This window comes from Pseudoalteromonas tunicata, assembly GCF_002310815.1.
Taxonomy (GTDB): Bacteria; Pseudomonadota; Gammaproteobacteria; order Enterobacterales; family Alteromonadaceae; genus Pseudoalteromonas; species Pseudoalteromonas tunicata.
The window spans coordinates 3,500,283-3,557,590 of sequence record NZ_CP011032.1 but is presented as its reverse complement, the minus strand read 5'-3'; the positions used below and the strand labels follow the sequence as shown (position 1 = coordinate 3,557,590).

The 57,308-nt window shown below is 39.5% G+C and carries 60 protein-coding genes (2 of these 60 cut by a window edge); 45 read left to right on the top strand and 15 right to left on the bottom strand.

Features of this window, described 5'->3' with window-relative positions; all coding sequences use genetic code 11:
- Together PTUN_RS16110 and PTUN_RS16105 are read left to right on the top strand one after the other, a co-directional pair.
- Positions 1 to 147: the final stretch of a cytochrome c oxidase assembly protein gene (locus PTUN_RS16110; protein WP_009840629.1), read on the top strand. 426 nt of this gene lie to the left of the window's left edge; the window shows 147 of its 573 coding nt (coding positions 427-573); the start codon falls outside the window, past its left edge; the stop codon is at positions 145 to 147.
- Positions 131 to 1,012, top strand: coding sequence for a cytochrome c oxidase subunit 3 (locus tag PTUN_RS16105; protein WP_009840628.1), 882 nt, complete (start codon positions 131 to 133; stop codon positions 1,010 to 1,012). The genes PTUN_RS16110 and PTUN_RS16105 overlap by 17 nt, the downstream gene beginning before the upstream one ends.
- Here the strand turns inward: PTUN_RS16105 and PTUN_RS16100 are convergent.
- Complete coding sequence (locus PTUN_RS16100; protein ID WP_083781316.1) at positions 912 to 1,217, bottom strand: DUF2909 domain-containing protein; 306 nt, start codon at positions 1,215 to 1,217, stop codon at positions 912 to 914. The two genes, PTUN_RS16105 and PTUN_RS16100, sit on opposite strands and share 101 nt — an antisense overlap.
- Before the next feature lie 19 nt (positions 1,218 to 1,236).
- On the opposite strand from PTUN_RS16100, the gene PTUN_RS16095 reads away from it, so the two are divergent.
- The 13 genes from PTUN_RS16095 (at position 1,237) to PTUN_RS16035 (ending at position 14,151) form a co-directional block, all read left to right on the top strand.
- Positions 1,237 to 1,977: an SURF1 family protein gene (locus PTUN_RS16095; RefSeq protein ID WP_009840626.1), complete on the top strand. Its 741-nt coding sequence runs from the start codon at positions 1,237 to 1,239 to the stop codon at positions 1,975 to 1,977.
- Positions 1,967 to 2,467, top strand: a complete 501-nt coding sequence (locus PTUN_RS16090) for a hypothetical protein (RefSeq protein ID WP_009840625.1) — start codon at positions 1,967 to 1,969, stop codon at positions 2,465 to 2,467. Before PTUN_RS16095 ends, PTUN_RS16090 begins: the two co-directional genes overlap by 11 nt.
- Positions 2,468 to 2,483: 16 nt before the next feature.
- A complete protein-coding gene (locus tag PTUN_RS16085; RefSeq protein WP_040644361.1) occupies positions 2,484 to 3,479 on the top strand; it encodes a COX15/CtaA family protein in 996 nt (331 codons plus the stop codon).
- A gap of 73 nt (positions 3,480 to 3,552) precedes the next feature.
- Complete coding sequence (gene cyoE, locus PTUN_RS16080) at positions 3,553 to 4,413, top strand: heme o synthase (protein ID WP_009840623.1); 861 nt, start codon at positions 3,553 to 3,555, stop codon at positions 4,411 to 4,413.
- A complete protein-coding gene (locus tag PTUN_RS16075; RefSeq protein WP_009840622.1) occupies positions 4,413 to 5,018 on the top strand; it encodes an SCO family protein in 606 nt (201 codons plus the stop codon). Before cyoE ends, PTUN_RS16075 begins: the two co-directional genes overlap by 1 nt.
- 185 nt (positions 5,019 to 5,203) lie before the next feature.
- Positions 5,204 to 5,473, top strand: coding sequence for an STAS domain-containing protein (locus tag PTUN_RS16070; protein WP_009840621.1), 270 nt, complete (start codon positions 5,204 to 5,206; stop codon positions 5,471 to 5,473).
- 12 nt (positions 5,474 to 5,485) lie between these two features.
- Complete coding sequence (locus PTUN_RS16065) at positions 5,486 to 5,848, top strand: response regulator (protein WP_009840620.1); 363 nt, start codon at positions 5,486 to 5,488, stop codon at positions 5,846 to 5,848.
- A gap of 12 nt (positions 5,849 to 5,860) precedes the next feature.
- Positions 5,861 to 7,960, top strand: coding sequence for a chemotaxis protein CheA (locus tag PTUN_RS16060; protein ID WP_009840619.1), 2,100 nt, complete (start codon positions 5,861 to 5,863; stop codon positions 7,958 to 7,960).
- 1 nt (position 7,961) lies between these two features.
- The gene (locus PTUN_RS16055) at positions 7,962 to 8,474 is read left to right on the top strand and encodes a chemotaxis protein CheW (protein ID WP_009840618.1); all 513 of its coding nucleotides are present in this window, start codon (positions 7,962 to 7,964) and stop codon (positions 8,472 to 8,474) included.
- A 32-nt stretch (positions 8,475 to 8,506) separates the two neighbouring features.
- Complete coding sequence (locus tag PTUN_RS16050) at positions 8,507 to 11,602, top strand: methyl-accepting chemotaxis protein (RefSeq protein WP_009840617.1); 3,096 nt, start codon at positions 8,507 to 8,509, stop codon at positions 11,600 to 11,602.
- Positions 11,603 to 11,682: 80 nt separating this feature from the next.
- On the top strand, positions 11,683 to 12,480 hold the full coding sequence (locus PTUN_RS16045) for a CheR family methyltransferase (RefSeq protein ID WP_040644359.1): 798 nt from the start codon (positions 11,683 to 11,685) through the stop codon (positions 12,478 to 12,480).
- 1 nt (position 12,481) lies between these two features.
- Positions 12,482 to 13,099, top strand: coding sequence for a chemoreceptor glutamine deamidase CheD (gene cheD, locus PTUN_RS16040; protein WP_009840615.1), 618 nt, complete (start codon positions 12,482 to 12,484; stop codon positions 13,097 to 13,099).
- A gap of 8 nt (positions 13,100 to 13,107) precedes the next feature.
- Positions 13,108 to 14,151 carry a protein-glutamate methylesterase/protein-glutamine glutaminase gene (locus tag PTUN_RS16035; protein WP_009840614.1) on the top strand — a complete coding sequence of 348 codons (1,044 nt, stop codon included), beginning with the start codon at positions 13,108 to 13,110 and terminating at the stop codon, positions 14,149 to 14,151.
- 4 nt (positions 14,152 to 14,155) lie between these two features.
- Here PTUN_RS16035 and PTUN_RS16030 read toward each other — a convergent pair whose 3' ends face one another.
- A complete protein-coding gene (locus tag PTUN_RS16030) occupies positions 14,156 to 15,199 on the bottom strand; it encodes a polysaccharide deacetylase family protein (RefSeq protein ID WP_232285053.1) in 1,044 nt (347 codons plus the stop codon).
- Here PTUN_RS16030 and PTUN_RS16025 point away from each other — a divergent pair.
- On the top strand, positions 15,164 to 16,489 hold the full coding sequence (locus PTUN_RS16025) for an MATE family efflux transporter (protein ID WP_009840612.1): 1,326 nt from the start codon (positions 15,164 to 15,166) through the stop codon (positions 16,487 to 16,489). The genes PTUN_RS16030 and PTUN_RS16025 overlap by 36 nt on opposite strands.
- On the opposite strand, the gene PTUN_RS16020 is transcribed toward PTUN_RS16025, so the two are convergent.
- Complete coding sequence (locus PTUN_RS16020) at positions 16,443 to 16,721, bottom strand: hypothetical protein (RefSeq protein ID WP_009840611.1); 279 nt, start codon at positions 16,719 to 16,721, stop codon at positions 16,443 to 16,445. The two genes, PTUN_RS16025 and PTUN_RS16020, sit on opposite strands and share 47 nt — an antisense overlap.
- Positions 16,722 to 16,730: 9 nt before the next feature.
- A complete protein-coding gene (gene nfuA, locus PTUN_RS16015; RefSeq protein WP_009840610.1) occupies positions 16,731 to 17,306 on the bottom strand; it encodes a Fe-S biogenesis protein NfuA in 576 nt (191 codons plus the stop codon).
- A gap of 139 nt (positions 17,307 to 17,445) precedes the next feature.
- Between nfuA and PTUN_RS16010 the strand changes: the two genes are divergently transcribed.
- On the top strand, positions 17,446 to 19,998 hold the full coding sequence (locus tag PTUN_RS16010; RefSeq protein WP_009840609.1) for a M14 metallopeptidase family protein: 2,553 nt from the start codon (positions 17,446 to 17,448) through the stop codon (positions 19,996 to 19,998).
- 1 nt (position 19,999) lies between these two features.
- On the opposite strand, the gene PTUN_RS16005 is transcribed toward PTUN_RS16010, so the two are convergent.
- A complete protein-coding gene (locus PTUN_RS16005; RefSeq protein ID WP_009840608.1) occupies positions 20,000 to 20,692 on the bottom strand; it encodes a ComF family protein in 693 nt (230 codons plus the stop codon).
- Between the two features lie 95 nt (positions 20,693 to 20,787).
- Between PTUN_RS16005 and bioH the strand changes: the two genes are divergently transcribed.
- From bioH to PTUN_RS15990, 3 genes are all read left to right on the top strand, one after another.
- Positions 20,788 to 21,528 carry a pimeloyl-ACP methyl ester esterase BioH gene (bioH, locus tag PTUN_RS16000; RefSeq protein ID WP_040644339.1) on the top strand — a complete coding sequence of 247 codons (741 nt, stop codon included), beginning with the start codon at positions 20,788 to 20,790 and terminating at the stop codon, positions 21,526 to 21,528.
- A gap of 108 nt (positions 21,529 to 21,636) precedes the next feature.
- Positions 21,637 to 21,924, top strand: a complete 288-nt coding sequence (locus PTUN_RS15995; RefSeq protein WP_040644356.1) for a hypothetical protein — start codon at positions 21,637 to 21,639, stop codon at positions 21,922 to 21,924.
- A gap of 1 nt (position 21,925) precedes the next feature.
- The gene (locus PTUN_RS15990) at positions 21,926 to 22,843 is read left to right on the top strand and encodes a putative metalloprotease CJM1_0395 family protein (protein ID WP_009840605.1); all 918 of its coding nucleotides are present in this window, start codon (positions 21,926 to 21,928) and stop codon (positions 22,841 to 22,843) included.
- Between the two features lie 84 nt (positions 22,844 to 22,927).
- Here the strand turns inward: PTUN_RS15990 and PTUN_RS15985 are convergent, their stop codons facing one another.
- Together PTUN_RS15985 and greB are read right to left on the bottom strand one after the other, a co-directional pair.
- Positions 22,928 to 25,246, bottom strand: coding sequence for a Tex family protein (locus tag PTUN_RS15985; protein ID WP_009840604.1), 2,319 nt, complete (start codon positions 25,244 to 25,246; stop codon positions 22,928 to 22,930).
- 227 nt (positions 25,247 to 25,473) lie between these two features.
- Positions 25,474 to 25,956: a transcription elongation factor GreB gene (gene greB / locus PTUN_RS15980; protein ID WP_009840603.1), complete on the bottom strand. Its 483-nt coding sequence runs from the start codon at positions 25,954 to 25,956 to the stop codon at positions 25,474 to 25,476.
- A gap of 231 nt (positions 25,957 to 26,187) precedes the next feature.
- Here greB and ompR point away from each other — a divergent pair, with 231 nt between their 5' ends.
- Both ompR and envZ read left to right on the top strand, forming a co-directional pair.
- Positions 26,188 to 26,913 carry an osmolarity response regulator transcription factor OmpR gene (gene ompR / locus PTUN_RS15975; RefSeq protein WP_009840602.1) on the top strand — a complete coding sequence of 242 codons (726 nt, stop codon included), beginning with the start codon at positions 26,188 to 26,190 and terminating at the stop codon, positions 26,911 to 26,913.
- 75 nt (positions 26,914 to 26,988) lie between these two features.
- Complete coding sequence (gene envZ / locus PTUN_RS15970; RefSeq protein WP_009840601.1) at positions 26,989 to 28,290, top strand: two-component system sensor histidine kinase EnvZ; 1,302 nt, start codon at positions 26,989 to 26,991, stop codon at positions 28,288 to 28,290.
- 86 nt (positions 28,291 to 28,376) lie between these two features.
- Here the strand turns inward: envZ and PTUN_RS15965 are convergent, their stop codons facing one another.
- From PTUN_RS15965 to hslR, 3 genes are all read right to left on the bottom strand, one after another.
- Positions 28,377 to 29,918, bottom strand: a complete 1,542-nt coding sequence (locus PTUN_RS15965) for a phosphoenolpyruvate carboxykinase (protein WP_009840600.1) — start codon at positions 29,916 to 29,918, stop codon at positions 28,377 to 28,379.
- A gap of 259 nt (positions 29,919 to 30,177) precedes the next feature.
- Positions 30,178 to 31,026: an Hsp33 family molecular chaperone HslO gene (gene hslO, locus PTUN_RS15960; RefSeq protein ID WP_009840599.1), complete on the bottom strand. Its 849-nt coding sequence runs from the start codon at positions 31,024 to 31,026 to the stop codon at positions 30,178 to 30,180.
- A gap of 13 nt (positions 31,027 to 31,039) precedes the next feature.
- Entirely contained in the window at positions 31,040 to 31,453 is a 414-nt protein-coding gene (hslR, locus tag PTUN_RS15955) for a ribosome-associated heat shock protein Hsp15 (RefSeq protein ID WP_009840598.1), read from the bottom strand.
- A 233-nt stretch (positions 31,454 to 31,686) separates the two neighbouring features.
- Here hslR and gspC point away from each other — a divergent pair, with 233 nt between their 5' ends.
- From gspC to PTUN_RS15890, 13 genes are read left to right on the top strand one after another with little or no spacing between them, the layout of a single operon-like run.
- Positions 31,687 to 32,622, top strand: a complete 936-nt coding sequence (gene gspC, locus PTUN_RS15950; protein WP_009840597.1) for a type II secretion system protein GspC — start codon at positions 31,687 to 31,689, stop codon at positions 32,620 to 32,622.
- Between the two features lie 28 nt (positions 32,623 to 32,650).
- Entirely contained in the window at positions 32,651 to 34,720 is a 2,070-nt protein-coding gene (gene gspD, locus PTUN_RS15945; protein ID WP_009840596.1) for a type II secretion system secretin GspD, read from the top strand.
- Positions 34,713 to 36,200, top strand: a complete 1,488-nt coding sequence (gene gspE, locus PTUN_RS15940; RefSeq protein ID WP_009840595.1) for a type II secretion system ATPase GspE — start codon at positions 34,713 to 34,715, stop codon at positions 36,198 to 36,200. The genes gspD and gspE overlap by 8 nt, the downstream gene beginning before the upstream one ends.
- The gene (gene gspF / locus PTUN_RS15935; protein WP_009840594.1) at positions 36,200 to 37,417 is read left to right on the top strand and encodes a type II secretion system inner membrane protein GspF; all 1,218 of its coding nucleotides are present in this window, start codon (positions 36,200 to 36,202) and stop codon (positions 37,415 to 37,417) included. Before gspE ends, gspF begins: the two co-directional genes overlap by 1 nt.
- A gap of 36 nt (positions 37,418 to 37,453) precedes the next feature.
- Positions 37,454 to 37,879: a type II secretion system major pseudopilin GspG gene (gspG, locus tag PTUN_RS15930; RefSeq protein WP_009840593.1), complete on the top strand. Its 426-nt coding sequence runs from the start codon at positions 37,454 to 37,456 to the stop codon at positions 37,877 to 37,879.
- A gap of 24 nt (positions 37,880 to 37,903) precedes the next feature.
- Complete coding sequence (locus PTUN_RS15925; protein ID WP_009840592.1) at positions 37,904 to 38,482, top strand: prepilin-type N-terminal cleavage/methylation domain-containing protein; 579 nt, start codon at positions 37,904 to 37,906, stop codon at positions 38,480 to 38,482.
- The gene (gene gspI / locus PTUN_RS15920) at positions 38,479 to 38,889 is read left to right on the top strand and encodes a type II secretion system minor pseudopilin GspI (protein WP_009840591.1); all 411 of its coding nucleotides are present in this window, start codon (positions 38,479 to 38,481) and stop codon (positions 38,887 to 38,889) included. The genes PTUN_RS15925 and gspI overlap by 4 nt, the downstream gene beginning before the upstream one ends.
- Entirely contained in the window at positions 38,886 to 39,491 is a 606-nt protein-coding gene (gene gspJ, locus PTUN_RS15915) for a type II secretion system minor pseudopilin GspJ (protein WP_009840590.1), read from the top strand. The genes gspI and gspJ overlap by 4 nt, the downstream gene beginning before the upstream one ends.
- Complete coding sequence (gspK, locus tag PTUN_RS15910; protein ID WP_009840589.1) at positions 39,491 to 40,489, top strand: type II secretion system minor pseudopilin GspK; 999 nt, start codon at positions 39,491 to 39,493, stop codon at positions 40,487 to 40,489. The genes gspJ and gspK overlap by 1 nt, the downstream gene beginning before the upstream one ends.
- Positions 40,486 to 41,691 carry a type II secretion system protein GspL gene (gspL, locus tag PTUN_RS15905; RefSeq protein ID WP_009840588.1) on the top strand — a complete coding sequence of 402 codons (1,206 nt, stop codon included), beginning with the start codon at positions 40,486 to 40,488 and terminating at the stop codon, positions 41,689 to 41,691. The genes gspK and gspL overlap by 4 nt, the downstream gene beginning before the upstream one ends.
- On the top strand, positions 41,688 to 42,155 hold the full coding sequence (gene gspM / locus PTUN_RS15900) for a type II secretion system protein GspM (RefSeq protein WP_009840587.1): 468 nt from the start codon (positions 41,688 to 41,690) through the stop codon (positions 42,153 to 42,155). The genes gspL and gspM overlap by 4 nt, the downstream gene beginning before the upstream one ends.
- Before the next feature lies 1 nt (position 42,156).
- Positions 42,157 to 42,915 carry a type II secretion system protein N gene (locus PTUN_RS15895; protein ID WP_009840586.1) on the top strand — a complete coding sequence of 253 codons (759 nt, stop codon included), beginning with the start codon at positions 42,157 to 42,159 and terminating at the stop codon, positions 42,913 to 42,915.
- Between the two features lie 14 nt (positions 42,916 to 42,929).
- The gene (locus tag PTUN_RS15890; protein ID WP_009840585.1) at positions 42,930 to 43,559 is read left to right on the top strand and encodes a UPF0149 family protein; all 630 of its coding nucleotides are present in this window, start codon (positions 42,930 to 42,932) and stop codon (positions 43,557 to 43,559) included.
- 65 nt (positions 43,560 to 43,624) lie between these two features.
- Here the strand turns inward: PTUN_RS15890 and PTUN_RS15885 are convergent, their stop codons facing one another.
- Positions 43,625 to 43,828, bottom strand: a complete 204-nt coding sequence (locus tag PTUN_RS15885) for a hypothetical protein (protein ID WP_009840584.1) — start codon at positions 43,826 to 43,828, stop codon at positions 43,625 to 43,627.
- Positions 43,829 to 44,182, bottom strand: coding sequence for a hypothetical protein (locus tag PTUN_RS15880; protein ID WP_009840583.1), 354 nt, complete (start codon positions 44,180 to 44,182; stop codon positions 43,829 to 43,831).
- A 203-nt stretch (positions 44,183 to 44,385) separates the two neighbouring features.
- Between PTUN_RS15880 and ccoG the strand changes: the two genes are divergently transcribed.
- Genes ccoG through PTUN_RS15860 form a run of 4 tightly spaced genes read left to right on the top strand, consistent with a single transcriptional unit; the run spans position 44,386 to position 48,140 of the window.
- A complete protein-coding gene (ccoG, locus tag PTUN_RS15875; RefSeq protein WP_009840582.1) occupies positions 44,386 to 45,810 on the top strand; it encodes a cytochrome c oxidase accessory protein CcoG in 1,425 nt (474 codons plus the stop codon).
- 60 nt (positions 45,811 to 45,870) lie between these two features.
- Positions 45,871 to 46,845, top strand: a complete 975-nt coding sequence (locus PTUN_RS15870; protein WP_009840581.1) for a serine/threonine protein kinase — start codon at positions 45,871 to 45,873, stop codon at positions 46,843 to 46,845.
- A gap of 12 nt (positions 46,846 to 46,857) precedes the next feature.
- Positions 46,858 to 47,481 carry a thiol:disulfide interchange protein DsbA/DsbL gene (locus PTUN_RS15865; protein WP_040644337.1) on the top strand — a complete coding sequence of 208 codons (624 nt, stop codon included), beginning with the start codon at positions 46,858 to 46,860 and terminating at the stop codon, positions 47,479 to 47,481.
- 26 nt (positions 47,482 to 47,507) lie between these two features.
- A complete protein-coding gene (locus tag PTUN_RS15860; protein WP_009840579.1) occupies positions 47,508 to 48,140 on the top strand; it encodes a thiol:disulfide interchange protein DsbA/DsbL in 633 nt (210 codons plus the stop codon).
- A 45-nt stretch (positions 48,141 to 48,185) separates the two neighbouring features.
- Here PTUN_RS15860 and PTUN_RS15855 read toward each other — a convergent pair whose 3' ends face one another.
- From PTUN_RS15855 to PTUN_RS15845, 3 genes are read right to left on the bottom strand one after another with little or no spacing between them, the layout of a single operon-like run.
- A complete protein-coding gene (locus PTUN_RS15855; RefSeq protein WP_009840578.1) occupies positions 48,186 to 48,998 on the bottom strand; it encodes a DUF4198 domain-containing protein in 813 nt (270 codons plus the stop codon).
- 8 nt (positions 48,999 to 49,006) lie between these two features.
- Positions 49,007 to 49,504, bottom strand: coding sequence for a DUF2271 domain-containing protein (locus tag PTUN_RS15850; protein ID WP_009840577.1), 498 nt, complete (start codon positions 49,502 to 49,504; stop codon positions 49,007 to 49,009).
- 14 nt (positions 49,505 to 49,518) lie between these two features.
- The gene (locus PTUN_RS15845; protein WP_009840576.1) at positions 49,519 to 50,124 is read right to left on the bottom strand and encodes a PepSY-associated TM helix domain-containing protein; all 606 of its coding nucleotides are present in this window, start codon (positions 50,122 to 50,124) and stop codon (positions 49,519 to 49,521) included.
- A 343-nt stretch (positions 50,125 to 50,467) separates the two neighbouring features.
- Between PTUN_RS15845 and PTUN_RS15840 the strand changes: the two genes are divergently transcribed.
- The 6 genes from PTUN_RS15840 to PTUN_RS15815 form a co-directional block, all read left to right on the top strand.
- Complete coding sequence (locus PTUN_RS15840) at positions 50,468 to 51,592, top strand: EAL domain-containing protein (RefSeq protein ID WP_009840575.1); 1,125 nt, start codon at positions 50,468 to 50,470, stop codon at positions 51,590 to 51,592.
- Between the two features lie 419 nt (positions 51,593 to 52,011).
- Entirely contained in the window at positions 52,012 to 53,559 is a 1,548-nt protein-coding gene (gene leuA, locus PTUN_RS15835) for a 2-isopropylmalate synthase (protein WP_009840574.1), read from the top strand.
- Entirely contained in the window at positions 53,556 to 54,632 is a 1,077-nt protein-coding gene (gene leuB, locus PTUN_RS15830) for a 3-isopropylmalate dehydrogenase (protein WP_009840573.1), read from the top strand. The genes leuA and leuB overlap by 4 nt, the downstream gene beginning before the upstream one ends.
- Positions 54,633 to 54,686: 54 nt before the next feature.
- A complete protein-coding gene (gene leuC / locus PTUN_RS15825; protein ID WP_009840572.1) occupies positions 54,687 to 56,087 on the top strand; it encodes a 3-isopropylmalate dehydratase large subunit in 1,401 nt (466 codons plus the stop codon).
- Positions 56,087 to 56,683 carry a 3-isopropylmalate dehydratase small subunit gene (leuD, locus tag PTUN_RS15820; RefSeq protein WP_009840571.1) on the top strand — a complete coding sequence of 199 codons (597 nt, stop codon included), beginning with the start codon at positions 56,087 to 56,089 and terminating at the stop codon, positions 56,681 to 56,683. Before leuC ends, leuD begins: the two co-directional genes overlap by 1 nt.
- Positions 56,684 to 56,850: 167 nt before the next feature.
- Positions 56,851 to 57,308, top strand: partial view of a response regulator gene (locus PTUN_RS15815; RefSeq protein ID WP_009840570.1) — the 5' portion only. The gene runs 493 nt beyond the window's last position; the window shows 458 of its 951 coding nt (coding positions 1-458); it begins with the start codon at positions 56,851 to 56,853; the stop codon falls past the right edge of the window.

Here is a 57,308-nt window from a genome sequence, read left to right as displayed (position 1 = left end):
CTTGCACTTATCTTTTATGTAGACACAGCACTTCCTTACAAGTTTGAAGAATTAACATTATCTTACACCGTTTTTGATATTAGCGAACAAGTTCAGCAAGCAGTATCAACCCCTCCAAAGGAGACTGTTAATGAAACAAGAATATGAACATTATTACGTACCAGCGCAAAGTCCTTGGCCGATTGTTGGAGCTATTGGATTATTTTTTATTGCTGTAGGCGCTGCAAGTACTGTTATTAACTCTACCAAAGCAGAACCTTCGGGCTTCACGCATTACTTATTGTATGTCGGTATTTTCACCATTATTTTTATGCTATTTGGTTGGTTTAAAAATGTAATTGCTGAATCTGATGCTGGTTTATATTCTAAACAGATGGATCAATCTTTTCGCCAAGGAATGAGTTGGTTTATCTTTTCCGAAGTGATGTTTTTCTGTGCTTTTTTTGGAGCATTATTTTACGCTCGGATGCTATCAGTACCTTGGCTTGGTGGAGCTAGCAATAATGCGATGACCAATGAAGTGTTATGGCCTTCCTTTGAAGCTGTCTGGCCGCTGCTGACAACGCCATCAGGAGAAACAACTCAAGCCATGGGTTGGTTTGGTTTACCGTTAGTAAATACGATAGTGCTTTTAACCTCTTCAGTTACTGTGCATTTTGCACAACAAGCATTAGAGACAAATAAAAGAACTCAACTGAAAATATTCCTCGCCATTACGGTTCTGCTTGGCATCGCTTTTGTAGGTTTGCAAGTAGAGGAATATATTCACGCCTATACTGAATTGGGCTTAACCCTTGATGCCGGTATTTATGGTAATACATTTTTTCTATTAACGGGCTTTCACGGTATGCATGTATCGATTGGGAGCTTATTACTTTTGATTATGTTAGTTCGTATATTTAAAGGCCACTTTACTCCAAAGAATCATTTTGCTTTTCAGGCAGCTGCTTGGTATTGGCACTTTGTTGATGTGGTTTGGTTGTGTCTGTTTGTATTTGTTTATGTGCTGTAAATGGCGTTTGGTGTGGCGTTATCCAGCCTAAACTTAAGGCGATAACAACAAAAACAAGAACAGCAACAGAGATGAATACTCGTCGGCCTAGAAACGTTGACATGCTCGGTGCTTCTGGGTCGCCTTTCATCATAATAACCAGTGCTTTAAATAGATTGAAAATAATAAACATTAATAATAAAACAATAATAGCTTTAATGACCATGAGCTTTCCTAAGGTGTTTATGGATATCAAATTAAAAAAGCAAACAGTTTACTTTTCACCATTTGCGTTATTGGTTGCTGTTGTAATAGTTGGCACTTGTTTAGCGTTAGCGTATTGGCAATTACAACGCGGTACTACAAAACAATATAAGCTCAATTATCTCAATGAGAAAGCTTTGCAAGGTGTCATGAGTCTAAAAAGTGTTCTCGAGTTACCAAGTAAAGTGGATAAAAATGGTGTGCTTGTTAGCTTTGCTGGTCAGGTTGATAAGCAGCGTTATTGGCTACTCGATAACCGTACCTTAAATGGTCAGGTTGGGTATGATTTATTAGTTTTAGTGAAAGTAACTGACATAGATAAGTACCTATTAGTTAATCTAGGTTGGACCCCAGCATCACATCTTCGCTCTGAGTTACCTGCCATTGTTTTACCTGAGCAGATACTGCTATCTAATGCTGTCATCAAAGCTGGTGACTTGGCTGGTTTCTATTTATCGAGTAAAGCTGAGAAAACGGATCATTGGCCAAAGCGAATTCAGTTTATTGATTTACAACAATTAGAATTATCTGTATCAGCAGAGTTGTTACCCTTTATGGTTTATGCCCAAGATGCAATAGCTGGCGCAACACCACATTATCAGCCGGTTGTTATGTCACCACAAAAGCATTATGCCTACGCTGTGCAGTGGTGCTTAATTGGTTTTGCGGCCCTTGTTATATTTTTTTATGCAGCAAAAAAAGAGGTTGCTAATGAAAAGTAAGAAAATACCGATTCTCTTTATAGCATGTTTTATATCACCATTTTTAATTGCTGCCATTGTATTGCGGCTGGGCTGGTTGCCTGATCATACAGTAAATAAAGGCCAATTAGTAAACAAGGAAACCCACATTCAGAACTGGCAAAATCCGAATGGCTATCTATGGACAATGGTGGTTGTGAGTCAAAGTGGCTGTGATGATTTTTGCAAAAACCAATTAGAATCGGTTAAAAATGTCCAATTAGCGCTTGGAAAAAAAAGTGAACATGTTGGGGTTATGCTACTGAGTCGTAATATTAAGACTGATCTTGCCATTCCCATTCAAGTAGTCAATCAAGATGATTTAATTTCTGATGAGATATATTTAGTTGATCATATGGGGTTGGTTGTATTGAGTTACCCATTCTCTGCTCAGGAGAATTTAAATAAACCGGTTTTTAAAGGAATGCTAAGCGATATTAAAAAGCTGCTTAACTATGCAAGAAGCAGCTAAATATAAGGGTGTTAACATGATTAAAAAATATAAAAATTTAGTGTTAATCTGTTGTTTTTTTTCTATATGTGTAGTTGGGCTGGGAGCTTACACTCGTTTGAGTGATGCTGGGTTGGGTTGTCCTGATTGGCCTGGTTGTTATGGTTTTTTGACTGTGCCCCATCATGAAATTCATTCGGAAGTATTAAGCGAGAACTTTCCAGGTATGGTGCTTGAAACAGCAAAAGCATGGAAAGAAATGATTCATCGGTATTTTGCGGGAGCATTAGGTGTTTTAATTTTAGTGATTGCAATTGGTGCATTGCTGTTAAATAAAAGAAATATAGTACCGACACGTTTACCTTGGTTTTTAGTCGTTTTAGTTATTTTTCAAGCCGCTCTTGGTATGTTAACTGTAACAATGCAATTACAGCCTTTGATAGTGATGGGGCATCTACTGGGTGGTTTTGCTATTTTTAGCTTAACAGGTTTATTGTATTTACGACTTTGTAGCAAACCAATTCCTGGTGGGGATGAAGGCGCAAGGCCTCAATATTTTGCTACGATACTGGCATTAATAGTACTACTTGTCCAGATTGCATTAGGAGGTTGGTTAGCTGCTAACTATGCAGCTTCACATTGTGCTGACTTTCCATTGTGTGGGCCAGAATCGATGCAGCATTTCTCATTGTGGGAAGTATTTCAGCTTCCGATGTCCCAAAGCAATTATGAATATGGAGTCCTTTCTTATGAGGCCAGAATGTCGATTCATTTGTTACATCGTTTTTGGGCTGCAATTACAACCATAATTATTTTATGGGCGCTTTACCGTATTTGGATCCATAGTTATTCAAGCAAAATCAAACAATGTGTTTTAACTGTTTTATGTGCATTGATTGCGCAGCTGACATTAGGTGTTGTTTTGGTATTACTTCAGTTTCCTATATCAGTCGCTTTGGCCCATAACTTAATGGCTGCGGCTCTGCTATTAAGTGTTATCCGCTTAAGTTATTACATTAAAGTACACAGTTAATAAGGATACAAAAATAATGAATTTAGCTATCCCAAAGCAAAAATTATTGAAGACTCGATTGCCATTCTTTTTCATGGTGAATGATTATTTAGAGTTATGCAAAATTAAGGTTGTTGCTTTATTAGTACTAACAGCATGGGTTGGTTTAGCATTGGCACCAGACTTGTTAGTGCCACGAAGTATTGCGGTGCAGTTTTTTACCTTGCTTGGAATAGGTTTATTATCGAGTAGCGCTGCTGTCATTAATCATTTAGTAGATAGAGAAATTGATGGGAAAATGGCACGCACCCGTCACCGACCTGTTGTTAAAGGGCGGGTAAGCAGAAAAAGTGCGGCTATTTTTGCTTTAGCAATTGGTGTTATTGGTTTTTTCTTATTATTGGAAGTGGCTAACTTACTGACCGCAATGTTGACTTTGTTTGCATTGGTTGGTTATGCGGTCGTTTATACGTTGTTTTTAAAACGTGCGACACCACAAAATATTGTCATTGGAGGATTAGCAGGCGCAATGCCTCCATTACTTGGCTGGGTCTCTGAAACAGGGCAATTAGCCGCAGAACCTTGGTTATTAGTGATGATAATTTTTACTTGGACTCCTCCACATTTTTGGGCTTTAGCGATTCATCGCCGCGATGATTATGCCAGGGCAAAAATTCCTATGTTACCTGTAACTCATGGAATAGAGTTCTGTAAAACATGTATTTTGTCATATTCCATTTTACTCGGTATTGTTTGCCTCATACCTTATTTAATCGGCATGTCGAGTTGGTTTTATTTGGCTGTAGCGTGTGTACTTAATGGTTTATTTATCTTTAAAGCTTTTATGTTGAAATTTAGGCCTGCAGTTAACAGTGCTATGGATCTTTTTAAGTATTCAATATGGCAATTAATGTTACTATTTATTGGGTTATTTATAGATAAGTGGTTATTTTAATGCGTTTTATATTTTTAGTTATTATGAGTGCTGTTTTAATATCTTTAACGGGCTGTCAAAAAGAGCCTCCCATTACCCAAGCATTAGTTTATGAAAATGCCAAACAATTAAAACCATTTGAATTAACTAACCAGAACGGTCAAATCATTTCTAATGAGGCATTAATTGGGAGCTGGAACTTTTTATTTTTAGGTTATACGAGCTGTCCGGATATTTGCCCGATGACGTTGGCGAAGTTGCAACAAGTTAAGCGTTCTTTATCATCGGAGTTTCCAGTTAAGGTGTGGTTTGTATCCGTTGATCCTAATCGTGACAATAGTGAAAAGCTCAAGCTTTATACTCAATATTTTGATCCTGAATTTATTGCCGCGACAGCTGATCATCCTAAGCTTTTTCCGTTCGTTAGGGATATAGGCTTAATGTATGCCATGGCTGATAGTAAATTAACTCAATACAGCGTTGATCACAGTGCATCTATAGCTCTGATTGATGCAAAGGGGCAGCTTCGCGCTATTTTTAAACCTGAATTTGCCCCAAATACAATTCCAACAATTAATACGGACCAATTAATTGACGACTTCAAGAAAATAGCCCGCTTTTATTAAACTTCGTTTATAGCCCTTATATTTCCTTCATTCAAGGCCATTTATTTGTGATAAATGGCCTTGTTTCTTTCTTGCTATTGAACCCTAAATTTATGATTCGCAGTTAAAAAATTTATCATTTTTGTGGCAAATCAATTATGAGCGTCTAAGCTTTTAACTAGATGATATACAAGGATTGAGTTTTCATGCATCAATTGCCAGAAGAGCTAGTAATCAACAATATTAATACATTTTATCAATCAATAATTGAAATGTTAAATGATGGCAGAGACATCATTTTTGATATATCAAAAGTCTCTCAAGCAGATACTGCTTCAATTCAGTTGCTGTGTGTTTTACAAAAGCATTTGCTCTCAACAGATCATCAGATTCAATGGCATGGTAATAGCAAAGCATTACTATCCTCAGCTAAGACTCTGGGTGTTTCAGAGTTCCTATCACTTGAACAAATATAAAATGGGGTCGATATGAAAAAAATCTTGGCAGTCGATGATTCTGCGTCAATGCGTCAGATGGTTGGCTTCACATTAAAAAAAGCTGGTTTTGATGTTACAGAAGCCAAAGACGGTAGTGAAGCTTTAGCGATTGCAAAGCAAGCAACATTTGATGCAGTTATTTCCGATGTAAATATGCCTATTATGGATGGGATTACTTTAATCCGTGAACTACGGGCATTACCGGAATATAAATTTACCCCAATGTTAATGTTGACTACTGAATCCGGTTTAGACAAAAAAACAGAAGGGAAGGCTGCAGGTGCAACTGGTTGGATTGTAAAGCCTTTTAATCCGGAGCAATTGTTAGCGGTAATTAAAAAAGTAATTCGTTAGCAAGGAGCGATTATGAGTATCGATCTCAGCCAGTTTTTTGAAGTTTTCTTTGAGGAAAGCTTTGAAGGGTTAGATACAATGGAGTCTGAGTTGCTTAATTTGCAACCTGGTGATCTTGACTCAGAAACAATAAATACAATTTTTCGAGCCGCCCATTCAATTAAGGGAGGTAGCGGTACATTTGGTTTTTCATCTGTTGCTGACTTTACTCATGTATTAGAGACATTACTCGATCAAATTAGAGATGGAAGAAGAACACTTGAACCAGAACATGTAAATTTATTACTGCAATCAGTTGATTGCTTGAGATTGTTGCTCTCAGGGTTACAGGCTGAGCAAGATCCAGACCTTACTCAATCAGTCGCACTTCGTAAAGAGTTTGAGCGTATTCTAGATAATAGCAGTGGTGCGGTTGTAGCAAAGCCTGCAGCAGTTCAAGTCATTGCGGATTCTCCGGTATCAATTGATACGTTACAAATTTCATTTAAGCCATTCCATCATTTATTTAAAACGGGTAATGAGCCTTTATTCATGATTAGTGAATTGAGTGAACTTGGTTCTCTCGATGTGACGGCTAATATTGAAGACTTGCCTAATATACATGATATGCAACCGGATGATTGTTATTTATCTTGGACATTTTTTCTTGAAACCACAGAGTCAGAGCAAAGAGTAAAAGAAGTTTTTGAATGGGTTGAAGATGATGCGGAACTAGCAATTACTGTATGTGGTGGTTTGTTTGAATTAGATGATGAGCCCGCTATTTTACCTGTTTTAGAGGTCAAATCTGAGGGGGGAAGTTTCGATAAAACAACTAAAGAACCACCTTCTTCTTTACCTAAAGTTGAGTCAGAAGCGAGTTCATCTAAAAATAGTGCACCGGCAAAAGCTGCCGAATCTACTTCGATTCGAGTCAGTATTGATAAAGTTGACTCTCTAATAAATATGGTTGGAGAGTTAGTAATTACTCAGGCTATGTTAACTCAGCTTGGCGAAGGTGAAATTACAGATAATAAAATTATGGCGCTACAAGAAGGTTTAGCCCAACTTGCGCATAATACTCGCGACCTACAAGAAAGTGTTATGCGAATTCGTATGCTACCCATTAGTTTTGTTTTTAGTCGCTTTCCAAGATTAGTGCGTGATACATCACAAAAGTTAGGTAAACAGGTTGAGCTCAAATTACTTGGTGAGCAAACAGAACTTGATAAAACGGTGATGGAAAAAATCTCCGATCCTATGGTTCATTTGGTAAGAAACTCTCTTGATCATGGACTTGAAACGCCAGATGTCAGAATAAAGGCTGGAAAAAACCCAGTCGGAAAAGTAACCCTTAATTCATTCCATCAAGGCGGAAACATTGTTATTGAAATAATGGATGATGGTAATGGGCTCAATACGCAAAAAATACGCAGTAAAGCCCTGCAAAGTGGGCTGATAAATGAAACAGATGAACTTACTGACGATCAAATTAATGAACTCATTTTTATGCCAGGTTTTTCAACAGCCGATGAAGTGAGTGATATTTCAGGGCGAGGCGTCGGCATGGATGTCGTGCGACGAAATATTTTGTCGTTAAATGGTTCAATAGAAGTGACATCAGAGCAAGGTGTCGGCTCAACCTTCACAATCAGACTCCCTCTGACTTTAGCTATTTTAGATGGTCAATTAGTAACGATTGGCCAGCACACATACATTATCCCTTTGATTTCTATCGTTGAATCTTTGCAAGTAGACACAAGTAAAGTGAACAGTGTCGGCGGTGGTTTAGATGTGTTGCGATTGCGTGATGAATACGTGCCTATTTTACGCTTGTATCAGATTTTTAATCATACTGGTGCAATCGAAGAGTTAGATAAAGGCCTATTAGTGGTGGTCGAGAGTGATAACCAAAAAGTAGGCCTACTCGTTGATGATTTACTCGCCCAGCAACAAGTTGTGATTAAAAGTCTAGAAGCTAATTATCAAAAAGTAGAGGGTGTTTCCGGAGCTACCATTTTAGGAGATGGTCGGGTCTCTCTTATTGTGGATATTACCGGACTCATTAAATTAGCTGGACTTAAAAAAGCTGGTAGGCAAGAACTTGCAATAGACGCTTTGGGGGTTAATTAAGATGGATCATGATTTATCAGAGTCAGAAAACCCAGCGCAAGAAGCGAGTAATATTAGACAATTTCTTACTTTTATTATGGCTGAAGAGGAATATGGTGTTGATATTCTTACCGTTCAAGAAATTCGTGGGTGGGAAGAAATTACCGCAATCCCTAACTCTCCAAAGTATGTAAAAGGCGCTATTAATTTACGTGGCACCATAGTCCCAATCATAGACTTAAGACTCCGATTTGGTTTGAGAATGGCCGATTACGGTCCTTTAACGGTTGTTATTGTCGTAAAAGTGGAATTAAAGCATGGCACCAAAATTATGGGGCTTGTAGTTGATGCAGTCTCAGATGTTTACAGTATTGCTGAAGACCAGGCTAAAGACGTCCCTGATATCAATCGAAGTGATAATGCGGAGTTTGTGCATGGCTTGGTCAATGTTGGGGAAAAAATGGTTGTTCTATTAAAGCTAGAGCGTGTACTTAATCTAACAAAAGATTCGGAAAGAGAAGCGTTAGCTAATTAAGCATTAGATAACGAATCCATAAAGGGGGCATGATGGAGACTGTCAATACAAAAGCAAAAGCCTTAAATAAGTTGTTTGTCGCAACGGTTGTTATTTTGGTGTCGTTTGTAATCTGCTTGCAGTTAGCGGGTGTAAAAATAGATCAATCCTCAATGTTAGCGATTGGTATTTTTACCATAGCTACAGCGGGAGCAATGTTTTTTTTATATCAAGTTGTCGAACTTATGGGGCAAAAGCTTGAAGTCGTTGAGCAAGCTATTTCTTTACTCAAACAGAACGATAAAGAAGCCATTGAGGATTTAAATCATAGCCTTTTCCCTAGCTTTTTTAGACTGATTAGTTCTAATGCTGGTGGCAAGTCTGATAAGAAAAAAAGCTATGAAGGTACCGAGGCTACAACTGAAAGTCTGCTAAAAGCACTCGATGTATGTCAAGCTAATGTTATGTTGGCTGACGAAGATTGTAATATCACTTATGTTAATGCTTCAGTCGTTAAAATGCTGCAAAACAATGAGTCGAAGCTTCGATCTGTGGTACCAAGTTTAAATGTGGCGACTTTGGTTGGTACCTGTGTTGATCAATTTCATAAATCTCCCAACCATCAAAGAACGTTACTTCAATCATTACAGCAACCTTATAAAACAAGACTTGAATTAGCTGGGCTTACTTTTAGTCTCATAGCAACACCACTATTTTCTGATTCTGGTAATCGTTTGGGTACTGTGGTTGAGTGGGAAGATTTAACTGCAGAAGTGAATGCTCAAAATAGAGAGCAAGAGCTACTAGCAAAAAGCGCTAGGATTTCGAGTGCGCTCGATGTGTGTCAGGCAAATGTGATGATGGCTGATAATGATTTAAATATTGTCTACATCAATAAAGCAGTCGAAAAAATGCTACGAGGCAATCAAACACAACTTCGTACCGCGATTCCTTCATTTGATATCGATAAAGTGATCGGTACCTGTATTGATGATTTCCATCAGAATCCAGCCCATCAGCGCGGTTTATTAAAATCATTAACTTCGGTTTACCGCACTGATATTAACGTAGCTGGTTTTACTTTTGGTTTAATAGCCACGCCAGTGTTCTCTGACGCAGGTGAAAGATTGGGCACGGTTGTTGAGTGGGATGATAAAACTGAGCGTCTGAAAGCTGAAAAGCTAGCTGAGCAAGAAGCGGCCAACAATGCGCGTATCGCTAGTGCTTTAAAAGTATGTAAAGCCAATGTGATGATGGCTGATGCTGACCTAAACATTGTTTATACCAATGATGCGGTAGTTGAGATGCTACAGGGTAATGAGCAGCGCCTTCGTACTGTATTACCTAGTTTTAATGTTGATAAGCTGATAGGTACATGTGTAGATGATTTCCATAAAAATCCATCACATCAACGTTCAATGCTGGCACGTTTAACTTCAACCTATACCACAAATTTAGAATTAGCAGGATTTACTTTTAGCTTAACTGCAACGCCAGTATTTGCTGAAAATGGAGATAGATTGGGTACGGTTGTTGAATGGGAGGATAAAACTGAGCGTTTAAATCAAGAGCGAGAAGCCAAAGCGATTGCTGAAGAGAATTTAAGAGTAAGACAAGCACTTGATACTGTTGCAACCAATACCATGATTGCAGATGCAACTAATACTATTGTTTATATGAATAACGCTGTGCAAAACATGATGAAAAATGCAGAACAAGATATTCGTAAAGATTTACCTAGTTTTGATGCGCGTAATTTACTTCATGCCAACATGGATATCTTTCATAAAAATCCGGCTCATCAAAAAGGCATGATAGAGCGTTTAACAAGCACATATAAAACAGAAATCTTAGTTGGCGGTAGAACCTTTTCACTGATAGCAAATCCGATAGTGATTGGCGATAACCAGCGTATAGGTACCGTAGTTGAATGGGTTGACCGTACTGCTGAGGTCGCCATTGAAGTCGAAGTAGCTGATTTAATCGATTCTGCAGGTAGAGGGGATCTAAATGCCAGAATTAGTGAAGCTGGTAAGAATGGTTTCTTCCTTAATTTAACAAAAGGGCTTAATTCCTTAATTGAAAGTGTTGATGATGCAGTCTCTGAAACAGCTTCTATGCTCGATGCGATGGCGCATGGTGACTTAACCCAGCGAATAGAAAAAGACTATCACGGTGCCTTTGATAAGCTAAAACGAGATGCAAATACAACAGCAGATAAATTAACTGAAGTTATTGATAAAATTAATACCTCGTCAAATCTTGTCGCCAGTGGTGCAGAAGAAATTTCTCAAGGAAATGCAGACTTAAGTCAACGTACAGAGGAGCAGGCATCTTCACTTGAGGAAACGGCTTCTAGTATGGAGGAAATGACAAGTACTGTAAGACAAAATGCTGATAACGCTAAGGTTGCGAATGAACTCGCTGCTGATACTCGTGATAAGGCTCTGCAAGGTGGAGCTGTGGTTGAGCGTGCGGTATCGAGCATGGCAGAAATTAATGACTCCAGTAAAAAAATCTCTGACATTATTGGTGTTATTGATGAAATTGCTTTCCAAACCAACTTATTAGCACTCAATGCTGCAGTTGAGGCCGCGAGGGCAGGTGAACAAGGGCGTGGTTTTGCAGTTGTTGCTGGTGAGGTAAGAAATCTAGCGCAGCGCTCAGCGGCCGCAGCCAAAGAAATCAAAGAACTCATTCGAGATAGTGTGAGTAAGGTTGAAGATGGCACTGTACTGGTCAATGAATCTGGTAGCACTTTACAAGAGATTGTGGCTGCTGTTCAAAAAGTAACTGAAATGATAGCCGATATTTCGAGCGCATCGGAGGAGCAAAGTTCTGGTATTGAAGAGGTAAACAAGGCAATTACACAAATGGATGAGATGACGCAGCAAAATGCGGCTTTGGTAGAGCAAGCCTCAGCTGCAAGTGAATCTATGTCTGAGCAAGCTAATAGTATGCGCCAATTATTAAGCTTCTTTAATATTAACGCCGATTCTAGCGCTTTAATTGCACCAGCAATACGGACTCATGCAGTCAGCTCTAATATCAAAAAGGGGCCTGCTACAACGAGTCGCTCAGCGAGATTAAGTAGCCCTCCTTCGGGTGATAACTTTGTTGATTCTTCAGAAGAATGGGAAGAGTTTTAACTTAATATTTGACGATTTGTATTGTTACAAATCGTCATATTTTAACTGCACAAGGAGCTACAGTGTCTAAAGAATTTTTGATGACTGATAGCGAGTTTAAACTCATTGTTGATATGGTCTATAAGGCATGTGGCATTGTTCTTGGAGATCATAAACGTGAAATGGTTTATTCGCGGTTAGTTCGCAGAGTCAGAAAACTCAATTTTGAATCATTTGCTGATTATTTACTTTATCTTGATGAATATAAAGAAGAAGAGTTCAGTCATTTTATCAATTCGATCACTACTAACTTAACGTCATTTTTTAGAGAAAATCATCATTTTGAGTTTCTAAAAGATACCGTTATTCCTTTTTTAATTAATGCGAATAAACATTCTCGTAGAGTGAGAATTTGGTCTGCTGGATGCTCTACAGGTGAAGAACCATATTCGATTGCGATGACAATCGCAGGGGCTTTTCCTGCAGGTTGGGATGTGAAAGTTTTAGCAACGGACCTTGATTCTAATGTGTTAGAAAAAGGAATGTGCGGTGAATATTCGGCCTCTTCAGTAAATGGTTTAGATCAAGAACATTTAAAGCGTTGGTTTTTACGCGACAAAGATGGGCAGTTATACAAAGTAAAGCCTGACTTGCAAAAGTACATTCATTTTAAAAGATTGAATTTATTACAAGATTGGCCAATGTCAGGTTCATTTGATGTTATTTTTTGTCGAAATGTTGTTATCTATTTTGATAAACCAACAAAAGAAGGGTTATTTAATCGATACGCCAATATTTTATCTGAACAGGGATTTTTGTTTTTGGGCCATTCCGAAAGTATGGGAAAAGACCAAAAAAACTTTAAAAGTTTAGGTAAAACTATGTATAGGAAGTTATAGCGTGCAACATCAATTTAAACCGGTTTTCTCGGGCTTTGAGCATGTAAAACGCTACTGGGATCGGCAGCGTGAAATAGTTGTAGCAAAAATATTGCCTGGAGAGTTTTATGTCACTAAACAAAACGAGTCTATTTCAACTGTCTTAGGCTCGTGTATTTCAGCTTGTATTTACGATGCGAAAATGGGGATAGGTGGCATGAATCATTTTATGCTGCCTATTAAGGCTGGTCATGCGGATGATTTTACCGATCCACTCAGTTGTCGCTATGGTAACTGGGCAATGGAATTTTTAATTAATGAAGTATTAAAGAATGGCGGCTCAAAACAAAATTTACGGGTTAAGTTATTTGGTGGTGGAAAGATAATTAGTGCGATGACCGATGTAGGTGAAGGGAATATTCGATTTGCATCTCAGTACTTAAAACAAGAAGGCTTAACGGTTGAATCTCATGATGTTGGCGGCCCATGGCCTAGAAAAGTACTCTTTAATCCAACAACCGGTAAGGCTCATGTTAAAAAGTTAAGGAGTATGCATAACGATACAATTAAAGAACGCGAATACCGTTATTTAACTGAAATTGAGCAGCAAGACGCTCATACGGATATTGAGCTTTTCTAGGAGGGTTTATGATTAAAGTATTAATAGTTGATGATTCTCCACTCATTCGCGCATTATTAACTGAAGTTTTGCAGCAAGCTCACGATATTAAAGTAGTTGGTGTTGCCGAAGATCCATTACAAGCCAGAGAGTTAATTAAAGCGCTTAACCCAGATGTAATTACTTTAGATGTTGAAATGCCAAAAATGGATGGTATTAGCTTTTTAAAAAATCTGATGCGTTTAAGGCCAATGCCTGTGGTAATGGTTTCTACCTTAACTCAAGAAGGTGCGCCCACCACTCTTGAAGCACTCGAGTTAGGTGCCGTTGACTTTGTTGCTAAGCCAACAAAAAACGTCACCAGAGAGCTTCAGGCTTACGCTGAAATTTTACATGATAAAGTGCGAGCTGCATCTCAAGCAAGGGTCAGAGCCTATAATCCGCCTCACACTTCTAGCCATGCCAATAAGGTTAATACACCTGATGCTATTGAATTTAATCAAAATGCCTTAATTGCAATTGGTGCCTCCACAGGAGGGACCGAGGCGATAAAAGAAGTGCTTATTCGTTTACCTGCGCATTTTCCTCCTGTTGTTATTACGCAACATATTCCTCCAGTTTTTAGCGCATCATTTGCTGAACGTATGGATAGAATTTCAAAAATGAATGTAAAAGAGGCTGAAGATGGTGATGTATTGCAAGTAGGGTGTGTTTATATTGCACCTGGTGATTATCACTTAAGAATTGAGAAACTCGGAGCCAGATTTGTATGTAGATTAGATCAAGGTCCAGCAATTAACCGACACCGTCCTGCTGTTGATGCGTTATTTGATTCAATTGTAGAAATAGCAGCAAAACGCACTATCGCAATTGTACTGACAGGTATGGGGGCTGATGGCGCTAAAGGTTTATTAAACTTAAAACAGGCGGGTGCAAAAACATTTGCCCAAGATGAAAAAACCTCGGTGGTCTGGGGTATGCCACGTGCCGCAATGGAACTTGGTGCTGCAGATAAAGCCGTTCCATTAGAGCAAGTGGCAGATGTTCTTATGCGTTCAGTGATCAAGCGTTAGCGTATTATTCTTCTATTACCCAAGGTTGTGAAAACCAATAATATTGGCCACTGTGTTTAATTGAAGGTGCCGTGCAATTAAAGCGAGTACGGCCCAATTTCAGTTTATTTACAGCGGTAATAGTAACCTGATTGGTATTATGCCAAGTTAAAATGGCTTGGTTATCGGCAGAAATAAAACATTGGAATACCGCTTTTCTAAAATCAATATTTTTAAAGTTCAGGATAATACTAGGAGGGTTTAAAGTGGTCACTGAATTTACTGAAGGTTCAATTGTAAAGTCAAAAGCGAGCGTTGTTAGTTTGGTTTTTAAAGTTTCAAGGTTGCTATAAATCCCCGAGGCAGGAAAGCGAGGTAAGCGAGTTAAATCGTTACTTAAACCTATCGCGCCAGAGTGCTGACCAATCCCCACAAACCCCAGTTCTTGCACAAGTTCTTGTAAGTCAGAATTAAATTCACCATATGGGTAAGCTAAATAACGATAGTTATGGCCAATCTCTTGTGTGATCCGTTGCTCTGAGGTGACAATATCTTCTCTAATTCGCGCTAACCATTGTTTTTTGTCTTCATTATTTAACCGCTGGTGTAGATAGGCGTGACTGGCACTATGATTTGCAATGGTTGCCCCTTTGGTACTGAGCTCTTTTAATTGTGCCCATGTCATCACATAACTTGCTCCTTGATCAATTAACTTTGGGTTCACAAAAATAGTATAAGGCAGTTGGTATTTTTCAAGTAATGGCGCAGCGCTTGTGTAATTGTTGGTATAACCATCATCAAAGGTAATGGCAATGGTTTTAGGTGGTAGCAGTTGCTTTGATTGAAGCGCGTTGATGAGCGCCGGTAGGGAAATTATTTTGAACTCATTAGTAACTAAGTATTGTAAATGAGCTTCAAAATCCTCAGCACTAATACTGGTTACTTTTGGTAAGGTGTCACTTACGTGGTGGTATTGTAAAATCACAGCCGCTTGCACAGAAGATACAAAACAAAAAAAGGTAAAAAATATTGCATGGAAAATATGTTTAAAGCGAGTTGGCAGCATCATAAAAGCCTATTAATTCTTGCATTGCCGATGATCTTATCAAACATTAGTACCCCACTGTTAGGATTAGTCGATACTGCGGTGATCGGTCACTTATCTGAGAGTGTTTTTCTGGCGGGTGTTGCCATTGGCTCAATGTTAATTAGTTTAATTTATTGGCTTGCTGGCTTTTTAAGAATGGCGACAACGGGTCTGGTTGCGGCCGCCTTTGGCGCCGATGATAAAATGAGGCAAATGACATTATTAAAGCAAGGGCTCGTTTTTGCTTTAATGCTTGGTTTAGCTTTGCTTGCTTTGAGCCCCTTTATAAGTTGGCTAATTAATCAATATTTTTCTGGAAGTGAGCAGGCGCTTGGGTATGCGCAAACCTATGTATCAATAAGGTTATATAGTGCTCCAGCTGCGCTAATGAATTTAGTCTTATTGGGTTATATGCTTGGGATGGGCAATTCCCGAGGGCCATTTTATTTAGTATTAGTGACCAATGTATTCAATATTTTACTCGACTTATTATTGGTTGTTTATTTAGATTGGCAAGTTGAAGGGGTTGCATGGGCCTCTTGTATTGCTGAGTATCTTGCTTTTATTTTTGGATGTTATTGGGTAAAAAAGATAGCCGAGCAGCATGGCTACTCACTGTATCAAGTATTAAAGCAAAAAGTAGCAGGCTTTAAACCTTTGATGCGGGCTAACAGTGATATTTTTATTCGGTCGCTTTTTTTACAGTTTTGTTTTGCCTTTATGACCTATTACGGAGGGATTTTAGGTGACACAGTGCTTGCCGCAAATGCTGTTCTATTAAATTTTTTACTATTAGTTAGCTTTGCAATTGATGGCGTGGCTTATGCTACAGAAGCTAAAGTGGGCCAAGCTAAAGGTGCTAATAATACTGCGCTGCAGCATCTGTGGGTTAGTCTAAGTTTGTTTTGGGGTTGTATTTTTTCGCTCATTTATTGTTTTGGATTCTTTGTTTTTGGCGAGCACGTTATAAATTTATTGACTGATATTGAGCTGGTACGAATTACAGCTAATGACTACCTGTTTTGGCTTTATTTTTTACCTGTTTTAGCGGTAGCGAGTTTTGTGTTTGATGGTGTGTTTATTGGTTTGATGAATACAAAAGCGATGCGTAACAGCATGATATTTTCAGCGGTAGCTGGTTTTTTTACTGTCTTTATTATTTTAAAACCTATGGGTAATCATGCACTTTGGGCTGCAATGAGTAGTTTTATGTTACTTCGAGGAGTTAGTCTCGGCCTGATTTATTGGCGTCAATATTATCGGGGTCGTTGATTGAGATCACTTGAGCAAAGCGATTGGCAAATAAACCTAGGTAGCCATAAATTGCAAAAAAAAGCGCAAACGGCAATATTATTAAGCCAGGTATTTGCAGCAAATGATGATAAAGATAGCCAGAGATGATAAATGCAGCAGAAATTGCAAACAGGGCTAAACCAGTTAAAAAGCGATTTAAACTAAGCTTGGGCGTACTGCCCAAGCGATAGATAAGCTGTTTAAGATTCAAGTTGACCGCTTAGTAGTAAGAGTGCTCACCATGGTCATGATCGGTAATATCACGTACACCAGTGATTTCATCAAACTTAGCAATCATTTCTTTCTCAATGCCTTCTTTTAGAGTGACATCAATCATCGAGCAACCATTACAGCCGCCACCAAATTGCAGAACAGCAATGCCATCTTTAGTAATTTCTACTAAGCTAACTTGTCCACCATGATTAGCAAGTTGTGGATTCACTTCAGTATCAATCATGTGCTGAACTCGTTCAGCTAAAGATGCGCCATCAGACAGTTTTTTTGCTTTGGCATTAGGTGCTTTAAGGGTGAGTTGCGAACCCATTTTATCAGTAACAAAATCTATTTCTGCTTCTGTTAAAAATGGTGCGCTTTCGGCATCAACCACAGCGTTAAAACCATTAAATTCAAGATGAATATCTGTTTCTTCTACGGCATCTGGTGGGCAATACGATACGCCACATTCAGCTTTTGAAGTGCCTGGATTTACAACGAAAACACGGATGTTAGTACCTTCAGCCTGATCGGCGAGGAGTTTTGCAAAATGACTTTGTGCTGTTTCAGAAATAGTAATCATAAGAGACTGTATAGTTGACTAAAATACTCGGGTATCATACTCCGCTCGTCTTATTCTCGCTAGTACTCACCGAAAAAAGTTGGTAATAAAAATCAGCAGTGTTAATTTTTAGTTATCTACTTATTATTTTTGAGTTTTTATGCGTTTCTTATTTTGGCTGGTGGTCAGCGTGTGTTTGACCAATGTGAGTGAGGCAAAACCGTTAGATTTCTATTTTGATCCTGATGTTAAATTTGACTCAACAATCCCAACACCAGAGAGTGTTCTAGGTTACCAAGTCGGCCAGTGGCATGTGCGTCCAGATCAAATCACACGTTATATGACGTTATTAGCGGAAAAAAGTGACCGTATTAACATCCAAACCATAGGTTACAGTCACGAACAAAGGCCGTTACTGATGTTAACAATCAGTGCGCCTAATAAACTTGGTTCAATAAATGCCATTCAGCAACAGCATGCAGCGCGCCTTGAAGGTAAGAGTGCAGAGCTAAGTGCGCCTGTTGTCGTTTGGATGGGCTACAGTGTACATGGTAACGAGTCATCAGGAAGCAACGCGGCTTTGTTAGTTGCTTATTATTTAGCTGCTGCACAAGGTGAAAAGATAGAAAAATTGCTCAATAATGCAGTTATTTTACTCGATCCGTCATTAAATCCTGATGGTCTTGCTCGTTTTGCGCAATGGGCAAATATGCATAAGGGAACGGTACTAAACCCTGATCCAAATCACAAAGAGCACGATGAAAATTGGCCAAGTGGCCGTAGTAACCATTATTGGACAGATTTAAATCGCGACTGGCTATTGTTACAGCATCCAGAGTCACGCGCGCGAATTGCACAATTTCATCAGTGGAAACCCAATATAGTGACTGATTTCCATGAAATGGGATCGCACGGTACATTCTTTTTTCAGCCAGGTATCCCAAGTCGTAAGCATCCTTTAACTCCAGAAGAAAACGTAACGTTAACTCTAGATATTGCTCAATTTCATGCTAATGCGTTTGATGCAAAAAAATCACTCTATTTTACTGAAGAAAGCTTTGATGACTTTTATTATGGTAAGGGTTCAACCTACCCAGATATTAATGGCAGTATCGGGATTTTATTTGAGCAAGCAAGTAGCCGCGGGCATCAACAAACAACCATAAATGGTTTATTAGAATTTCCTCAAACGATTAAAAATCAAGTTATAACGTCGTTATCGACTTTTGATGCTGCTATAGCAAACAAGGACAAGCTACTTGCTTATCAGGAAAAATTTTATCGCAGTGCGTTAACAGAAGCCGAAAATGATAAGTTTAATGGCTACATTGTGCATGAAGCTCAAGATAAAACCAGAATGGCACAGTTTTTAGCGATTTTAAAACAACACCAAATCTCGGCTTATCCATTAACCAAAGAATTTAAAAACGAAGGTGCAATATTTGGAGCCGAGAATAGTTATTACATTCCTTACGCTCAGGCTCAGTATCGTTTAATTAAAGCAATTTTTAGTGAGCAAAAATCGTTTGCTGATAATACGTTTTATGACGTGTCAGGTTGGACGTTAGCGCATGCATTTAACCTAGAGTTTAGTCAGGTTAATACAAAGCGAGGCTTAAAGTTTGATTCAACCCCTTGGCATGAGCAATCTATTCAACCAATGTCGTTAACAGCTAATAAATACGCATATGCATTTGAATGGCATGATTATTTAGCGCCAAAATTACTAAATCAATTATTAAATAAGGGTATTGAGGCTCGGGTTGCTCTGGCTGATTTTGCAGCTGTAACGAGTGACGGAAATCGTCTTTTTACTAAAGGGTCAATTGTAATTCCAGCGGGCATTCAGCAAAATGCGAATTGGTTTACTCAGCTTGAACAAATAAGTGCTGGTTATTCAATTGCGATTTATAGCATAGAATCAGGCCTAACACCGCAAGGGATTGATTTAGGTTCAAGGCAGCTTGCTAAACTTAGCCCTGTGCGGGTATTGTTGTTAGGTGGTTCTGGCACAAACTCAACCGAAGTGGGAGAGGTTTGGTATTACCTCGACAGGCATGTTGGTATCGCCCCGACAATCGTTGATTTAGATAAATTAGCAGGTTTGGATTTATCGGCTTATAGCCATGTAATTTTGGCTGATGGGCAATATAAACAAATATCTGATGCGGTAAAAGTAGCACTTAGACGTTGGGTTAAGGAGGGCGGCGTCATTTGGGGTCATAAAGGGGGGGCTAAATTTTTAGCTGATAACCAACTCTTAAATGCGCGTTATATTTCAAGCAAGGAAATGGCTGATAACTTCAGCACAGAAGGATTGCTTTATCAGGATAAAGAAACCCTTGCTGGGCAACAGCGTATTGCAGGTGCAATCTTTAATACTCAAATTGATTTATCACACCCGCTTAGTTTTTCACTCACTAGACCGTCGCTGGCAATGTTCAAAAATAGTACATTTTTGCTTGAGCCGATCAAGGCGCCATTTGTCAATATTGCACAATACCAATCAAACCCATTGCTAGCGGGCTTTACTGATGAACGAAATGTGACTCAAATTGCTGGTGGGCTTGCATTTGTCGCTCATAATTATGGTCAAGGCAGGGTCATTGCTATGACTGATAATCCTGTATTTCGGGGCTATTGGTATGGCACGAGTCGTTTATTGAGTAATGCGTTATTTTTCTCTCATACTTTTAGTGCTAAAGCAGATTAAGTTATGAGTTTAGGGGGGTAATACAAGTCACCCATAGGCTGACATGTATTGCTCCTGCTTGTTTCAAGCATAAAGCAGCCGCATTTGCTGTTGCGCCCGTAGTGACTACATCATCAATCAACGCGATACGTAAGTTGCGCAGATCATTTGTGCAATTAAACGCAGTTGCTAAGTTAAGTTTTCGTTTAGCTGCAGTTAACTTGCTTTGTGGTTGTGTTGCTTTTTGCCTAACTAAAATATCTTCCCTCACTTTATCTTTTGGTAAGCAGTGATACCAAGTTTGGCTGACTTGATTAAAGCCACGCTGCTTAAAACGCTTAGTATGCAAGGGTAAAATAATAATGATATCTGGCCAGTTAAATTCAGGATGTTGTGTATATGCTTCAAAGCGCTGATTAATAATTTGGCCAAGCGCCGTACTTAAATAAATTTTATTATTAAATTTAAGTTTTGAAAGCCAATGTTTAAAAGGGGGGTGATACCAAGCCAGCGCCCATAGATTATCAAAATGAATGACTGGAAATAGGCGGGCAATATCGGGACGATAAAGCAAGTTGATATTTGTGGCTGTGATTTCAATAAAGGGTAAGTCTGCAATACAGTGTGGGCAGAGTTGTTCGTTGTTTTGCGTAACAAGCGTTTGGCACATTAAGCACCGACTAGGAAATAACCAGTTAATCAGCTGTTGCCACATCTTCACTTTCCTTGTGTTTGCTCACTAAGTTAAGATAAGTGGGGGTTAAAACAATAATATTAGAATCTATCAATCATGGTAAAGGTGAAATCAAAATGCAAAAACAATGTGTGCTATTACATGGTTGGGGAATGAATAGTAATGTTTGGCAGCAAGTTTTACCTCAATTACATCACGATATCCCTCAAGTTAATTTTAAAGCATTAGATTTGGCTGGTTTTGGTGATAATAAAGCGCTTCCCTCACCTTATTCCCTTGAGACGATTGCAGCTCAAATAGCTCAACAATTAGCACCTAAAACAATATTGATGGGTTGGTCCTTAGGTGGGTTGGTCGCCATTTATATTGCAAAACATTGGCCTGAAAAAGTCGCTAAAGTTGTGCTGGTGGCATCAACGCCTTTATTTAGCGAACAGCACGATTGGCCGGGAATAAAAGTCAAAGTATTAGAAAACTTTACTGAGCAGTTACAACAGAATTCAACTCGCACAATTGAGCGTTTTTTAAGTATTCAAGCTCTGGGGAGTGAGTCTGCAAAAGATGACATTAAAGCGTTAAAAATAGCGCTAGCACAAAGTAATCCAGCAGATGAAATCGCCCTTAAACAAGGCTTAGCGATGTTGTTAAATGATGATTTAAGGGAGGATTTTGCATCGCTAACACAGCCTGTTGCTGGAATATTTGGTCGATTAGATGCACTAGTGCCAATTAAAGCTGAGCAACAAATGCGAGCTCTTAATTCTCACTTTAGTACTGTGGTGATAGAAAAAGCTTCGCACGCGCCTTTTATCTCCCACAAAGCTGAATTTACAAGCGCCTTAGAAACCTTACTCTAAATTGTTAAGCATTTTGATGGGCTTAGCTTTTATTGCTTGAATAACTTTATTTTGTTTCTTTTTTGAACGATAATAGAAGTTAATTGCAAGTTGATGGGAGAGTTAAAAATGAATGTTAACTCAGCATTAAACGCTGGAGTTCAAGGTTTTAATCAAGCTAGCCAAGGCGTAGAAAAAGCGGCTCTTGAAATTAATCGAGCAACAACAGAGAGTCAAACTAGTGAGCAGCAAAAGCTACAAGCTGCCCCTCAAGAAACAGTCACAACTCAAGCACCTGCTCGAGTTGATGAAGCTTTAGTAAATTTACGTGTTGAGCAATTTAATGCCCAAGCTAATACTCGTACGATCCAAACTGCAGACGAGGTATTAGGTACACTAATTGATGTAAGAGTATAAAGTGAATATCGTAACCAGTTATCCGACGATCAACCTAAACACAGCTAATGTTTATACAGAAGTTGCGCGTCGTGATAACCAAAATCGAGAACTCATCCCACAAGCCAAAGAACTTACCGCTATTTCTCCAGAAGCTCGATTATTAGCAGATACCGAAAAAGCTAAAATACCGGGCCAATCTGTCATTGATAATCATGATGCATTACAAGCCGATGCAACAAAAGACGAAACGATCAATGCTAAAGAAGGTCGAGAGAATGAAAGTGATGACGGGTCTGCGCAAGATGATGAAACGTCTGAACAGCAGCAAGCTAAGCAAGCAACGCAGCAAGAATTAGATCAAGCGGAACTTGAGCAATTAAATCAGCTTAAATCTCGTGATCAAGAAGTTAGAGCGCATGAGCAGGCTCATGCATCAGTAGGGGGGAGCTTAGCGGGCGCCCCTGACTACGAATATGAAAAAGGACCTGATGGTAGCCGCTATGCGGTAGCAGGTGAGGTGCCTATTGATGTATCCGAAGTTCCAAATAATCCGCAAGCAACGATTGATAAAATGCAACAAGTGCAAGCCGCTGCGCTTGCACCTGCTGAGCCTTCATCACAAGACCGTGCTGTTGCAGCACAAGCTGCGCAAAAGCTAACAGAAGCAACCGCTGAGCTATTACGTCAGCAAAATGCAGATCCTGCTGAGGAAGATAAATCCTCAGATAAATCTGTATCCTCTGATGATAAAACAACTGAAACAGAGCAAAGCGCCAAAGGTAACTCAAGTGATAAGCAAGCTGAGTTTAAAAGTGTATTAGAGCAAACAACTAAACAGAGAGCCCCTGAAATTGAACAGCGGGCAGAGCGAATTGCCAATCATTATTTTTCTGCTGTAGCACCATATCAACCGGCACAGTTTGTTCAAAACGTTTAGCTTTTTTATAGACGTAATAAACAGGACATAAAAAAACCGCAATTTTGCGGTTTTTTTATGTGTTGAGCTTGGTTTACTAAAGGATTACTTTTTACCTTTCGCTTTTGCAAACGCATCAGCAAATGCATTACCAAAAGCTGCGTTAACCGGTTCTTTTTTTACTTTCGCATGTTGGGCCACTTGTTTTGGTTGGTGGCGTTTAGTGGTATTGCTTGAATCTGCGGTTGTATGTTGAATTTCATCGTTCAACCGCATCGTAAAACTAATTCGATTACGAGCCGCATCAACTTCAACGACTTTGACCTTTACAATATCACCCGCTTTAACAACTTCGCGAGGATCTGAGATGAATTTGTTGGTGATAGCCGAAATATGAACTAGGCCATCTTGGTGGACGCCCACATCAACAAATGCACCAAAGTTAGCAACATTAGATACAACACCCTCTAAGATCATACCGGGTTTTAAATCAGATACTTTTTCAACGCCTTCTTTGAACGTTGCTGTTTTAAACTCTGGACGAGGATCGCGGCCTGGTTTGTCTAATTCACTAATAATGTCTTTTACTGTTGGTAAACCAAAAGTCTCGCTAGTGAAATCAGCCGGATTAAGCGCTTTTAGTTGTTCGCTATTGCCAATCAAATCTGTAATTTCGATGGCACTTTGTTTCGCCATTTTTTTCACAACTTCATAAGCTTCAGGGTGAACAGCTGAGCGATCTAACGGATCTTTACCTTGGTTAATTCTTAAAAATCCAGCCGCTTGTTCAAATGCTTTTGGCCCTAAACGCTCGACTTTTTTAAGTTCTGTTCTGCTGGCAAAGATGCCGTGTTCATCACGATATTTTACTATGTTTTGCGCGAGGGTTTTGTTTAAGCCTGATACTCGAGTAAGGAGTGGCACTGATGCCATGTTGACGTCAACACCAACGGCATTTACACAATCCTCAACTACAGCAACTAAGCTCTGACCTAATTGACTTTGTGATACGTCGTGTTGATATTGGCCGACCCCAATTGATTTAGGTTCAATTTTAACAAGCTCGGCAAGAGGATCTTGCAGACGACGGGCAATTGAAACGGCACCTCTTAGTGAAACATCTAGGTTTGGAAATTCATTCGCGGCAAATTCAGAGGCAGAATAAACTGATGCGCCAGCTTCGCTGACCACAATTTTACTCATTTTTAGATCTGGCTCCGCTTTAATTAATTCCGCGGCTAATTTATCGGTTTCTCTTGAGGCGGTGCCATTACCAATTGCGATAAGTTCAACCTTATGCTCTCGGCACATTTGGCTTAATGTACGCAGTGATTTTTCCCATAAATTTTGTGGCTGATGCGGGAAAATAGTATTGGTTGCAAGTAACTTACCTGTTTTATCAACAAGCGCAACTTTAACTCCGGTTCGTAAACCAGGGTCTAAACCTAATGTTGTTTTAGCCCCTGCAGGTGCCGCCATTAGTAAATCTTTGAGGTTTTTAGCAAATACATCAATCGCAGCTGTTTCTGCTTTTTCGCGCATGCTGGCTAAAAACTCATTTTCTAAATGTAACGCTAGTTTTACTTTCCAAGTCCATTGCACCACTGTTTGCAACCATGCACTATTGGCATTGTTGTTAATATCGAGTTTAAAATGCTGTGCAATCATGCTGCTGCAAACATCATGTGGCACATCAGATTGTGGGTCTGGATTAATATTTAGCTGTATAAAACCTTCATTGCGTGCACGTAGCATTGCTAATGCACGGTGTGACGGTACTTTGCTGAGTACTTCAGTATGGTCGAAATAATCTTGGTATTTAGCTGCTTCTTTTTCTTTACCGGCAATTAATTTGCTTTCAATAAAACCATTTTGCTGTAAATGTTGACGTAGTTTGGCTAAAAGCTTCGCATCTTCAGCAAAGCGTTCCATTAAAATAAATTTAGCGCCTTCAAGCGCCGATTTTTCATCAGTAATTTTGGCTTCGGTATTAAAGTATTTAGCTGCTTCAATTTCGGGGACTAACTGAGCATTTGTAAACAAGGCATCAGCTAAAGGCTCTAAGCCCGCTTCGATAGCTATTTGCCCTTTTGTTCTGCGCTTTGGTTTATAAGGTAAATAAAGGTCTTCTAATTCTGTTTTACTTGCTGCATTTGCTATATCAAGTGCTAATGAATCGCTGAGCTTGCCTTGGTCTTTAATTGTACTGAGAATAAATTCACGGCGTTCGTTTAATTCTCTTAAATAACCTAAACGTTGTTCAAGTAAACGTAATTGGGTGTCATCTAAGCCACCAGTGACTTCTTTTCGGTAACGAGCAATGAAGGGAACTGTTGCGCCTTCATCGAGTAATTTTGTTGCAGCGATAACTTGCTGCGAGGATGCGTTAATTTCGTGAGCTAATTGCTGTGAGATAGTGGTCATTAATAAACCTTTGTCAGTTTTCGCGAGTTATTCAATCTATTGGATTTGTATTTAAAGCCAATAGATTATTACTTATGGGTCGATTGTCGCTATTGTATTGGCAGATGTCCAATTAATTCACCTGCTGCAAAGGTGCGGCATATCCTTATAATATCAGCTGATTACGTAATAAAGATGAAACTACCTACTCTTGGGTGAATTTAAAATATATTTCAACCTGTTATAGGTTAACTGTGTTTCACATAGGTAATTTTATTGATATACCAGGTTTTTTCACCTTCGGGTGTTTTTACAATCACTTCGTCATCGACTTCTTTTTTGATTAGCGCACGTGCCATGGGTGAATCGACAGATATGTAGTTTTTGCTATCACCATAAATTTCTTCTGGGCCAACAATTCTTAAATTTTTAATATCGCCATCATCATTTTCTATTTCAACCCAAGCACCAAAAAAGACTTTGCCTTCTTGTTCGGGAGAGTAATAAACAATCTTTAGGTCGGGCATGATTTTTCGTAAGTAGCGAACACGGCGATCAATTTGACGTAATAAGCGTTTATTAAAGGTGTAATCGGCATTTTCAGAGCGGTCGCCTAAGCTTGCTGCCCAAGTGACTATTTTGGTTACTTCAGGACGTTGCTCTTTCCACAAATAGTCATGTTCTTGTTTTAGTTTGTTATAACCTTCAAAGGTTATCAGCATTGTTTTCATATTTTTCTTCGTTTATTTATTACTACAAGATAAAGCTTCAAATACTTCATATAGCACAAAGTGAATATAGTGATTATGCAATAAGATTTACCAGTGCTTAGTTTTGTTAGTTGAAATTGTATTTATTTGAGGTTGAAATGTTGTGTAACAAACTTGTTTATAAAAGCATTTCGTAATTTAACCATTTTCTTTTATATTAAAAGTATTAATTGAATAAGAATAATATCACTTATGACTATCGGACATGAAACCACTAAAATTTTAGTTGTAGACGATGATATGCGTTTGCGCAGCTTATTAGAGCGCTATTTAGTGGAGCAGGGCTATATTGTGCGTTCTGCTGCTAATTCTGAGCAAATGGATCGTTTATTAGAGCGCGAAAACTTTCATTTATTGGTACTTGATTTAATGTTACCTGGTGAAGATGGTTTATCGATTTGTCGTCGTTTAAGACAAAAAGAAAACGATATTCCAATCGTCATGCTAACAGCTAAAGGTGATGAAGTTGATAGGATCATAGGTTTAGAGCTAGGTGCCGATGATTATATTCCTAAGCCATTTAATCCAAGAGAATTGTTAGCTCGCATTAAAGCGATATTACGTCGCCGCTCTAAAGATGTGCCAGGTGCACCAACTGCGGAAGAGAATCAAATTACGTTTGGCCAATTTACCTTAAATTTAGCTACGCGCGAAATGGCCAAAGGCGATGAGGTTATTTCGTTAACCAGTGGAGAGTTTGCGGTTCTAAAAGCATTAGTGACGCACCCTAGAGAGCCTCTTAGCCGTGATAAATTGATGAACTTAGCTCGTGGCCGTGATTATAGCGCGCTTGAACGCAGCATCGATGTGCAGGTATCGCGTTTACGCCGTATGGTGGAAGTGGACCCTGCGACACCTCGTTATATTCAAACTGTTTGGGGTTTAGGTTATGTGTTTGTGCCTGATGGTGATAAATAAACGTAACGAAAGCCTATAATAAGGTGAACTTAGGTTCACCTTTTTGCTTTTTTACTTATTGAGAATTTATATTTCATGCGAATTTTCCCTCGAAGTGCGTTTGGCCAAACGGTATTTTTGGTTGGTGCCTTGTTATTAATTAATCAGATTGTTTCTTATATTTCTGTCACTTTTTATGTCGTAAAACCAACAATTGAACAAGTTAATTTGATGCTCGCCAAGCAAGTTAAAACGGTGTTTATTGGCAACAATGATGGCGTAAAAATGAGCGCAGAAATATCAAATAAGTTTTTTGATGCGACAGGCGTTGAGCTGATGAGCGAAAAACAGGCTCAAAAACGTGGTTTAGATATGGCATCAGAATACCCGATGTTATCGCGAATTATGTCAGAGCAGTTGGGTGGCAAAGCGCGAGTGCGGATTAGTCAATCGGATACTTTAGTGTATTGGGTAGAGCCACCGCAAATGCCAGGGCATTGGGTTAGAGTGCCTCTGATGGGTTTTAAAGAAACGAATTTAGAGTTTTTATCGTTTTATTTAGCCTGTATTGGCGTATTGAGTGTTCTTGGTGGCTGGCTCTTCGCAACACATCTCAATCGTCCTCTTAAAGAATTGCAGCAAGCGGCTATGAAGGTCGCGGCAGGTGATTTCTCATCTCATGTAAAAGAGCAAGGTTCAACCGAAGTAATAGAAGTAACTAAAGCATTCAACCAGATGTCGCGCAGTATTGCAGCTCTTGAGGAGGATAGACGCTTATTAATGGCCGGTGTATCACACGACTTACGCACACCGTTAACGCGGATCCGTTTAGCAACCGAAATGATGTCACAAAATGAAGATTACCTTCGCGATGGCATTATTGCTGATATTGAAGATATGAATGCGATAATCGATCAATTTATTGAATATTTAAGACATCATAAATTAGCTGATTTAGAACCTGATGACCTCAATGCGCTAGTGGGTGAAGTGGTGAGTGCCGAGTTGCAGCATTTACGTATTATTACCACTGATTTAAATGAAGGGATCCCTAATGTGCCTTTGAGCCATGTTGCAATTAAGCGAGTGGTAACCAACATGATTGAAAATGCTTTACGCTATTCTGATGGTGATATTCATGTAGTGACCGGCATTGATAAAGCAAAAAAATATGCTTATATCTCTGTACTCGATCATGGTCCTGGGATCCCTGAAAATGAATTGGAGCGCGTATTTCAGCCATTTACACAGGGCGATTTAGCGCGCGGAAGTGAAGGTAGTGGTTTAGGACTTGCGATAATTAAACGTATTGTTGATATGCACAATGGCAAAATCGTATTAAAGAACCGCCCTGAAGGTGGTTTAGAAGCTAAGGTGAGCTTTTTATTGAAGCACTAGGCTTGGTGTTTGTCTTGTTTAAATATGGATTAACAGAAAACAAAAAACCCGCTAAAAGCGGGTTTTTTATCGGGTTTGAAAGAGGATTACTCCGCTTTTGGGCCCGCTTGTTTGATTGCATCAGATACATCATATTGTGCAAAATTAGCAGTAAATTCAGCTGCTAATTTTTGTGCAAATTCTGCATATTTTGCTTTATCAGCCCAAGTATTAATAGGGTTCAGTAATTGGCTATCAACGCCTTCAACTGCAACTGGTACATCTAGGTTTAGAATATCGATATGTTGTGTTTCAACATTCGTTAAGCTACCTGAAACGATTGATTCAACAATGGCACGCGTTGTTGGAATGTCGAAGCGTTTGCCTGTGCCGTATGGGCCACCTGTCCAACCAGTGTTAACCAGATATACTTTTGCGCCAAACTCACGTACACGCTTCATTAGAAGCTCAGCATAAACACCTGCTGGACGTGGGAAGAATGGTGCGCCAAAACAAGTTGAGAATGTAGATTCGATATCTGATGTTGAACCAATTTCAGTTGAACCTACTTTTGCTGTGTAACCACTTAAGAAATGGAATGCAGCAGCTTCTTCAGTCAAAATTGATACTGGTGGTAAAACGCCGCTTACGTCACATGTTAAAAATACCACTGAACGAGGTTCGCCAGCGCGATTTTCAACTTTACGTTTTTCAACGTGTTCAAGCGGATATGCAGCACGAGAGTTTTGCGTTAAAGAGGTATCGTGATAATCAGGAGTACGGTTTTCGTCTAGAACTACGTTCTCTAAAATTGTACCAAAACGGATTGCATCCCAAATCACTGGTTCATTCTTTTGCGATAGGTCGATACATTTAGCATAACAACCGCCTTCGATGTTAAATACACTGCCAGGTGCCCAGCCGTGCTCGTCATCACCAATTAAGAAGCGTGTTGGATCTGCAGAAAGCGTTGTTTTACCTGTGCCTGATAGACCGAAGAATAAAGCAGTATCGCCAGCCTCGCCCACATTAGCAGAGCAGTGCATTGGTAATACACCTTTAGCTGGAAGAAGGAAATTTTGCACAGAGAACATTGATTTTTTCATTTCGCCCGCATAACGCATACCCGCAAGTAATACTTTACGCTCAGCAAAATTGATTACGACAACACCATCACTGTTAGTACCATCACGCTCAGGATCACATACAAACGAAGGAACGTTCATTACCTGCCACTGTGGTAAGTTTGATACGTTGTAAGTTGCAGGTTTGATGAACATGTTGTTAGCAAACACATGATGCCATGCAGTTTCGGTAGTAACTACGATTGGTAAATAGTGCTCAGGATCGGCACCGACTTCTAAGTGAGAGACGAAATGGTCATTTTTTTGCACATGAGCTTCTACTTTGCTCCATAACGCATCAAATTTACCAGCATCAAAAGGTTGGTTTACTTTACCCCATTGAATTTCATTTTGTGTGCTTGGCTCTTGCACAATAAAACGATCGCGCGGTGAACGACCAGTACGGTGACCTGTTTGTGCAACAAATGCACCATTTGCTGCTAAAGTACCTTCACCTTTGGCGATGGCGTGTTCAATTAATTCTGCAACTGTTAAATCAACAAAACGAGTAGCGCTTGAAGTCATGTGTATACCTAAAATGTGAGAGTTTGAACGGGTAACTCAATAAATCAATGAGCTTAAAAAGTCAGCTAAATAGTAACAGAACAAATGGGGATATACGACCGTTAAATCGGCTTTAAATGCTTATTTTAGCGGGTTTTTCTGTGATTTTTTTCATGATACCGGTGTCATCTTTTATTGCAAAAACATGACACCGGTATCATTCTTAGTCATAAAAAAACCGAGCAGAACTCGGCTTTTAGATTTGAAAAATTTGAGCGCTTTAAAATAAAGAGCGTACTTCTTCTTCATTAAATGTGTAGTCGGTTAAGCAATAATGACATGAAATCGTTACTTGGCCTTTATCTCGAATATCTTCTAATAAAGGTTCTAAACCAACATTGATTAAAGCTGTCATGGTTTTAGTGCGACTACACGTACATTTAAAGGCAATTGACTGAGGTTCAAAAACCTCAGGATTATCTTCGTGATATAAGCGCGTTAATAATGTCATCGCATCTAAATTAAGTAGCTCATCGTGAGTGATGGTACTGCTTAATGCTTCTAAATGCTCGAAGTCTTCAGCAGATTTAGTTTTATTATTGGTAACAGGCAGGGTTTGTAATAATAAACCCGAAGCTTTTAAACGGTCTTTTTCAATAGACGTTGCTAACCACAAACGTGTGCTCAGCTGCTCTGATTGTTGGAAGTACGTTTCGATGCACTCAGCCAAAGAATCAGAACCCAAAGGAACAACACCTTGATAACGTTCACCTTGCACTGGCGTTAAGGTAATAACCATATAGCCATTTCCGATGAGTTGCTTCACACCACGGCCAGTAACTTCGCCATTTAAACGTGCGATACCGCGCATATTTTGATTGTTATCGCCATTGATCACTATGTATTTTACAGGGCCATCGCCTTGTAATTGCACTGCGATATCCCCTTCAAATTTAAGGGTTGCCGTTAACAAACATGTTGAAACTAATAATTCTCCGAGTAACTCCTTTACTGGCTCTGGATAGTCATGACCTGCCAACATTTCTGTGAAAGTGCGCTCAATTTGCACTAATTCACCACGAGCATCGAGCTTTTCAAAAATATATCTGTGAAGTAAATCGTGTTGCATGTTTATGTATTACCTAGCTTTGCTTAAATTTAATAAGAGTCCGACGTTGTTTTTTATCGGGCTTACGATCTGGGCTGGGTGAGAAAAACGCATTGAGTTTACGCGCTTGATGATTCTCTTCCCGTTTTTTAATACTTTGATCTGATTCTTGGTATAACAGCTGTGCAAGTTCGGCTTTTAAGCGATTAGCCGAGAGTTGCATAACGGTAATGATTTTTTCATCATGTCCCTGAGTGAGCTTAATTATGGCACCCACTTCAACTATTTTACTTGGTTTGCAGCGTTGGCCATTATATTGCACTTTGCCACCTAAAATCACTTCTCGTGCTAAAGCCCGCGTTTTATAAAAACGTGCCGCCCAAAGCCACTTATCAAGCCTAAGCGCATGGTCTTCAGTATTACTATTTTTTTTTGTTGAGTGAGCCACTATGGTTGAATATTACCTAGCTGAAATTGGCAAAAATGTAGCATAAATTGCGTGGTAAGAACAGTTGCTACATTTATTTACAATCATCGCTGCGCTAGATGATTTATACAACAAATGGCTGCTTTTACCTGAAATATTGACAAACAAGGGCAGAATTCACATTACTGCGCTTGTTGAATGAAAAATGAAAGGGTACTATTGGGCTGGATTTCAGCATTTAAATTCAGCAGGTCATGCAAGTAAAACTAGAACAATTACAAAAATTAATTGCAAAATTACCAGAAAAAAAAATAAGTTACGGCCTTTTTATTTTAATTTTGGTTTACCTTGCTTTCTTAGCTGCGCAGATGGTTTGGCTGTTAATGCCTGTGCCAAAATCTGATGCGGTTACCTTTCCTTTAAATAGTGTTCGCAGCCAAACGTCACATGGTTTTAATAGCCGCACTCTGACTGACCTCAATATGTTTGGTTCAGTATCGCTGGCACCAAAAACTGCGCCAGTTGAAGCACCCAAAGTGATTAATAGCGCACCCGAAACACGCTTAAGTATTACTTTAACGGGTGTAGTTGCAATTAATGGTGATGAAACTGCTGGTTCGGCAATTATTGAAAGTCAAAATAGCCAAGAAACATATCAAGCTGAAGATGTTATCAAAGGCACTCGGGCACAATTAAAACAAATTTTTTCAGATCGCGTTATTTTGCAAGTTAATGGTGGCTTTGAAACCTTAATGCTCGATGGGTTTGAATTTAGTAAAACGTTTAGTGCGGCAAGCCCTACTAATGATGACAATCGCGGCAGATTAGTTGCCAATGATCATCATGCAGTGTTGAAACCAACGGATGATCCTGAGGTTCAGTCCGATTTAACTGAAACACGTGACGAAATTTTACAAGAGCCAGGTAAGTTATTTGAATACATTCAGGTTTCTCCGGAGCGTCAAGATGGTGAGCTAGTTGGTTACCGTCTTCGACCTGGCAAAGACCCTGAGTTATTTAATCGAATGGGTTTACAAAACAATGATTTAGCGATTTCAATTAACGGTTATCCGCTAAACGATATGAAACAAGCTATGAGTGCAATTAATGAATTGCGCACTGCAACATCAGCAAACATCACCATTGAGCGTGATGGTGAGCAAATTGATGTGCAATTTAGCCTTGAATAATACACATAAGATTCGGAGTTTATTAGGAATGAATCACTTGCTACACCTAACAAAAATTAAAAAGGGGTTAGCAAAATACGCTACGTTATTGCTTGCGACAGGCCTTTCTTGTTCAGCTATGGCAGTACAGTATTCTGCCAATTTTAAAGGTACAGATATTAATGAGTTTATTAATATCGTGGGTCAAAATTTAAATAAAACCATCATTATCGATCCTAATGTGCGCGGTAAAATCAATGTCCGCAGTCCAGAGCTTATGGATGAAGAGCTGTATTACCAGTTCTTTTTAAATGTACTAGAGGTATATGGTGTTGCTGTTGTTGAGATGGACAATGGTATTTTAAAAGTTAAAAAAAGTTCTGATGCTAAAAAATCAAATGTTCCGGTATTGGGCGATGATTTTGACGTGCAGGGTGACATGCTAGTAACTCGTGTTGTACGAGTGAAAAATGTCAGTGTGCAAGAGCTTGGGCCAATTATTCGTCAATTTAGCGACCAAAAAGATGGGGGTCATGTAACAAATTATAACCCATCAAACGTATTGATGATGACGGGCCATGCGTCTTCAGTAAATCGTTTGGTTGAAATCATTCGCTTAGTTGACCAAGCGGGCGATCAACAAGTTGATATTGTAAAATTACGATATGCCACCTCAGCTGATGTGGTCTCTGTGGTTGATAACATTTATAAGCCAGCCTCGGGTAAATCTGATATCCCAGCCTTTTTAATTCCTAAAGTGGTCGCTGATGAGCGTACCAATAGCGTTATTGTCAGTGGTGAAGCGCAAGCACGTGAGCGTGCAATTACCTTAATTAAACGTCTTGATGATGAGTTAGAAACTCAAGGTAATACAAAGGTGTTTTATATCAATTACGCCAAAGCTGAAGATTTAGTTAAAGTATTGCAAGGGGTCAGCAAAACTATTGCTGAAGAACAAAAGCAAGGCGCTAAAACTAGCTCCCGTGGTCGTAATGATATTAGTATTGAGGCGCATCCTAATTCGAACTCGCTCGTGATTACTGCTCAACCTGACATAATGCGTTCATTAGAAGGTGTTATTGCTAAGCTTGATGTGCGCCGTGCTCAAGTGCTGGTCGAAGCGATTATTGTTGAAGTGTTTGAAGGTGATGGTGTTAATTTAGGTTTTCAATGGATTAACAAACAAGGCGGCATGTTGCAGTTTAACAATGGTACTACCGTACCGGTTGGTAGTTTAGGTGTTGCTGGTGAATTAGCTCGCGATAAAACAATCAAAAAAACGGTACTTGGAACAAACGAGGGTTCGGCTAATCAATACGAAGAAACTAAAGAAGGTGACTTAACGGCCCTTGCTAGTTTGCTTGGTGGCGTAAATGGTTTAGCGCTTGGTTTTGCCCGGGGTGATTGGGGTGCAATTTTACAAGCGGTTTCAACCGATACAAATTCTAATATCCTAGCAACACCGTCGGTGACGACTATGGATAACGAAGAAGCTTCGATGATTGTCGGTCAAGAAGTACCCATTATTACCGGTTCGCAAACGGGTAATAATAATACCAATCCATTCCAAACAGTTGAACGTCAAGAAGTGGGTATCAAACTAAAAGTCACACCACAAATCAACGATGGCAGTGCAGTACAGCTGACAATTGAGCAAGAAGTATCAAGCGTTAGTGGTGCAACAGCGGTTGATATCACCATTAATAAACGTGAAGTCACTACCACAGTGCTGGCAGATGATGGCGCTATGGTAGTACTTGGTGGCTTAATTGATGAAGATGTGCAAGAAAGTGTCTCTAAAGTGCCACTATTGGGTGACTTACCGATTATTGGTCACTTATTTAAATCAACTAGCACCAACCGTCGTAAACGTAACTTATTGATTTTTATTCGCCCAACCATTATTCGTGACAGTGCGACTATGAACCAGCTAAGTAATAGCAAATATAATTACATTCGCACTGAGCAGCAAAAACAAAAAGACGACGGTGTTGATTTAATGCCGACAATCGATACACCTATGTTGCCAGCTTGGAACGATGCCTTGGTTTTACCACCAACGTATGAGCAATATTTACACTCGCAAAATGTAAAAGAACAAGAGCAAAAAAATGACTGAACAAGTAGGTCTAATTAAGCGCTTACCTTTTGCATTTGCTAAACGTTTTGGCGTATTGCTTTCGCAGCAACCAACTGGCTATACCTTATATTGCCATGGACAAATAAACCCCGAAACGTTGCTTGAAGTTCGCCGCGTTGCGGGAGCTGAATTTATTGTCGAGCCTTTAAGTGATGAAAAATTTGAGTTGTTGCTTGAATCTGTTTATCAACGCGATAGCTCTGAAACCCAGCAAATAATGGAAGATATCGGTAACGAAGTTGATTTGTTTTCGCTCGCAGAAGAAATGCCACAAACAGAAGACTTGTTAGCCGGTGAAGATGATGCGCCCATCATCAAATTGATTAACGCCATGCTGGGCGAAGCTATCAAAGAAGGTGCCTCAGATATTCATATTGAAACCTTTGAGCAAGACTTAGTCATCCGCTTTCGGGTTGATGGTGTACTCAAAGAGGTATTAAAACCGAACCGCAAACTAGCCTCATTATTGGTGTCACGTATTAAAGTAATGGCCAAGCTCGATATCGCTGAAAAGCGCGTACCACAGGATGGCCGTATAAGTTTACGTATTGCGGGCCGTGCGGTCGACGTGCGGGTATCGACTATGCCATCAAGTTTTGGTGAGCGTGTCGTACTGCGTTTGCTTGATAAAAATAATGCGCGCCTTAATCTTGAAGACTTGGGCATGCTCAAGCAAAACCGCGACCGTTATGCCGATTTAATTCGCAAACCTCACGGCATTATCTTAGTCACAGGGCCAACGGGTTCGGGTAAAAGTACCACGTTGTACGCAGGGCTTGCTGAAATCAATTCTCGCGATCGTAATATTTTAACGGTTGAAGATCCGATTGAGTATGAAATCCCAGGCATTGGTCAAACCCAAGTTAATTCTAAAGTGGATATGACTTTCGCCCGAGGTTTACGTGCTATTTTACGTCAAGACCCCGATGTGGTGATGGTCGGTGAGATTCGCGATCTCGAAACAGCTCAAATTGCAGTACAAGCGTCACTTACAGGCCATTTAGTGATGTCGACACTGCATACCAATACGGCTGCAGGCGCAATTTCTCGTATGGAAGATATGGGCGTAGAACCATTTTTACTTTCATCTTCATTGCTAGGTGTATTGTCGCAGCGTTTAGTACGTACTTTATGTAAAGACTGTAAAGAAGCGCATTTGGCAGATGAAAAAGAATGTAAATTACTCGGTATGCCATTTGGTGAAAATACCAAAATTTACCGCCCTGTTGGCTGTGAAAAGTGTAACCATAATGGTTATCGAGGCCGTACCGGTATCCACGAGTTGCTAGTGGTTGATGAAGCCATTCGTGAGTTGATCCATAGTGGTAAAGGCGAACAAGCGGTTGAAAAATATATTCGCAAGCATACACCAAGTATTCGTCAAGATGGTTGTGCTCGCGTACTTGCAGGCGATACCAGTCTAGAAGAAGTGCTAAGAGTAACTAAAGAGGAACTCTAATGGCGGCATTTGAATACAAAGCACTTGATAAAAATGGCAAAACTAAAAAAGGGATCCTGGAGGGCGATACCGCCAAACAAATCCGCCAAGCTTTGCGTGAGCAAGGCTTAACGCCATTAGAAATTAATCAAGCTGCCGATCAAGAAAAAGCGCAAGCCAAGCAAGGTTTCTTCAAAACAACAGTATCAACGTCTGATTTAGCCTTAGTGACAAGGCAACTTGCAACCCTTATTCAATCGGCATTACCAGTGGAAGCTGCGGTACTAGCAGTTGCAGAGCAAAGTGAAAAGCCTCGTTTAAAACGTATGCTGATGGCAGTGCGCTCAAAAGTAGTTGAAGGTTATACCTTGGCTGATGGACTGGGTGAGTTTCCGCATATTTTTGATAATTTGTTTCGCTCTATGGTGGCAGCCGGTGAAAAGTCAGGTCACTTAGATCAGGTGCTTAATCGCTTGGCTGATTACACTGAGCAGCGCCAGCATATGCGCAGTCAAATCACACAAGCCATGGTTTATCCAACCGTCTTAGTGGTTTTTGCAATTGGTATTGTGGCAATTTTACTTGGTACGGTTGTACCTAAAATTTTAAAAACCTTTGAGAAATCAAAACAAGCCTTACCTTGGACAACCGAGTGGGTGATGGCCGCCAGCCATTTTGTGCAGAACTATTGGGCTATTACCTTGGTCTTATTTATTGCATTAGTGGTGGGCATAAAACACGCGCTGAAAAAGCCTAAAGTTCGCTATTGGTACGACAGTAAATTGTTAACATTACCAGGTATTGGCAAGGTGGCACGAGGTGTCAATACCGCTCGTTTTGCTCGCACACTGAGTATTTTATCTTCAAGTTCAGTGCCTTTGTTAGAGGGGATGAAAATATCAGGGCAAGTACTCTCTAATACTCGAATTCGAGACGCAGTTGCAGGTGCGGCAACACGAGTGAGTGAAGGGGCAAGTTTACGCGCGTCATTAACTGAAACGAAATTATTCCCCCCTATGATGTTGCACATGATCTCAAGTGGTGAAAAATCAGGTGAGCTTGAGCAAATGCTTGAGCGCGCAGCAGATAATCAAGATCGAGAATTTGAAACCTTAGTTAATGTTTCATTGAAGTTATTAGAGCCTGCAATGATTGCGGGGATGGCCGTGATTGTTTTATTTATTGTGATGGCTATTTTACAGCCAATTATGGCTATGAATAAGGCCATTGGTTTATAAACCACTGGCAAATAAAAACTGTAAAAGAGGTGTTTAATGCAAAAGCAAAGTGGATTTTCATTATTAGAAGTAATGGTTGTACTGGTGATCATCGGCATGATTATGGCTATCGTGGCGCCAAATATTATGGGTCAACAAGAAGAAGCTGCCGCAGATAAGGCGCGTTTAGATATTCAACAGCTTGAAGATGCGATGAGCATGTATAAATTACGCAACAAAGTGTATCCATCAACCGAGCAAGGTTTAGAGGCGTTAGTCACTGCTTCTACTATCGACCCAGTACCAAAACGTTTTCCTGAAGGTGGTTTTATAGAATCACTTCCAGAAGATCCATGGGGTAATCCATACATTTTGGTAAACCCAGGTGTGAAAGGTAAATACGATATTTTATCTATGGGCCCAGATGGCACTATGGATACCGCAGATGATATTGGTAATTGGAGTGATGACGAACAGAAATAATTGTTCGCCACAAATAATCCCTTTATGAAAAAACGCCAAGTTGGTTTTAGCTTAATCGAAATTTTAGTGGTCTTAGTGATCATCGCATTTGCTACTAACTTGGTTGTTTATAGCGTCAGTGATGGTGACGAAGAGCTATTAGAAAAACAAGCGCTTCGGGTTCATACCTTAATTAATTTAGCGTCGGACTTTGCAGTGCTCAATCAAGTTGAACTTGGTTTTCACCTTGAAAAAAATAAGCTTGAATTTTTAGCATTTGACGGCAATAAGTGGACACCATTTGAGCAAGTTAGCGAGCAAGATATTTTTAAAGCATTTGAATTTGAGCCGGTATTAGTGGCGGAGCTCAGTCTAGATGACTTACCTTGGGCACAAGATAATTTACTGGAACAAATCGATTGGCGCGAGCTGATGAACTCAGACAGTGAGGAAGATTTTCTTGAGCTCGATAAAATGAAAGTCCCACAAGTTATTATCTTATCTTCAGGCGAAGTGAGTGCTTTCTCTTTCTCATTATCTATCAAAGACAAAGCTGAGCCGCTGTATCTGATCGAAGGCGAGTTTATGGCACCTGTTGCCATGCACAGAGAGCCGCTAGAATGAAAAGCATAATAAAAACGCATTCTAGGCTTTTTAAATTAGCACAAGGTTTTACGCTGTTAGAAGTATTAGTAGCACTGAGTATTTGTGCCATGGCCGGTATCGCCGCTATGCAAGTAGCAGGTGAACATATTAATCATTTAAGCACGCTTGAACAGCAAACTTATGCCTCATGGGTGGCAGAAAACCGGTTAGTCGAAATAGTGGCTAAAGGCGATGATTGGTCTGGAAAAAATGGCGAGCGGGGGCAAGAAGAAATTGCTGGTCACGCTTGGTATTGGCAGCAGAAAATTATTGCAACAACCGCAGGTTCATCATTTGTAAAAGTAACCGTTGAAGTTTACAGCGACGAAGAGCTAAAAAACTCACTCTATGAATTGTCTACTTATGTAAATAAAGGTGGCAAATGAAACAACGCGGTTTCACCTTACTTGAGGTTATGGTTGCACTGGGTATTTTGGGCTTTATCGTGGTAGCCACCCACCAAATTTTACAAACAACCCTCAGAACTAACGAGATATCAGAACAAACCATTGCTGAACTTGAGGCACTGCAAACAACCTTTAGGCTAATGGAGCAAGATTTTAGTCAAATTACGCGCCGTGTTGCCCGTAACGAAGCCGGAGATAGTGTTGAGCAATACTTGTTGGTTGGGCGAAATTTATTAAATAGCCAATATGATGGTGTTGCTTTTATTCGTGATGGCTGGCGCAATCCTGCGTATTTATTACCACGCAGTGAATTACAAGCGATTGCTTATCGCGTTATTGACGATAAATTAGAGCGTGTTTATAAGGTTTATGTTGATAGCCTCGATAATAGCGAGCCTCGTAGTCATGTTCTTATCGAAGATGTTGAAGAATTTAAGCTGACCTTTTTAGATAAAAAAGATAAATGGCAAGATCAATGGCGAGATAAAGAATTACCGCTCGCAGTTGAAGTTGAATTAAAACTCAAAGACATGCTCCCCCTCAAACGCAAGTTTTTAATACCAGGCAGTGGAGGCAGCTAATGTACGATAAGCAAAATCAACGCGGTGCTGCATTAGTAATTGTACTTTTTGTGGTGGCATTGGCTGCGACACTTGCGGTTGAAATGAGCTCGCGCTTAATGATCCAAGTACAAAAAAATAGTAATTTACAAGATTACCAACAAGCAAAATGGTATGGCTACGCAGCCGAGGCTTTTGCAAAAAAAGTCATTTTAGAAGCAAAAAAACAAGATAAAGATAAAACCCATTTACAACAAGCGTGGGCGGCAGACGAAACCACCTTTCCTGTTGATGGTGGTACTATCACCGGAAAAATAACCGATTTACAGGCCTGTTTGAATTTAAATTCTTTACGAGCTTCGCAAAATTCTGACGGCGATAACTCAGTGAGAAAAGATAACGATGGCCACAAAGCATTATTGGCTTTGATTAAAAATATTGATGAATTGCCGATTGAAGAATCTGAAGAATCTTTAGCCGATAGCGTGCTTGATTGGGTTGATGCTGATAGTAATAATTTTGGTGAAGGTGCAGAGGAAGATGAGTACCTATCGCGTAAAATTCCTTATTTAACAGCCAATCATTACTTAGCATCCTTATCAGAATTACGCTTAATTAAAGGCTTCAACCCTTTAGTAATGAAAAAAATAACGCCACTGGTATGTGTGATCCCAGGTAATGAACTATTAGCTATAAATATCAATACGTTAAAAACCGAGCAAAGTGTTATTTTAAGTGCATTAATTAAAGATTTGGATAAAGAAGCTGCCAGTGCGATTATTTCAGCTCGTCCAGAAGATGGTTGGTCATCAATTAATGATTTCATTGCTGAGGCGGTTAAAAATGGCGCAAAAAATTTAAAGAATGATGACCCTAGATTTGTTTTAAAAAGTGATTATTTTCAGCTGGCTTCGACCACAACATACGCCGATAGCCGATTTCAAATCACCACGGTTTTTCATGTAGAAGATAATAAAAAAATAACCATACTGGCGCGAAAATTTGGAGCCGTACAGTGACAGAAGCATTATTAATTCATGTGGGCAGCAATCCAAGTGCTGCCATCAATTGGCTCATTTGGTCAGCCAAAGACGCTGAGATTATCGCCAGCGGCACATTAGACAGCGCGAACGAATTAACGAGTTTAACCGAAAAAGGCTTAAACCGAGAGGTGGTTTTATTACTGCCTGCTGCACAAGTGCAGCTAAAAACCGTTGCACTGCCTAGTAAGTGGGGCAGAAAGCTTGAGCAAGCATTGCCTTTTATCATCGAAGATGAAATAGCCTGTGACATTGATGATGTGTTTATTGCGGTTAATAAACCCCTGACTCAAGATAATCAGCATTTTGTTGAAGTGGCGGTAGTGGCAGAGCATTTTTTACAACATTGGCTTGATGCATTAAACGAATATCAACTCCAGCCAACTAAAGTGGTGCCTGATGCCTTGTTGCTTCCACCACCTGAACAGCCTTCTCACATCAGTGGCATTGAGCTTAATAATAATTGGTTGTTTCGAGCTGCTGATTGGCATATTGCGCAAGTCGAACCGTCATGGCTAACAGCATATTTGGCTGCGGCGCAGGTTAATACCGTATCGCATTACTCGCCTTGTGATTTTAGTGACGTGACTTTGCAAGATAACCCAAGTGAAATTGACTTACCTTTGGCGATTTTTGCAAAACAATTACCAATGTGTAGCTTTAATTTACTGCAAGGTCGCTTCAAGGTAAAAAAACAAGGTTCCCCTTTTTGGCAAAATTGGCGTACTCCATTAATTGCTGCAAGTGTGGCATTGGTGTGTTCGTTGAGTTTAAAAGGTGTTGAACTTTATCAATTAAAGCAACAGCTTGTTGTAGCTGAAGCTTCGATAATAAACCAATATCAAGCAGCTTACCCTGAGAGTAAAATTCGTATTAACCTTATTCGTAACCAAGTTAAAAACAAGTTACAGCAGGTTGAGGGTGGCTCAGATGCAGGCTTTTTGGTGTTATTACAAAATATTGCGCCAGTGCTTAATCAGGTTAACGGTTTTCAGCCACAATCAATCCGTTACGATATGAAACGTAATGAACTAAGATTGCGCGCAATAGGTAAAGACTTTCAAAGCTTTAGCCAAGTAAAACAAGAGTTAGAAAAGCAAGGCTTATCAGTTGATCAAGGCGGATTAAATAACGACGGTGATACGGTTGTGGGTGAAATCAAAATTAGGAGCCAAGCATGAAGCAATTAACGCAATATTGGCAATCATTAAATGCTAAAGAGCAAAAACTGCTCTCGATTGCAGGCTTCATTTTTGTCGTCTTTTTATTTGTAATGCTGGTATGGCGACCACTTAACTTAGCGTTAGAAAAAACCGAAAAAGAGCTTAAGCAACAACAAGAGCTTTCAGTGTGGCTAACAACCAGTTTGGCGAAAATTAAAAGTAATGAGCCTAAAGGTAATAGCAGCGCAAACTTGAGTACCTTGGTTAATAGTAGTCGAAATCGTTACAACATTAACATTACCCGGATGGTGCCAAAAGATAATAGCTTACGTGTCACTATCGACAGCGTTGAGTTTAACAAATTAGTCGATTGGTTAGCCGAACTGACATCAACTCATGGTGTTGTCATAACAAATGTGGAATTAAATAAACACGATACACAGGGTTTTGTGAAAGTAAGCCGTTTAGAGATAGAGAAATAATATGAAAAAAACAGCAATACTTACCGGATTATTTTTAGTGTGTTGGGTCTTTTTTATTATTTGTCTCATGCCCGCGTATGTTGTTGGTACTTTGGCTAAACCGTATTTACCGGCGCAGCTAAAGTTAGGTGAAATTACAGGTTCAATTTGGCAAGGGCAAATAGCGCAATTAGCTTTTGAGCAAACCCATATCCAAAAATTAGCATGGGACATTACACCAACGAGTTTGTTGCTCGGTCAGCTCAATGCAAAAGTTACTTTTGGACAAGCTAAAGATGTCGCGCAGCTTTCAGGCAAAGGTGTGGTGGGTTATGGTATATTTTCAGGTGCTTTAACTCTTAATAATACACAGGTGCGATTACCATTAGCGGATATGATTACAGCGCTTAAATTACCGCTTCCAGTGAGCGTTAAAGGGCAATTAATTGCAGATATCAGTCAATATCAACTCGGCGCGCCTTATTGCAATACGTTAGCAGGTGATTTACTGACAAAAGATGTCTCAGTACAAGGGTTTTCAGGTTGGTTTACAGTAGAAAGCTTAATCGGTGAGCTTAATTGTCGTGATGGTGCTGTGACACTTAATGTTGAACCTGATAACGAACTTGGCTTAGAAATTGACGCCAGCGTGCAAGGACCAAATCAAATGAAATTGGCAGGATTTATCAAACCTGCAGCTTCGATGCCAAAAGATGTGCATAATGCGGTAAAATTTTTGGGGCGTCCTGATGAACAAGGTCGTTACACACTTAGGTTTTAATTTTAGGCGACACAGTGCAACAACTTTATTTAACACCCGATGAAAAAAAAGCGTTAGCCGATTGGTTAGCAAGTGATGAAACAGCCGAAAACGCGATGGCATTTGCGCAGTTACAAGGTTATTTATTTGCTTTGATTTGTGCTCCTGAACCACTTGATGTTGAAGTATGGGTCAAACAAGCGGTAGGCGATGACTTAAGTCTGCTTTCACAAGATCACTTGTTTGCGCTCATGGCTTTACATAACGAGATGAGTGAACAAGTTTTTGATACCGGCTTTCAATTGCCAGACTATTTTAAAGGTGCTCATAGTTTGTCACCGCAGATGTTAGTGCAAAGTGAGGCGCAGCTATGGTCTTTGGGTTTTGCGCAAGGTGCAAAAGAGTACACCACTGCATTATTAAAAAGTGATGAATTGCCTGAAGAGTTCGCGACCACGTTTTCATTCGCTTATCACTGTTTAGCATTTTTAGCTGAGCCAGATAAATTAGCGGCATCGGCTACAAAGCAAGGGCATGAGCTGGCGCAATATTGCCATCATATGTTGACCTTAATGGCTGATTTTTCGTTAGGATTTGCAGAATTGGTTGAAGCGGCCGCATTAGCTAGTGGTTTTTTTCAAGATGATGATTGGCAAGACAATTAAGGTGTTTTCACACCACCAATAAAAAAGGGTCTTGCGACCCTTTTTTATTGGTTTAAATTTTTGAGCTAAACAAAATCAAGCGCAATGTCGGTACAGCCTTTAGCGCAGCGTGCTCCAGGATTGGCGCTCTGCTCTGGTAGGTACAGTACAATTGCTTTTAGACAGTGTGGGCATTTAATCTCACGGCCTTGCATTAGCTTTTTTATCGTGGCTTTTTGCTCATTAAATGATTTTGCTGAGCTTTTATTAAGTTGAGAAAAGTCAGTCATTTAGTTGTGCGCTGCGATTTCGGTGGTCATAATTAAACAAACCTGACGCAGTTTATCACCATAAAAAAACTGGTTTAAATCTCGGTCGGTGCAGTAACGCTTATGAAATGCTCTTACTTTTTCATCTGTTTGAGTATTTTCATCAAGATGAATACGTTCTTTTTCTTTTAATTTTAATTTCGCTTTGATTTCAGCATTTACTTTTTTTGCCAGTTTATCTTTTTGTAGTTGAGTTGATTCACTCATTTTATCGCTAAACATAGCAAAGAGCTCATCACGTGGTTTTTTAATGCTTTCGTGGTCAATACTGAGTAACGCAAGGATAATCACGACAAAAATAAAAAAGTTTTTCATAAATCACTCTATTTCTTGATCTAATCTCAACATTTATACATCGATTGTAATAAAATGCAATGTAACTAGAACTCGTTTGGTGCTTGTTTACGAGTTTTAGCCAAGGGGCATTGTAAAGATAACTGCGTGCGTGCGCGACACTTTTATAGTTAAGTTGTTTATACTGAATGAGTATTTTAATCCAAACAAGTTGAGGAACTTCGATGGAAAATAAAATAGAAGTTAAAAATATTCCTGTTGATGTCAAAATTCAGCAGCCAGATCCAGATAAGTTTGATCGTTTTAATCCAAGAAACCGAATTTATGTAAGAGCCGTTAATGGCTTGCATCAAATGCTTCGTCAGCGCTTAGGCTTTATTGCCATGCTTTCTTTTATGTTATTGCCTTGGCTTACCTTTAATGGTCAACAAGCTATTTTGTTTGATATTTTTGAGCAGAAATTTAATATTTTTGGTATGACATTGTGGCCACAGGATCTGACTATTTTGGCTTGGATCTGTATTATTGCAGCATTTGCGCTATTTCTGGTCACCGCTTTTTATGGACGTGTCTGGTGTGGTTATATGTGTCCGCAAACGGTTTGGACCTTTATTTTTATTTGGTTTGAAGAGAAATTTGAAGGCAGTGCTAATCAGCGTAAAAAGCTCGATCAGCGTCCAATGGACTTTGATAAATTCTGGAGAAAATCAGCAAAACATTTAAGTTGGGTTGGCTTTTCGTTATTCACTTCCTTGACCTTTGCTGGCTATTTCACGCCAATTGCTGATTTAATGGTGAATTTTTTCACTTGGCAAGCCAGTAGTTATGCGGTGGGTTGTGTGTTGTTTTTTACCGCTTGTACTTATGGTAATGCTGGATGGATGCGTGAAATCATGTGTTTGCATATTTGTCCTTATTCACGTTTTCAATCAGCCATGTTTGATAAAGATACCTTTACTGTGACATACGATGCAGCGCGAGGCGAAAGCAGAGGGCCGCGTAGTCGTAAACAAGATCCAAAAGAAATGGGCTTAGGTGACTGTATTGACTGTAATTTGTGTGTTCAAGTATGCCCAACCGGAATTGATATCCGTAACGGTTTACAGTACGAGTGTATTAATTGTGGTGCCTGTATTGATGCCTGTGATGGTGTGATGGATAAAATGAATTATCCAAAAGGACTGATTGCTTACACGACAGAACGGAATTTAGAGCCAGGTAAAAATACCAAAGCTATTCGTCCTAAACTCATCGGATATACGGTTGTCTTGATGGTTATGGTGGGGGTATTGGCGGCTGATATTATGTCCAGAAAGCCAATGGATTTAGATATTATTCGCGATCGAAATCAGCTGTTTAGAGAAAGCAACGAAGGACTGATTGAAAATACATATACCCTTAAAATTTTAAATAAATCTCAACAAGATCATTACTATGAAGTTGAAGTTGAGGGGTTATCTAAATATACCTTTATTGGTAAACAAGAAGTCCATGTTAAAGCCGGTGAGTCTTACAGTTTGCCATTATCTTTGGCAATTGATCCATATGATTTATCAAAGCCTGTCACAGAGTTTAACTTTGTTTTATTTATGAAAGAGACGCCGGACATTCGAATTGCTCAACCGAGTAACTTCTTTAAAGGCCGTTAAACGACAAAAATGATACACTTCAAAACGAGGCATTTGCCTCGTTTTTTTTAATGGTGCCTTATGAGCAAATTTAGTTTTAGTGATCTTACTCCAGATCTTATTTTAGATGCGATAGATACCGTTGGTATCTATGCCGAATCAGGATTGTTAGCGCTAAATAGTTATGAAAATCGTGTTTATCAATTTAAAGCTGAAGATGGTAAACGTTATGTGGCTAAATTTTATCGCCCAGAGCGTTGGACTGAAGCGCAAATTAATGAAGAGCACCAATTTGCATTTGAGCTTGCTAATGCTGAGGTTCCTGTTGTCGCACCTATTATTCGGGATGGGACTAGTTTATTTTCACATCAAGGATATTTGTTTACGTTATTTCCAAGTGTCGGCGGGCGAATTTTTGAAGTTGATAACTTAGATCAACTCGATGTTTTGGGTCGTTTTATCGGTCGTATGCACCAAACGGCAAAAGCAAAGCCCTTTGTACATCGTCCGACCATCACTAGCGCTGAATACTTAGTTGAAGCGCGCGCGCATTTAGTGGCAAGTGAGTTGATCCCAATGTCACTCACTACCGCTTTCTACACTGTATTAGATATGGTGATCAAACAAGTGCAGCAAGCATATAAAGCTAATAGTCTCATTCGCTTGCATGGTGATTGTCATGCGGGCAATATAATGTGGACCGGTGAAAAGCTCATGTTTGTTGATTTGGATGACAGCCGAATGGGGCCTGCTATTCAAGATCTTTGGATGATGTTAAGTGGCGATAGAAACAATCAGCTCATTCAGCTTGATACTTTAGTGCAAGCGTATGAAGAGTTTTGCCCACTGGATTTTAGTCAGTTTAAGTTAATCGAACCTTTGCGAGCATTACGTATGGTGCATTACATGGGTTGGGTGGCAAAACGTTGGCAAGATCCTGCATTTCCACGGAACTTTCCATGGTTTGCATCAGACAAATACTGGGAACAACAAATATTGGCTTTAAAAGAACAACTATCAGCATTAAATGAGTCTTCACTCAGTTTAATGCCATAACAAGAGATGATTATGATTAAAAAATTAAAATTAACCCTGTTACTGTTATTGCTGCCAGTTGCAGCATGGGCAGCGGAGTTTGAAGCGGGTAAACATTACGTAGAGCTTGATACGGCTAAAAGTGCTTCACCCCAAGTGATGGAGTTTTTCTCTTTTTACTGCCCGCATTGTTATAAAATGGAGCCAGTCGCGATAGCTCTGGCCAAGCAACTTCCTGCTGGTACCGCGTTTAACAAAAAACATGTGGATTTTTTGGGCGGCTTAAATAAAGAGCAGCAAACGATCTTAACGCGCGGTTATTTAGTGGCGAAAGAAAAAGGCGTTGAAGAATCGATGACAAAAGCGATTTTTAATTATATTCATCGTGATAAAGCGCGTTTTAGTAGTATTAAAGATGTACGTGATTTATTTGTTTTAAATGGCATAGATGGTAAAGCGTTTGATGATTTAGCTTTTAGTATGCCAGTTGAAGCGCAAATTAATGACATGGTTGCGGAACAAACTAAATATACTCAGCTTGGTGCGTTGTCTGGTGTGCCGACTTTTATTGTTAATGACAAATATAAAGTGAATTTTCATGAAGTAAAATCACAAGAAGAATTCAATCAATTAGTTAGTTTTTTATTAGCTAAATAAAAATAAAATTTGGAGAAGGAAAAAGTATGAAGTTTTTAACTGGTTTATTATTCGCAGCATTTTTGGCGCCCATAGCTGCAGTTGCAGTTGATTACCAAGAAGGCGTTCATTATGAAGTGATATCGGATCGCGCTACTAAAAAACCTGAAATTAAAGAGTTTTTCTCTTTTTATTGCCCTGCGTGTAATAATTTTGAAAAAGTAGTTCACGATTTAAAACCGTTATTACCAAAAGACATTGAGTTTAAGAAAAGCCATGTCGACTTTATGGGTGGTCACACGACTGAAAATCAACAAATGCTATCACAAGCCTTAGCCACTGCTGAAGTTGTACCACAAAAAGATAAAGTGATTGCTGCATTATTTAATCACTATCATGGTAAACATAATAAATTTAATGATGTGCAAGATGTAAAAGATATTTTTGTTGCGCAAGGCGTTGACGCAGACAAATTTGATAAATTATTCAGTGGCTTTGCAGTAAGAACTAAGGCTGCCAAAATGAAGCGCGATCAAGATTTCTTTAAAGAAAAAGGTGCGCTAAATTCGGTTCCTACTTTTATCGTTAATGGTCAATATAAATTATTACTTGGTGCTAAATCAGGCGTGAGCTCAGCTGAAGATATGAATAAACTAATTGGTTATTTATCGGCTAAATAAGTTTTATTGCTAAAAAATAAAGCCCTCAATTGAGGGCTTTGTTGTTTATTCTAAACTTGCAGCAAAGGTTAAAAAGAGTGAACTGGCAAGTTCATCGGCTTTATCATTGTCTTTTAGTGCTTGGGTGTGCTCTGTGTGTAGTAAATAGCGTCCTGCGTATTTTGGCACAAAGCTGACTAAACCTGACTGATCAGAAACGACAGTAATATTTTTAATTTCATTACGATAAAGCGTTCCCTCAGGAATAATATCAACCTCTACACCTTCAATCGGTTTGCCATTAAAGGTCAGCTTGAACTTAACCATTTCGTTTTGTGCAATATCGGCAGGGTGTGTCAGCGGTGTAAGCTCTAAATATTTGCCACTTGGTTTCAGTACTGTATCTGTTGCTTTATTTAGCGTAACGTAGCTTTCAACTCGAGAAATACTCAAGCGGGTGGTGAAGTCAGTAGCACCTTCTGGAGCTTGAGCTTTGGCTGTTGCTTTATCTTCACGTTTACGTTGCCATTGTTCTTCGCCTTTTAGTTTAAAGCGGGTGAAATAGCTCTCTGTCACGGGATATTCAAATTTATACGTACCATCAACAGTCAGTTGGTAATCAAATACTGCTTTACGTTTTCCTTGAAAAATTGCGGCAGGGACATCTGTTTTGCCTTCAGGAGTTTGAATGATAACTTTATCTGCAGAGAAAGGTTTATCGTATTCAAATACTTGATTACTTGCGCTGGTATCTGCTGTGATCCAGACTGCTCCTTTGTCGGATGAGGTATTAAAGTGGCTTGGCAAAATCCAACGATCATGGGCTTGAGCTTGAATACTAACAAGGCAAAGCGCCGCTAATGCAATTGAGTGTTTCATGGTGATCCTTATTGATAAGTGATTGTGATAGGACCTGTTTCAGCTGTCGCTGCGAGGGTCGTATTAAACTTTTCATTGAGTACAAATGGGTGTTTAACTAAGCTTCTGCCGCCATGTTCACGTACTACTTCAACCAGTAACGTGTAGTTGCCCGCAGTGAGCGCTTGTTTATTTTGATTCAGTCCATCCCAAGTCAGTCTGTATTGACCTGCAGGACGAGTTGCTGATGTCATTGCGTCGACTAATTCTTTGTCATCGCGACCTGCTTTTCGCCACCAACGTTGAATATCTTTAAGCCATTTAAAGCCTTTTTCTTCTCGCCAAAGTGCGATTGTTGCTTGATGCTTAGCGTGGCTATCTTCTACCCATACCGCGACATAAGGGCGATGATATTGACCCTCAGTGATTTCGGGTAAAGTAAGAGAGATATCCATTTGCGCTGCGCTATAGGCATTTAAGCAATAGCAAGTGCAAAGTAAGGCCATAATTTTGATCGTTATTTTCATTAAGGGCTCCAGAGTTAAGGAATTAAAGTGAAGTAAACCAGCGCGCAGCAGCCGGTTGCAAATAGCATGTAAGAGATTGATTTTTTAAGACGTTTCTGTTGAGGGACTAGTAGTAAAGCCCCTGAAATTGAAAATAGAATAATTAAAATGGCGCACAAATCTAAAATAAAAGCCCAAACTTTGCCGCTGTTACGGCCTTTGTGTAAATCATTCAAAATAGCAATCAGGCCATAATCAATCTGTTCAAAATAGCTTTGTTTTTCAACCAAATCTAAAGTCAGCGTTTTATAACTACCTGGGCCTTTATGGACGAGTTGTATTTCATCAGGGCTTATTTGAGCTGTTGAGTAGTCCATTGCAAAACTACTACCAACATAATGAGACAATGCTTGCTGTTGCTCGTCTGCTGAGAGCGTAAATAAATAAGCGGGTAATGCATCTTCTTGATATTTAGTAATGCCTTTTGCATCAAACCAAGTCGGATGATTGAGCGTAATACCTGTAATTGCAAAAAAAAGCATCATTACTAAGAGTGCCATTGAAACATAAACATGAATGGCTCGAATCAGCGTTAATGTCGACTTATTGAATTTAAATTTGGTTTTAGAAGATGCGTGCATAACGGTCTTATTTTAAATATTTTAAGAAGTGATAGTGATTTTGAAGCGTGTTATTAATTCAAAAATTGGTTCGTTACATTTTTAGTCAGATGCGAGAGGCTTGAAATAATAAGATATAGGAATTACTTCGCATGCTAATCTAATTGATAATGGTTATTATTTGATGTTAAGGTATTTGCAATAAAAAAGCATCTATTATTTTTGTTTTAGCTAAAACGATGCAGTTTCTATTTTGGTAGTTAACAAGAATGATTAAATAAAATGCTTTAAATTAGATTCGTAAATTCAGTTAACTCATACTTTTTGTGCTATCACTAATAGAGGGTCATTATTAGAGAACACAATGAGCGATGTGCAATTTAATCAAACAATATTAGTTTGTGATAGTAATGAAATAAGTCGTGCCAATACGGTTAAATGCCTTGCTTATTTATGGTCTGGACCTATTGAGCAGTGTATTTCTCCCGCCGCGGCACAAGCCTTTTTAAGTCAAAATAAAAATAAACAGACTATTTTTATTGCAGCGCTTGCTGATTTTATTGATGTAAAATTTTCGTCATGGCTTTTAGACTTAAGCTTTAAAGGTCAGTTGATTTTATTGCTAAACGCTGATGATACTTTGCCAAAGTTTTTACCTTTAGATCAAATCACTTTGGTGCACAAACCAGCAAAATTACATGATTTTCAAAAGATATTCTGTATCGATAAAAACGAGCTTGATGCAATAAAATTAGATAAAGCATTTTTGACTCAATTGCTGAGTCGTCGAGATGCTTTATCTATTGAGTTTCAAGCGCAGTACCTAGCGCGCAGTGAAAAAGTGTGGGGTTTTGAGTCTTTGACTCGTTTTCAGTACCAAGGACAAAAACTCGACACTTTAGAGGTGATAAAAGCCATCGAGTTTTTTGGTTTAATGGATAAATTCAGCACCATATTTTTTAAGCGGTTGAGTGAAGTGCTCCCTGCATTTCGTAATACACGAATTTCACTTAATTTATCTCTATATGACGTTGAAAAATATGACTTACTTAATTTAATGTCTGTAATGCTGCAGCAAACAAATATGCCGGCCAATAAGATAACGCTAGAGTTTTCCTACGATGCTTATTTTCACTCTTCAGCGCAGGCAATTACGTTATTGTGTCAGCTCAAAGCATTGGGTTTTGATATGTCGATTGATGGTTATAAGGGCGATTTAGCTGAGCTAACACGGCTACCACTGATGATAGATGAGGTTAAATTATCATTAAGTAATCAAAAAAATCATAAAAGTGTCTATATTTTGCCTGATATTAAAGACATTGTGCCTTTATCACATAATGTTGGAACCCGCGTCGTTTTTGCTGAGATAGAGCAATACCAGCAATTTAAAAAAGCACAAAAATTTTCTACCGATGCAATTTTACAGGGGTATTATTTAGCTCCTCCAGTTGGCTTTAGTGAATTGGCCAGTTTGCAGTTAGCTTGAGCTTTGCAATCTGTAAACCATGATTTTTGGATTACTTTTATCCAAAATGAAATAAAACTTAGAATGTTACCCTTTTTACATTTCCTCTATAGATAAAACGTCATTAGCTTTGAATTTGGATATAAAAACCACTTAATTGCTTTTTTTGGGTTTTTATATTTTTAAATTTGTTTTTTTTTAAGTTTTGATGCTGTTTTTATGCTTGATTTGCATGGGGGTGGATGTTAAAAAGGTGGCGTTGAAATGTAAAGGTTCATGAAAAAATGCAAATAACATCATTATTAACACTGAATATTAAACTCTCTCTCTTACTTAAGAGCGATGGGGTTTAGTGTATTTGCATTAAGAGATACGTTACAAAAACCCCGCTTTAGTCGGGGTTTTTTTATGTCTATAAAATTGTTAGTTAAGGAACAGTAATGAGCGATAAAGTTTGGATTTTTGATACAACACTACGTGATGGTGAACAAGCCTTAAAAGCAAGCTTGACTGAAGATGATAAATTACAACTCGCTCATACTATTAGCCGACTGAATGTAGATGTCATGGAGGTGGGGTTTCCAGTATCAAGCCCAGCAGATTTTCGCTCGGTGCAGCGTATTGCAACTGAAGTAAAAGGACCAATTATTTGTGGTTTAGCGCGGGCAGTTGTGAAAGATATTGAAGCGTGTGGCGAAGCGCTTCGCCCTGCTGAGCAGCGCCGTATTCATACTTTTATTGCCACAAGTCCATTGCATCTTGAACATAAGTTACGAATGAGTTTAGACCAAGCAACTGAAATGGCAGTTAAGTCGATAAAGTTAGCGCGTAATTACACCGATGATGTTGAATTCTCATGTGAAGATGCAGGGCGTACTCCACATGATGATTTATGCCGTATTGTTGAGCGCGCAATTGCTGCAGGTGCTTCTACCATCAATCTTCCTGATACGGTCGGATATGTTACTCCGCAAGAATATGCGGCGATGATCAGTCATTTAATGAATAACGTGCCTAACATTGATAAAGCGCGTTTAAGTGTGCATTGCCACAATGATTTAGGTTTAGCCGTGGCGAACTCGATTGCTGCAGTGCAAGCAGGTGCGCGTCAAATCGAATGTACTATCAATGGTATTGGTGAGCGAGCCGGTAACTGTTCGATGGAAGAAGTGGCAATGATTTTAAAAATGCGTCACGACTACCTTAATTTGCATACCGATATTAATAGTGAGGAAATTTATCGAGCGTCGCGTCAAGTAAGCCAAATTTGCAACATGCCAGTGCAACCGAATAAAGCGATTGTCGGTGAAAATGCCTTCGCGCATAGTTCGGGTATTCATCAAGATGGTGTATTAAAAGCACAAAATACCTATGAAATTATGTCACCAGAAACAGTGGGTGTGCCAAGCAACCAATTAAATATGACTTCGCGCTCAGGCCGTCATGTTATTCAACATCGTTTAAGTGAGCTTGGCTATCAAACCGGCGATTATGATATGGAAAGCTTATATGAAAGCTTTTTAGCCTTGGCAGATCAAAAGGGCACAGTGTATGACTATGACCTTGAAGCAATGATCCACTTTAATAAAATCAGTGATAAAGATGACTATTATCAGCTGGATTTTGTTAATTCAACATCGAATTCACAGTCAGTTGCCAGCAGCACAGTTGGCTTGGTCATTGGTGGTGAAAAAGTCTCTGAAGCCGCGACCGGCAATGGCCCTGTTGAGGCATCTTATAAGGCGATTAAGCGCATTACAGCAATGGATGTTGAAGTGATTGAATACAACCTTGATGCAACTGGCGCGGGTGAAAGCTCACTGGGCCAAGTTGATATCATCGCCAAATTTGATGGTAAACAATATCACGGTGCAGGCCTTGCAGCCGATATTGTAGAGGCATCAGTCCGCGCTATGGTACGAGTTTACAATTTAATTTATAGGGCGCAGCAAGTGTCTGATATAAAACAACAAAGGAAAGCAGGATGAGTCAGTCAAATTATAATATTGCCGTTTTAGCCGGTGATGGAATTGGCCCTGAGGTAATGGCGGCCGCAGAGCAAGTTTTAGATGCGGTGAGCCAAAAATTCAGTTTTACTTTAAATCGCACACATCATGCCATTGGTGGTGCGGCGATAGATCAATTTGGTCAAGCATTACCAGATGCAACACTTGCGGCATGTGAGCAGGCCGATGCCATTTTATTTGGTTCAGTAGGTGGGCCAAAATGGGAAAAACTACCGCCAGCCGAACAGCCTGAGCGTGCATCCCTATTACCGCTGCGGAAGCATTTTGGTTTGTTTTGTAATTTACGCCCAGCGCAATTATTACCAGCTCTTAGTGCTGCATCACCTTTACGTGCTGATATCAGCGAAAAAGGATTTGATATTTTATGCGTACGTGAATTAACTGGCGGTATTTATTTTGGTGAAAAAGGTCGCAGTGGTGAAGGCGAGTCTGAATCTGCATTTGATACGCAAACTTATTCACGTAAAGAGATTGCTCGTATTGCCCATTTTGCTTTTTCAGCCGCGCGCTTACGTCGCAATAAAGTAACCTCAGTAGATAAGGCCAATGTATTGGCATCAAGTGTTTTGTGGCGTGAAGTAGTGACCGAAGTATCAAAAGATTACCCTGATGTCGCACTCGAATACATTTATGTTGATAACGCGGCCATGCAATTAGTAAAAAATCCGGGTCAATTTGATGTTTTATTATGCGACAACCTATTTGGTGACATTTTATCGGATGAATGCGCAATGATCACCGGCTCGATGGGCCTTTTGCCTTCAGCAAGCTTAAATCAATCAGGTTTTGGTTTGTATGAACCTGCTGGTGGTTCAGCGCCGGATATTGCTGGTAAAGGCATTGCCAACCCGATAGCCCAAATTTTAAGTGCAGCTTTGATGCTTAGATATTCACTTAAACAAGAAGAAGCGGCGCGTACCATTGAAAAAGCAGTGGCCGAAGCGGTTGCTGCCGGTGTTGGGACGCCAGATATTTATCCGCAAGCAGGTTGCACTACCGCAGATGTTGCTGCGGCGATCGTGGCACGTATTTAATTAATTTTAGTTGCACTCACCGTCACCGAGTGCCGCACCAAAGAGGTAAGCATTGTGGCTCAAACCTTATATGACAAAATTTGGCAGGCGCATAAAATCACTGCTATTAACGAACAAACCGATTTATTGTATGTAGACCGTCACTTAGTCCATGAAGTGACGTCGCCCCAAGCATTTGCAGGGTTAAGAGAAAAAAATCGTAAAGTACGTCGTCCAGATAAAACCTTTGCGACCATGGACCATAATATTTCAACTAAAGAGCGCTCACTTGCAGCAGCCAGTAAGGTTGCACAAAATCAACTTAATGCTTTAACCGAAAACTGCAAAGAGTTTGGTGTACCTCTATATGATTTAAGTTCTATTAATCAAGGTATAGTTCATGTAATGGGCCCAGAGCAAGGCATTACTTTACCCGGCACAACAATTGTCTGTGGCGATAGCCATACTTCTACGCACGGTGCCTTTGGTGCACTTGCCCATGGTATTGGTACCTCTGAAGTTGAACATGTACTGGCGACACAAACATTGCAGCAAAAAAAAGCACGCTCATTAAAAATTCAAATCAATGGTTCACTTAAACCCACGGTTACAGCAAAAGATTTGATTATGGCGGTGATTGGGCGCCTTGGCACAGCGGGCGGCAATGGTTATGTAGCTGAATTTTGTGGTCAAGCCATTCGTGAGCTTTCGATGGAAGCACGCATGACATTGTGTAACATGAGTATTGAGATGGGGGCTAAAGCAGGCTTAATTGCACCAGACCAAACAACCTATGATTATTTGGAGGGGCGCCCATTTGCACCAAAAGGTATAGATTGGCATCAAGCTGTTGCTTATTGGCAAACGCTACAATCGGATGATGACGCTGTATTTGACTATGTTGTAGAATTTGATGCGACAGACATTCAACCTCAAATAACTTGGGGTACTAGCCCTGAGCAAGTGATAGGTGTTGATGGGATCATTCCAGATCCAGATAAAGAGCCTGATTTGATTAAAGCCGATGCAATTCGCAGGGCACTTGTATACATGGATTTAACCCCAGGGCAAAAAATATCTGATGTTAAAGTGGATACTGTTTTCATTGGTTCATGTACTAACAGCCGCATAGAAGATTTACGCGCTGCAGCTGCTATTGTGCAAGGAAAACAAGTCGTTAATGGTATTGAGGCGCTAATCGTGCCAGGTTCTGGTTTAGTGAAGAAACAAGCCGAAGACGAAGGATTAGCCGATATTTTCAAAGCAGCAGGCTTTGAATGGCGTGAGCCTGGTTGTTCAATGTGTTTAGCGATGAACGATGATAGATTAGAGGCCGGAAAACGTTGTGCTTCTACTTCAAACCGTAACTTTGAAGGTCGCCAAGGTCGCGGGGGGCGTACTCATTTAGTGAGCCCAGCCATGGCTGCAGCTGCGGCAGTATATGGTCACTTTGTTGATATTAGAGGAGAGGCGTAATGAGCGTGTTTCACCAAGGGTTATTAGCGCCATTAGACAAAAATAATGTCGATACAGATCAAATTATTCCTAAGCAATTTTTAACGTCAACTAGCCGAGATGGCTTTGATAAGGCGCTATTTTATGACTGGCGTTATCTTGATAATGGCGAGCTGAATCCAGAATTTATTTTGAATGAAAGCCGTTATCAAGGAGCTAGTGTTTTACTGACCCGCGATAATTTTGGCTGTGGCTCATCACGTGAGCATGCGCCTTGGGCATTAAAACAATATGGTTTTGAAGTAATTTTGGCCGAAAGTTTTGCTGATATTTTCTTTAATAACTGCGCGAATAATCAAATGCTCGCCATTGCACTACCGAGTGAAACATTAGATCAGTTATTTACTTTAGCTCAGCAACAAGCGCTACATATTGATGTTGATTTAGCCGCGCAGCAATTACGTTGTAACGGGTTTGAAGCGATAGCATTTGAAGTGCGTGCCGACATAAAGGAGCGTTTATTAAGTGGTCTAGATTTTATTGGCGTTACCGAAACACAAGGCGAAGAAATTCAGCGTTTTGAAGATGAGTTAGCCCAAGCAAGACCTTGGCAATAAAAAGTACGGACTGCTGTTTTATCTGAACTGCTAACAATATTGTTAGCAGTTTTTTTTTGCCATGAGCAATCTGCATATTATTTAAAATAATTAATTCTATATTTCGAACAATCTAAAAACATTTGTTAAAATAAAAAAACTACCAAAGTGAGATGATTAGAAAATCGATGCGTTATTCCTTTGATTCATTTGTATTAAATACCAGAGCTCGTACTTTACATCATCATAATGAAATTCTGCTCTGTGACGAAAGAATAGTATTGTTACTTGGACTGTTAATTGAAGCGTACCCAGATCATTGTCAGCAAGCCGATCTATTAAAGCAAATTTGGCCAAATACTGTTGTTAGTAATTGGTCTATCGCTCGATTAATTTCAGATAGTCGAAAATTTTTCCTCTTTGCGGGTTTACATCCCCCTCTTATCGAAACGTTACGTGGTCGTGGTTATCGACTAAGTCATGAAATAGGTGCAAGTTTAGTTAAATTGGAAGATGAAAACTTAGATAGCGTTAATCTTGTTGATCGCGATTCATCTGCAATAAAAGAAAATTGGATAGAACCTTCATCGACAGTTTTGGTTTTACCAGAGGCAGAGCCTTCAACAAGTACAAAAAATTCCAGACA

Excerpts from the sequence above, each read along its gene's own strand:
- PTUN_RS16105 (WP_009840628.1), top strand. The coding sequence starts at position 131 with ATGAAACAAGAATATGAACATTATTACGTACCAGCGCAAAGTCCTTGG.
- PTUN_RS16100 (WP_083781316.1), bottom strand. The coding sequence starts at position 1,217 with ATGGTCATTAAAGCTATTATTGTTTTATTATTAATGTTTATTATTTTC.
- PTUN_RS16095 (WP_009840626.1), top strand. The coding sequence starts at position 1,237 with ATGGATATCAAATTAAAAAAGCAAACAGTTTACTTTTCACCATTTGCG.
- PTUN_RS16090 (WP_009840625.1), top strand. The coding sequence starts at position 1,967 with ATGAAAAGTAAGAAAATACCGATTCTCTTTATAGCATGTTTTATATCA.
- PTUN_RS16085 (WP_040644361.1), top strand. The coding sequence starts at position 2,484 with ATGATTAAAAAATATAAAAATTTAGTGTTAATCTGTTGTTTTTTTTCT.
- cyoE (WP_009840623.1), top strand. The coding sequence starts at position 3,553 with ATGGTGAATGATTATTTAGAGTTATGCAAAATTAAGGTTGTTGCTTTA.
- PTUN_RS16075 (WP_009840622.1), top strand. The coding sequence starts at position 4,413 with ATGCGTTTTATATTTTTAGTTATTATGAGTGCTGTTTTAATATCTTTA.
- PTUN_RS16070 (WP_009840621.1), top strand. The coding sequence starts at position 5,204 with ATGCATCAATTGCCAGAAGAGCTAGTAATCAACAATATTAATACATTT.
- PTUN_RS16065 (WP_009840620.1), top strand. The coding sequence starts at position 5,486 with ATGAAAAAAATCTTGGCAGTCGATGATTCTGCGTCAATGCGTCAGATG.
- PTUN_RS16060 (WP_009840619.1), top strand. The coding sequence starts at position 5,861 with ATGAGTATCGATCTCAGCCAGTTTTTTGAAGTTTTCTTTGAGGAAAGC.
- PTUN_RS16055 (WP_009840618.1), top strand. The coding sequence starts at position 7,962 with ATGGATCATGATTTATCAGAGTCAGAAAACCCAGCGCAAGAAGCGAGT.
- PTUN_RS16050 (WP_009840617.1), top strand. The coding sequence starts at position 8,507 with ATGGAGACTGTCAATACAAAAGCAAAAGCCTTAAATAAGTTGTTTGTC.
- PTUN_RS16045 (WP_040644359.1), top strand. The coding sequence starts at position 11,683 with ATGACTGATAGCGAGTTTAAACTCATTGTTGATATGGTCTATAAGGCA.
- PTUN_RS16035 (WP_009840614.1), top strand. The coding sequence starts at position 13,108 with ATGATTAAAGTATTAATAGTTGATGATTCTCCACTCATTCGCGCATTA.
- PTUN_RS16025 (WP_009840612.1), top strand. The coding sequence starts at position 15,164 with ATGGAAAATATGTTTAAAGCGAGTTGGCAGCATCATAAAAGCCTATTA.
- PTUN_RS16030 (WP_232285053.1), bottom strand. The coding sequence starts at position 15,199 with ATGATGCTGCCAACTCGCTTTAAACATATTTTCCATGCAATATTTTTT.
- nfuA (WP_009840610.1), bottom strand. The coding sequence starts at position 17,306 with ATGATTACTATTTCTGAAACAGCACAAAGTCATTTTGCAAAACTCCTC.
- PTUN_RS16010 (WP_009840609.1), top strand. The coding sequence starts at position 17,446 with ATGCGTTTCTTATTTTGGCTGGTGGTCAGCGTGTGTTTGACCAATGTG.
- PTUN_RS16005 (WP_009840608.1), bottom strand. The coding sequence starts at position 20,692 with ATGTGGCAACAGCTGATTAACTGGTTATTTCCTAGTCGGTGCTTAATG.
- bioH (WP_040644339.1), top strand. The coding sequence starts at position 20,788 with ATGCAAAAACAATGTGTGCTATTACATGGTTGGGGAATGAATAGTAAT.
- PTUN_RS15995 (WP_040644356.1), top strand. The coding sequence starts at position 21,637 with ATGAATGTTAACTCAGCATTAAACGCTGGAGTTCAAGGTTTTAATCAA.
- PTUN_RS15985 (WP_009840604.1), bottom strand. The coding sequence starts at position 25,246 with ATGACCACTATCTCACAGCAATTAGCTCACGAAATTAACGCATCCTCG.
- greB (WP_009840603.1), bottom strand. The coding sequence starts at position 25,956 with ATGAAAACAATGCTGATAACCTTTGAAGGTTATAACAAACTAAAACAA.
- ompR (WP_009840602.1), top strand. The coding sequence starts at position 26,188 with ATGACTATCGGACATGAAACCACTAAAATTTTAGTTGTAGACGATGAT.
- envZ (WP_009840601.1), top strand. The coding sequence starts at position 26,989 with ATGCGAATTTTCCCTCGAAGTGCGTTTGGCCAAACGGTATTTTTGGTT.
- PTUN_RS15965 (WP_009840600.1), bottom strand. The coding sequence starts at position 29,918 with ATGACTTCAAGCGCTACTCGTTTTGTTGATTTAACAGTTGCAGAATTA.
- hslO (WP_009840599.1), bottom strand. The coding sequence starts at position 31,026 with ATGCAACACGATTTACTTCACAGATATATTTTTGAAAAGCTCGATGCT.
- gspC (WP_009840597.1), top strand. The coding sequence starts at position 31,687 with ATGCAAGTAAAACTAGAACAATTACAAAAATTAATTGCAAAATTACCA.
- gspD (WP_009840596.1), top strand. The coding sequence starts at position 32,651 with ATGAATCACTTGCTACACCTAACAAAAATTAAAAAGGGGTTAGCAAAA.
- gspE (WP_009840595.1), top strand. The coding sequence starts at position 34,713 with ATGACTGAACAAGTAGGTCTAATTAAGCGCTTACCTTTTGCATTTGCT.
- gspF (WP_009840594.1), top strand. The coding sequence starts at position 36,200 with ATGGCGGCATTTGAATACAAAGCACTTGATAAAAATGGCAAAACTAAA.
- gspG (WP_009840593.1), top strand. The coding sequence starts at position 37,454 with ATGCAAAAGCAAAGTGGATTTTCATTATTAGAAGTAATGGTTGTACTG.
- PTUN_RS15925 (WP_009840592.1), top strand. The coding sequence starts at position 37,904 with ATGAAAAAACGCCAAGTTGGTTTTAGCTTAATCGAAATTTTAGTGGTC.
- gspI (WP_009840591.1), top strand. The coding sequence starts at position 38,479 with ATGAAAAGCATAATAAAAACGCATTCTAGGCTTTTTAAATTAGCACAA.
- gspJ (WP_009840590.1), top strand. The coding sequence starts at position 38,886 with ATGAAACAACGCGGTTTCACCTTACTTGAGGTTATGGTTGCACTGGGT.
- gspK (WP_009840589.1), top strand. The coding sequence starts at position 39,491 with ATGTACGATAAGCAAAATCAACGCGGTGCTGCATTAGTAATTGTACTT.
- gspM (WP_009840587.1), top strand. The coding sequence starts at position 41,688 with ATGAAGCAATTAACGCAATATTGGCAATCATTAAATGCTAAAGAGCAA.
- PTUN_RS15895 (WP_009840586.1), top strand. The coding sequence starts at position 42,157 with ATGAAAAAAACAGCAATACTTACCGGATTATTTTTAGTGTGTTGGGTC.
- PTUN_RS15885 (WP_009840584.1), bottom strand. The coding sequence starts at position 43,828 with ATGACTGACTTTTCTCAACTTAATAAAAGCTCAGCAAAATCATTTAAT.
- PTUN_RS15880 (WP_009840583.1), bottom strand. The coding sequence starts at position 44,182 with ATGAAAAACTTTTTTATTTTTGTCGTGATTATCCTTGCGTTACTCAGT.
- ccoG (WP_009840582.1), top strand. The coding sequence starts at position 44,386 with ATGGAAAATAAAATAGAAGTTAAAAATATTCCTGTTGATGTCAAAATT.
- PTUN_RS15870 (WP_009840581.1), top strand. The coding sequence starts at position 45,871 with ATGAGCAAATTTAGTTTTAGTGATCTTACTCCAGATCTTATTTTAGAT.
- PTUN_RS15865 (WP_040644337.1), top strand. The coding sequence starts at position 46,858 with ATGATTAAAAAATTAAAATTAACCCTGTTACTGTTATTGCTGCCAGTT.
- PTUN_RS15860 (WP_009840579.1), top strand. The coding sequence starts at position 47,508 with ATGAAGTTTTTAACTGGTTTATTATTCGCAGCATTTTTGGCGCCCATA.
- PTUN_RS15855 (WP_009840578.1), bottom strand. The coding sequence starts at position 48,998 with ATGAAACACTCAATTGCATTAGCGGCGCTTTGCCTTGTTAGTATTCAA.
- PTUN_RS15850 (WP_009840577.1), bottom strand. The coding sequence starts at position 49,504 with ATGAAAATAACGATCAAAATTATGGCCTTACTTTGCACTTGCTATTGC.
- PTUN_RS15845 (WP_009840576.1), bottom strand. The coding sequence starts at position 50,124 with ATGCACGCATCTTCTAAAACCAAATTTAAATTCAATAAGTCGACATTA.
- PTUN_RS15840 (WP_009840575.1), top strand. The coding sequence starts at position 50,468 with ATGAGCGATGTGCAATTTAATCAAACAATATTAGTTTGTGATAGTAAT.
- leuA (WP_009840574.1), top strand. The coding sequence starts at position 52,012 with ATGAGCGATAAAGTTTGGATTTTTGATACAACACTACGTGATGGTGAA.
- leuB (WP_009840573.1), top strand. The coding sequence starts at position 53,556 with ATGAGTCAGTCAAATTATAATATTGCCGTTTTAGCCGGTGATGGAATT.
- leuD (WP_009840571.1), top strand. The coding sequence starts at position 56,087 with ATGAGCGTGTTTCACCAAGGGTTATTAGCGCCATTAGACAAAAATAAT.